The sequence below is a fragment of the Streptomyces sp. NPDC003691 genome, assembly GCF_053981115.1.
Map to the genome: position 1 here is coordinate 57672 of NZ_JBSFNQ010000010.1, position 57195 is coordinate 114866.

Consider the following 57195-nt stretch of genomic DNA (forward strand, 5'->3'; position numbering starts at 1 on the left):
GCCGCACCACCGGCGAACTGCTGCACGCGCTGTACACCGCCGCCCACCGCAGCGAGCGCCACCGGCCCGGCCGCGCGGAACTGCTCGACCGGATCGCCGAAGTCGGCGCCGTCGTCGTCCTGGACGACTTCGAAGGCAGCGCGGCCGCCCTCACCGAACTCCTCGACGCGGCACCGGAATGCGCCTTTCTGATCGCCGCGACCGGCCCCCGGGAACCCGGTGGCGAAACCCACGGACCCCGGATCGACGAAGCCGAACTCGAAGGGCTCAGCCGCGCCGGATCCCTCGAACTCCTCGCCCGGCTCGTCGACCGCGACCTCACCGAGGACGAGCGCACCTGGGCGGGCGACCTGTGGTTCGAGTCCGAGGGCCTGCCGCTGCGCTTCGTACAGGCCGCCGCCCTGCTGCGGCAGGGCGACGCGCTCCGCGTCGACCCCGAGGCCGCGGAGGACGCCTCCCCCTTCGAGGGTGCCCGCACCACCGGCGTACCACTTCCGACGCTCGGTCAGGGCGCGGCACCCGCCGCGCTGCTCGCCTCCCGGCTCGGCGCGAGCACCCGGGAGACCCTGCGGCTCGCCGTCGCCCTCGGCGGCGAGGTGCCGCACCAGGCACATCTGCCCGCCCTCATCGACGACACCCACGCCGACAGCGCCCTCGGCGAACTGACGGCCTGCGGACTCCTCTCACCCGCCGGGCCGCGCTACCGGCTGGCACCCGGCGCCCTCGAACAGCTGACGGAGCAGGGGTACGGCCCCGGGCCCGACGGCGGCGGCACCACCACCACCCCCGCCGCCACCGGCGAGCCCGCTGACCGCGGCGACCGGGCCCTCACCGCCGCCCGGCACTACGCCTGGTGGACCGCGCACCCCTCGGTCAGCCCCGAACGTGTCGCCGTCGAGTCCGACGCCGTGCTCGCGGCCCTCGCCGCGCTGCTGCCGGGCAAGGAACCCGCACGGCTCGGTGTCGCCGTACAACTCGCCCGCGCGGCGGCCCCCGTCTTCGCCGCCGGACTCCACTGGTCCGCCTGGGAGAGCACCCTCCGGATGGGTTCGGAGGCCGCCCGAATAGCGGGAGAGGTCGCCGAGGAGGCCTACTTCCACCACGAGCTGGGCGTCCTCGCGCTCTGCACCGACAACCTCGGCCGGGCCCGCGCCGAACTGGAAGCCTCCATCGGGCTCCGCGGCGCCCTCGCCGACAAGAACGGCACCGTCGCCGGCCGTCGCGCCCTGGCCCTGGTCACCGACCGCGAGAAGCGGACGGCGGCCGCGGACGGCGGGGCCCCGGTGCCCGCGCCCCGGGCGATCGGCCCCGGCGGTCCGGCCGCGCCGCAGCTGGTGCCGGTCCCCGTGCCCGTACCGCCGCCGCTTCCGGTACCCGCCCCGCGGACCCTTCGCAGGATGGACAAGGACGAGATCGCGGTACGGCTCGGACCGCGCCCGGTGGAGGCGGGCCCGGTGCGCATGGCGCTGCCGCCGGGCGGGGCCGCGGCCATCTCGGAGCCGCTGACCGTACCGGAGTCCGTCGCCACGGCGCCGTACCCGCAGAAGGCACCGCGCCGCCGGCGGGGGCTGCTGCTGGGCGGTGCCCGGCGGAATCTGGTCGCGGCGGGCGCGGGCGCGGTGCTGGTCGCCGTACTCGGCACCGTTCTGAGCGTCGCCCCGGCGTCCGAGAAGAAGGACGCGCCCGGCAACCGGGTCGGTACGGGGGAGTCCACGCCCGGCGAGGACGTCCGCGAGGACGGACCGACGGCCGGTGAGACCGGTCCGCAGGACGATCCGGAGATCGGTGAGCCGACCCGCCAGCCGACCCGGACGGCGGAGCCGGGACCGTCCGCCTCGGCCTCCGGGGACCCGGAGCCGGAGGAGTCGCGCCGGCCGGAATCCCCGTCGCCGGAGGACCCGGAGCCGACGCCGAGCGGTTCGCCGAAGCCCTCGGACAGCGGTGACCCGTCGCCCTCGGAATCGCCCGATCCGACGCCCAGCACCAGCCCGACGGAGACCCCGAGCCCGACTCCGACGGAGACCGAGTCGCAGAGCGCCAACCCGCCGGTGACCACCGAATCGGCACCCGACGCCTCCGCTTCCGTCTCCGCGTCCGGTGTCCCGGAGCGGGAGCCGGAGACCGAGCCGGAGTCCGGGCCCGAGTCCGGCTCGCCGTCGGCGGGCTGAGAACACGGCGGTACGGACCCCGGGCGGCCGGCGGATCCGGACACGGCACCGCCCCGGCCCGGGACACCGGGACGGGGCGGAATGCGGCGGCCGCCGGGGGCGGCCCCCCGGCGGCGCGGCGTCAGAACAGCCGCAGCTTGTCGTCCTCGATACCGCGCATGGCCTCGTAGTCCAGGACGACACAGTGGATACCGCGGTCCGTCGCCAGCACCCGGGCCTGGGGCTTGATCTCCTGGGCCGCGAACACCCCGCGTACCGGAGCGAGATGCGGATCGCGGTTCAGCAGCTCCAGATAGCGGGTGAGCTGCTCCACCCCGTCGATCTCACCGCGCCGCTTGATCTCCACCGCGACGGTGGCGCCGTCGGCGTCCCGGCAGAGGATGTCCACGGGCCCGATGGCGGTCGGGTACTCGCGGCGGATCAGGGTGTGGCCCTCGCCGAGTGTCTCGATCCGGTCGGCCAGCAGCTCCTGGAGGTGCGCCTCGACACCGTCCTTGATCAGGCCGGGATCGACACCGAGCTCGTGCGAGGAGTCATGGAGGACTTCCTCCATGGTGATGATCAGCTTTTCGCCCGCCTTGTTGACCACGGTCCAGACGCTTCCGTCGCCCTCCTTCAGGGTGCACGGAGGGGACATCCAGTTCAGTGGTTTGTACGCCCGGTCGTCCGCGTGGACGGAGACGCTGCCGTCCGCCTTCACCAGGATCAGACGGGGTGCGGACGGGAGATGGGCGGTGAGCCGGCCCGCGTAGTCCACGGAGCAACGGGCGATGACGAGGCGCATGGTCGGCAACGCTACTCGACGCACACGGCCGCGCGCGATTCCCCCTGCGCTCACCCGTCCGCACCCCCTACTGAGCTTGGCTGAGCCCCTTCGGGTCGCCCCACTTGTCCCTGTTCGTTTCTGGCTGGTTGTCGGCCCAATCTTCTGGTGCCACCGGGACGCCGCACTTACCGTGGATGCAGGAGGTTGCCAGGCGCGTACTCTGCGTCGTCATGTGTCATCCGCATGCCGGTGCCACCGGGGGACCGGCCGGAGCCTCCTTCCCTGCCCGTAAGACCCCGGGACCCGGGGTCGCGAGAGGAGAACCCATGTCGCTCGACGTCTCACCGGCGCTGTTGGAACAGGCCGAGCGAGGCGAGGTCGACGAAGCCGCCTTCGTCGACTGCGTCCGGACCTCCCTGCCCTACGCATGGGAGATGATCAGTTCTCTGGTGGCCAAGCTGAAGGTCGACGGCGGGGACTTCGCCGACAACCAGACGCCGCCGCCGGACGAGCAGGCCCGTGGTCAACTGCTGCGCGCGCTCGCGAGTGACGCGATTCGCGGCGCGCTCCAGCGGCACTTCGGCGTACGTCTCGCGTTCCAGAACTGCCACCGCGTCGCGGTGTTCCCGCTGGACCCGTCGGTGGACGAGCGGCTCGGCCGTTTCACCTCGACGCGGGCGCAGCTGCTCAACCAGTCGCCGGAGTTCCGCGACTGCTGAGGTCTTGAGCGGGCGGTAGCGGAGCGGCCTCGCATCGCGGGAGGTGCGGGGCGGTCCGGCCGCCGGGAGAGGGCGGCTCCCGTGAGCCCCCCGCACGGGGCGGATCCCGGAGCGGGGGGCTCGGCAGCGAACGGGTCCGGGCGCGCGGGCCCGGACCCGGTGCGACGGACCCGGTGGGACGGACCCGGGCGGGATCCGCCCGGCCCGGTGCCGGGCCGGACGGGCCGGTCACCGGATGCCGGGCCCGCGGGCTCAGCGCAGCAGCGGGAGGACCTCCTCGCCGAGGCGGCGCACGGTGGTCTCGGTCGACGTGAGATCGCCGGAGCCCTCGGCGAGCAGGGCGAAGCGGCTGATGCCGGTCCGTTCGGCGGTGGCCGCCAGCCGGTCGGCCGCGAGCCGGGGCGGGCCCACCGGATGCAGTGAGCAGAGCAGCTCCGTATAGGCCACCGGGTCCCGCATCGACCGGGCCCGGTCGTCGACCGTGCGATGGGCGCCCAGCCCCAGCTTCAGCCAGCCCGGCATCGCCTTGAGCAGGGCCTCCCGGGCGTCACCGGCCCGGTCGGCGAGCTGGACCACACCGGCCGAGACATGGCCCGCGGCGGCGACGGCCTCCGGAGGGTGTCCGGCGGCCAGGGCGTGCCGCCGCCAGAGGGCGATCATCTCGGCCTTCTCGTCGTCCCCGCAGTGCATCCCGAGAAGCATCGGCAGCCCGCGCTCCCCGGCGGTCCGCACCCCGCCGGGGGAGGTGCAGGCGACGACCACCTCGGGATGCGCCGCGGGAGCCTCCCCGTCCGGCCCGCCGGAACCGCCGATACTGCCGGAACCGTCCGCACCGCCGGGGCCGCCGGGGCCGCCGGGGCCGCCGGGGCCGCCGGGGCCGCCGGGGCCGCGGAGACCGCTGCCGCCGGAACCGTTCGCGCCGGGTTGCCCGTCCGGCGCGGCCGTCCCGTCCGTCCCGTCCGCCGCGGCCCCGCCGGGCCGGAGCGCGCCGTCGAGCAGATCGGCCGGACGCGGCACCACGGCGACCTCGCGGAAGCGGTACCGCTCGCCCGCCGCGCCCACCGAGGGCTCCCGCAGCCAGCGCAGCAGCAGGTCGAGGGATTCCGGGAAGCCGCTCTCGTACGCCGCTATTCCGGAGCCGAAGACCTCCAGGTCGATCCAGGGGCCGCCGCGGCCCACCCCGAGCGAGAACCGCCCGCCGCTGGTGATGTGGAGCAGGGCGGCCTGTTCGCCGAGGGCCACCGGATGGATGTTCGGCAGCACGCTGACGGCCGTGCCGACCCGGATCCGGCGGGTCCGGCCGAGCAGCACCGCCGCCAGGGTGACCGCCGACGGGCAGACCCCGTACGGCACGAAATGGTGCTCGGCGAGCCAGACCGCGTCCAGCCCCGACTCCTCGGCGACCTCGGCCGTCCGCACCGCCCGGTGCAGTGCCTCCCCTCGCCCCTGGCCCGGAAACTGAGCGGCCAGGACGAACGTACCCACGCGCATGCCTGCTGCCTCCTTGCGGCCGATGGCCCGTCCCTCCGACCGCACTAACGTCTGACACGTGCCAAAGGCACGGGCAGCGGCGAAAATCATGCGATTGTCCGTTAACTGGGCTCGGTGGAGGGCGGGCTGTCACTCTCCCGGGTGCGTCTACCCGGCCCTCCGGCCCGTAGGCTGGACTCGTAAGGAATCGTCCACACTTGCCCCGTGAGGTGCCGCGTGTCTCCCCGCCGCAACCGCCCCCAGGCCGGCGACAACCCCTCCGACCGGTCCGGTGAGACCGGTGACCGGTACGGCGGTTTCGGCCGTACCGAGTCCTGGCAGGGCGAGGAGTGGTCGGTCCGGCATGTCGCCGGTGCCGCCGCCGAGGGCAAGCGGTACCGCTGTCCCGGGTGCGACCAGGAGATCCCCTCCGGCGTTCCGCATGTGGTGGCCTGGCCGGAGCACGGCGGTGTGGACGACCGGCGGCACTGGCACAAGGCCTGCTGGAGCGCGAAGGACCGCCGCACCAGCAGGGTGCAGCGGTCCCGTAACGCCCCCCGGTACTGACCGGGGGAGCGGCTCAGACGTCGCGCGACCTGAGCGAGGCGTAGGCGCCGCCGAGCGCGCCCGCGGCCAGCAGGAAGATGATCACCAGCGCCAGGACGGGCGAGGGGCCCCCGTCCAGCATCGAGTCGTCGTAGACGACCCCGAGCTGGCTGGGGATCGAGTATTTGATCAGCCATTCGCTGAAGCCGCGGAGCGCGCTGGAAGCGATCATGAAGATGGTCATCACCAGGGGCAGCAGCACCACGCCGAACATGGTGGTGATCGCGCCCGCGGTATGGCGGACCATCGCGCCGACGCCCAGCGACAGCAGCCCGAGGAGGGCCAGGTAGAGGCTGGCGCCGAGGGTGGCGCGCAGCCACTGGCCGCCGTCCGGCTCGCCGCCGATGATCCCGACCTGGACGATGCCCAGCAGCAGCGAGGTCACCGCGCTCACCGTGAAGACGAGAAGGAAGTAGACGATCGCCTTCGCGGTGAGCACCCGGCCCCGGGACGGGCAGGCGGTCAAGGTGGTGCGGATCATCCCGGTGCCGTACTCCGAGGTGATCGTCAGCACCCCCAGGGTGATCACACAGATCCCGCTGAGGACGGCGCCGAAGAAGCCCAGCGTCAGGACGTCGTCCTTGACGAAGGTCTGGTCGTCCGCGTTCACGATCAGGGCGGCGATGGTGCCGAACCCGAAGAGCAGGAGGATCATCACCCCGAGCGTCCACATCGTGGAGCGCAGCGAGCGGATCTTGGTCCACTCGGAGGCCACCGCGTCGCCGAGCCGGGCCGGGCGGACCGGAATGGGGGAGACGTACCCGGTGACGGGGGCACCCGACAGGTGCTGCGGGGTGGTCATCGGGGGTCCTCGGGCTTCGTCGGAGCGGCAGGAGCGGCGGGAGCGGGCGCGGCGGCCGGGGTGGCGTACGGGTTCTCGCCCGGCCGCGGCGGGGCGTACCAGCCGCCGCCCGCGGGCGCGGCGGGCATCTGCGGCGCTCCGAACGGGTCCTGCTCCATCAGCCCTTCCTTCTCGTCCTGCGTGGAACGGAAGTCGACGGCGCCCTGCGTCATCCGCATATACGCCTCCTCCAGCGAAGCCTGGTGCGGGGACAGCTCCCAGAGCCGGATGTCCGCGCCGTGCGCCAGATCGCTGATCCTCGGCAGCGGCAGGCCCATCACCCGCAGCGCGCCGTCCGGCTCCGGCATCACCCGTGCACCCGCCTCGGCGAGCACCGCGGAGAGCTTCTCCCGCCGCTCGGGCGGATCCTCGGCGACCCGGACCCGGGCGAAGCCCGCCGAGTTGGCCGCGATGAAGTCCCGTACGCCCATATCGGCCAGCAACTGGCCCCGGCCGATCACGATCAGATGGTCGGCGGTCAGCGCCATCTCGCTCATCAGATGGGAGGAGACGAAGACCGTACGGCCCTCGGCCGCCAGCGCCTTCATCAGATTGCGGACCCAGAGGATGCCCTCCGGGTCGAGCCCGTTGACCGGCTCGTCGAACAGCAGCACCCCGGGGTCGCCCAGCAGCGCCGCCGCAATGCCCAGCCGCTGCCCCATCCCCAGGGAGAAGCCCTTGGAACGCCGCCGGGCCACGTCCTGGAGGCCGACGACACCGAGGACCTCGTCGACCCGCCGGGCCGGAATCCCGGAGAGCTGTGCCAGCGACAGCAGATGGTTACGCGCGGTGCGCCCGCCGTGCACCGCCTTGGCGTCCAGCAGCGCGCCGACCTCCCGGGGCGCGTTCGCCGCCTCGCGGAAGGGGCGGCCGCCCACGGTGACCGTGCCGGACGTCGGATTGTCCAGGCCCAGGATCATGCGCATCGTGGTCGACTTCCCGGCACCGTTGGGGCCGAGGAAACCGGTCACCGCGCCGGGCCGCACCTGGAAGTTGAGGTTGTACACCGCCGTGGTGCTGCCGTAGCGCTTCGTCAGGCCGACTGCCTCGATCATGCTCCCGCCCCACATCGGCGTCAGATGGTCCGGGCCGCCGGCATCGTCGCCGCTAGCCCCCCGTAAGGCTTACGAGGATATCCGGCCGCGAACGGTTCCCGCGTGCATGTCACAACTACCGTCGGTGACGGAGGGTGACCGGCGGGAGGGTCAGGCGTCCCGCTTCCGCAGGACGACATAGGCGCCGGCCAGGGCCGCCGCCACCCAGAGCAGCATGATCCCCAGGCCCTCCCAGGGGCCGTACGGCGCCCGGTCGCTGCCCATCGCGTCCGGCACCACCTGCATGATCTTGGAACCGGCCTGGTCGGGGAAGTAGCGGGCCACCTCCTTCGCCTTGGGGACCGCCGCCAGGATCTGCGAGACCAGGAAGAAGAACGGCATCAGAATGCCGAGCGACAGCATCGAGGAGCGGAGCATGGTGGCCACGCCCATCGAGAAGAGCGCGATCAGCCCCATATAGAGGCCCGCGCCCACCACCGCCCGCAGCACGTTCTCCGCCCCGATCGTGGTGCGGTGCTCGCCCAGCAGCGCCTGGCCGAGGAAGAAGCTGGCGAAGCTGGTGATCCAGCCGACGAGCAGCGCCAGCACCGCGGCCACCGCGATCTTGCTGAAGAGGAAGGTGCCCCGCTGGGGGACCGCCGCCAGCGAGGTGCGGATCATTCCGGAGCTGTACTCCGTCCCCACCACCAGCACCCCGAAGACCACCATCGCCAGCTGGCCCAGCACGATCCCCGAGAAGCTCGCCAGCACCGGGTCGAAGGTCACCCGCTGCTCGACGGGCAGATCGTCGAAGGTCGCGTTGTAGACGGCGCAGAGCGCGGCGCTGATCGCCACCGTGGCGACGAAGGCCGCCGTCAGCGTCCACACCGTCGACGACACCGTACGGATCTTGGTCCACTCCGACTGGAGGACCGCCGGTACCGAGGCCATCCGTCAGACTCCCTCGCTGCGGCCGCCGCCGCCCTCGTCGCCGCCGGGCTTCCCCGCCGCCCAGCCCGCGCCCCAGTGCGGGGCGGCTGCCCCGCCGCCCGGGGGCGCTCCGGGTGCCGGGGCGCCGTGCGCGTGGTACTCGACGGCGCCCGCCGTCATCTGCATAAAGGCCTCTTCCAGGGAAGCCTGCTGGCCGCTCAGCTCGTGCAGCACCACCCGGTGGGCCGCCGCCAGCTCGCCCAGCGTCTCCGTGGTGGCGCCGTCGACCTCCAGCACCCCCGCCGACTCCAGCACCGTATGACCGGCTCCCTGGAGCACGTCCCGCAGCCGCTCGGGCTCGGGGGACCGCAGCCGGACATAGCTCCGCGAGTTCTGCCGGATGAAGTCCGCCATCGACGTATCCGCCAGCAGCTTCCCCTGCCCGATCACGATCAGATGGTCGGCGGTCAGCGCCATCTCGCTCATCAGATGGGACGAGACGAAGATCGTCCGGCCTTCGGCGGCCAGCGCCTTCATCAGATTGCGGATCCAGTGGATGCCCTCGGGGTCGAGCCCGTTGACCGGCTCGTCGAACAGCAGCACCCCGGGGTCGCCCAGCAGCGCCGACGCGATACCCAGCCGCTGGCCCATCCCCAGCGAGAAGCCCTTCGACTTCTTGCGCGCCACCGGCGTCAGACCGACCAGGTCCAGCACCTCCGAGACCCGGGACTCCGGGATCCGGTTGGCCTGGGCGAGACAGAGGAGATTGTTGTACGCGCTCCGCCCGCCGTGCATCGCCTTGGCGTCCAGCAGTGCCCCGATGTACTTCAGCGGCTCCGAAAGCTCGCGGTAGTGCCGTCCGTCGATCCGGACCGTCCCCGCCGTCGGCAGGTCCAGATCGAGCATCATCCGCATCGTCGTGGACTTCCCCGCGCCGTTCGGTCCCAGAAAACCGGTGATCATCCCCGGCCGGACCCGGAACGACAGATGGTCGACGGCGACCTTCGTACCGAAGTGCTTGGTGAGATCCTCCAGCTCGATCATGCCGCCACGCTAAGGGTGCGCGAAGCCCCCCGCCACTTGAGCGACAGGGGGCTTGACGCAGTTTTGACCGAGCACGGCGGCGGGGCGGGCCCCGCCGGCCGGAACGGCGTCAGCGCGACTGCTGCGCCGGGACACCGCGCGAGATCGGCTCGTCGTCGACGGGCGCGCCGGCCGCGGCCACCGCGGCACCGGTCAGCGTCGCCAGCATCTCGCGGACGTTGGTCAGCTGCGCGTTGATCGAGTCGCGGCGGTTGGTGAGCGCCGCCAGCTCGCGCTCCGATTCGCTGCGGATCCGGTCGGCCTTGGCATTGGCGTCCGCCACGATGTCCTCGGCCTGGCGCTGCGCGGTCTCCACGGTCTGCCGGGCGCGGCGCTCCGCGTCCGTACGGAGCTTCTCGGCCTCCAGACGGAGCTGCTCCGCCCGGTGCTCGATCTCCGCCAGCCGCTTCTCCGCCTTCGCCTGACGCGACGCCAGGTCCCGCTCGGACTGCTCGCGGCGCTTGGCGAGGTTCGTCTCGAAGTCCGCGGCGGCCTGGGCGGCCTTGGCGCGGGTCTCCTCGAAGAGGGCGTCGGCCTCCTCGCGCTTGGACTGGGCGTCCTTCTGCGCGTCGGTACGGAGCTGGGTGGCGTCGCCCTTCGCCTTCTCGACGATCCGGATGCCCTCCTCCTCCGCCTTCGCCTTGCGGTCGGCGGCGAACGACTCGGCGTCGTTGCGGACCTGCTGGGCGGCGGACTCGGCCAGCTCGCGGTGCTGCTCGGCGGCGCGACGGGCCTCCTCGCGCAGGTCCTTCGCCTCCTCCTCGGCGAGCCGGAGGATCTTCTCGACGCGCGCACCGAGACCGGCGTACGACGGCTCGGCGTCGCTGACCTGGGCCTGGGCGTTCTGCGTTTCGAGATGCAGCTCCTCGATGCGCTTTTCCAGAGAGGTGATCCGGGTCAGAGCACTATCACGGTCGGCGACGAGCTTGGTAATGCGGTCGTCCACCTGACCGCGGTCGTAACCACGCCGCACGAGCTCGAAGCCGAAGGGGGAGGATGTGTCGCTCATGGGGTTCCTGTCGAATGAGACCGGTGAGGTGATAGAGGGAATCCTAGGGGCCTAAGCGGTGTGTCATCGAGCGGATGCAGGTTTGATATAGAGAATGTGCAGTCTTTTGAGTGGCTAAGATCGCGGGGACTTGCCACCCGAACGGGTAACACCCGCCGAGGCGCCCGTCTTGACGGCCCCTCCGGGACCGCCGCCCCGGGCGTCGCCCGAACCGCCGCCCGGTTTCGGCCCCTTGTCACCGCCCGGCGCCTCGAAGGATTCCAGCGCCTCCAGCACGTTCTGCACCCGGGAGATCTCCGCCTGGATGTCCTCGCGCCGGCGCTGGATCACATCGAGGTCCCGCTTGCCGTCGCCGACGAGCTTCCGGGCCTCCGACTCCGCTTCGGCCTTGATGCCCTCGCCCTCGCGGATCAGCGCGGCCTTCTTCAGCTCGGCCTCCTTGAGCAGGCCCTCCGCCTTCTTCACGGCGGCGATCCGGACCCGGCTCGCCTCGGAGGTCGCCTCCGACAGCAGCTCCTTCGCCTTCTCCGCCGACTCGTTGCGCTGCTCGGTCGCGGCCTTCACCAGATGGTCGACGCGCTCGCCGGCCACCTTCATCTGCTCGGCCGTCTCCCGGCGGGCCCGCTCGTGCAGCTCCTCGACCTCGGACTCGGCCCGGACCCGCAGCTCCTCCGCCCGGTCCCTTATGGCCGTCGAGTCCCGGCGGGCACCCACCAGTAGCTCGTCCGCGTCCGCCCGGGCCCGCTCCACCAGCGCATTGCCCTCGACGGTCGCCTCCGAGACCAGCCGCTCGGCCTCCTTGCGGGCGGCGCCGACCATCGCGTCGGCCTGCTTCTCGGCCTCCAGCGCGGCGCGCAGCGCCTCCTCCTGAGCCTTGTTGACCAGCTGGTCGGCCTGCTCGGCCGCGTCCCGGCGGCGCTTGGCCGCCGCGTCACGGGCCTCGTCGACCGTACGGTCCGCCGTCGCCCGGGCCTCCGAACGCATCCGCTCCGCCGCCGAATCGGCCTCCGCCTTCGTCTTCTGCGCCTCGGCCCGGATCCGCTCGGCCGCCTGCTGCGCCGCGCCCACCGTCTCCGCGGCCTCGGCCCGCAGCCGCTCCGCGTCCCCGCGCGCCTCCGACAGCAACTGGTCGGCCTGGGACGCCGCGTCCGCGCGCCGCTTGTCGGCGGTGTGCCGGGCCTCGTCGAGAACCTCCTGGGCCTCGGCCCGGATCCGGTCCCCGTCCGACGCCGCCTCGCCGACCAGCCGGTCCGCCTGCGCCGCCGCCTCCGAACGGATCCGGTTCGCGTCGTCCCGGGCGTCCGCCCGGGTCCGGGCCGCGTCCTGCTCGGCCGACGCCACCGCGTCGGACGCCTCGGTACGCATCCGCTGCGCGTACTCCGCGGAGTCCGCGCGCGCCTTCTCCGACTCGGAGATCGCGTCGTTGACGGTCCGTTCGGCCAGCGCGTTCGCCGCGTCGGTCTCCGTCTGGGCGCGCTCCCGCAACTGGGCCGCGTCCTCGGTGGCGCGCTCCAGCGCGGAGTGCGCGTCCGCCCGCAGCCGGTCCGCCTCCTCCTGCGCCTCGGACCGGGTCCGGCCCGCCGCGTGCTCGGCCGCCGACCGCAGCCCGGCGATCTCCTCCTCGGCCTGCTCGTGCAGCCCGGCCACCGAATCCCGGACCTGCTTCGCCGTCTGCTCGGCCGCCGCCACCGTCTCCGTGGCCCGCCGGTCGGCGTCCTCGGTCAGCGACTGCGCCTCGGACTGCGCCTCCTCGACCCGCTTGCGGGCCGCCGCGAGCAGCTCCTCGCTCTGCTCCCGGGCCCCCTCGCGCTCCCGGTCCGCCTCGGCCCGCGCCGACTCCAGGGTGTCCTCGGCCGCCCTCCGGCGCCGTACCGCCTCCTCCTGGGCCGCGGCCAGCGCCTCCTGCGCCTCGGCCGCGATCCGCTCGGCGGCGGCCGCCGCCTCGGCCCGCAGCCGGTCCGAGGTCTCCTGGGCCTCCGTCTTCAGCCGCTCCGCCTCGGCCGCCGCGTCCCCGCGCAGCCGTACCGCGATGTTCTCGCCCTCGGCGCGGGACGCCGAGGCGTCCGCCGCGGCCTCGTTGCGCAACTGGTCGGCCTCGGCCTCGGCCTGCTCCCGGAGGGTCCGGATCCGCTCCGCGGTCTCCGACCGCAGCCGGTCGGTCTCCTCGGCCGCCTCGCGCCGCAGCCGCTCGCCCTCGGCCCTGGCGTCCGTCAGCGCCGTCTCCGCGGCCCCGACCCGGGCCTCCGCCTCGGCGTGCAGCCGGGCCAGCGCCTCGGCGGCCTCCTCCTGACGGGCCGCGGTCGCCCGCTCGGCCTCCTCGCGCAGCGCGTTCGCGGCCTGCTCGGCGGCCGCCCGCGCCGCGTCCGCCTGCTCCTCGGTCTCCACCCGGAGGCGCTCCGCCTCGGTACGGGTGCGCTCCAGCGTCTCCTCGGCCTGCCGGCGCAGGGTCGTCGCCCGCTCGATGGCCTCGGTACGGACCCGCTCGCTCTCGGCGCCCGCGTTGGTCCGCAGTTCGTCGGCGTCCGACCGGGCCTTGGTCAGCAGCTCCTCGGCGGTCGAGGCCGCCTCTTCGATCTGCTGGACGGCCTCCCGGCGGGCCTCGCCGCGGATCCGCTCGCCCTCGGCGACCGCCTCCGAGCGGAGCGTCTCCGCCTCGCCGCGCAGCCGCCGGGCCTCCTCCTGGAGCTCGACGGTCCGGGCCCGGTACTCCTTGGTGTCGTCCTTCGCGGCGCCCTTGAGCTGATCGGCCTGCTCGGCGGCCTCACCGCGCAGGGTCTCCGCCTCGGCCTCGGCCTCCCGGCGGATCCGCTCGGCCTCCTCGGCCGCCTTGCGGGTGGTCTCACGGGCGTCGTCCGACGCCTTGGTGAGCACCTCGTCGGCGTCCCTGGCCGCCTTGGCGATGGCCGCCGCCGCATCCTCGGCGGCGATCGTCTTCGCCTTCTCGGCGGCCTCCGCCACCTGCTTGTCGGCCTGCGAACGGGCATCGGCGAGCACCTGCTCGGCCTCCGCCTTCACGGTCTCCGCCTCGCCGGTCGCCTCGGCGACCAGCCGGGCGATCTCCGCCTTCGCGGTCCGGGTGCGCTGCTCGTTGACCGACTCCGCGGTGGCCTGTTCCCGGGCCGCCGTCTCGGTGGCCCGGGCGACCAGCTTCTCCGCCTCGGCCTTCGCCTCGCGCAGCCGCTCGTCGGCCTCCTGGAGCTTCTGCTCGGCCACCCGGTTCAGCTCGGCCGACTGCTGGCGGGCCAGATCGGACTCGGCGGTGGTGGAGCTGCGCAGGCGCTCGGCGTGGCTGGTGGCCTCCTGGGCCTGTCCGGCCGCCGCGTTCAGCATCCGCTCGGCGTCCCGGCGGGCCCGGTGCAGCAGCGCCTCCGCCTCGCCGCGGGCCGCCTCGGCCTCGGAGCCGACCCGGGAGCGGGCCTCGTCGGTGACCCGCTTCGCCTCGGCCCTGGCCTGGCCGACGGCCTGCTCGGCCTCCGCCCGGGACTCGTCGAGCAGCCGGCGCGCCTGGGACTCCGTACGGGCCCGCAACTGCTCGGCCCAGGCCACGTTCTCGTTGACGTGCGCCTCGACGGTCTGCCGGCGCTCGGCCAGCTCCTGGTCCAGCCGCTGGCGCCGCTGATTGGCCTCGGTGTGCAGTTCGGCCTGGAGCCGGGCCTGCTGTTCGGCATGCTCCTGGAGGAGCCGCTGGGCCTGGGCCCGGATGTCCCGCAGCTCGCGCTCGGCGTCGGAGCGCAACTGGTCGGCCTGGGCCTGGGCGTTCCGCAGCATCTGCTCGGCCTGGTAGCCGAGGTCGCCGTTCTCGTAGGCGGGACGGGTCGCGAGGGCCCGGCGCGCCTCGTGGAGCTTGGCGCGCAACACCTCGACCTGGTAGCCGAGGTCCTCGGCGTGCTGGACGGCCTTCTCCCGCTCGGTCTTCAGCCGGTCCATCTCGGCTTCGAACCGGGTGAGGAGGTCTTCGTCAGCTCGGTGGCTCTCCTGGCGTTCGTAGCCCCGCACTACGCGGTCCCATCCGTCCCCTGGTCGCAACTGATCCCGCACAAGCACCGCCCGCCCTGCGAACGGCCCCCCGGGGAATGGTGACAGAACAATATGAGAGGACGCGTCGCGGCCCCGACCCGGCCCCGGCCCGGAACAGCCCACTCTACCGGGCCGGGAATACCTGAGGTCAGTGCTCCGGTGCAGAGGTGACGAGTTCGGTCAGAACGCCGTGGCAGTCCTTGGGGTGGAGGAAGGTGATCCGGGAGCCCATGGAACCGCGCCGGGGCTCGTCGTACAGCACCCGGACGCCCTTCTCCCGGACCGCCGCCGCGTCCCCGTCGACATCGGCCGTGCCGAAGGCGATGTGGTGCACTCCCTCGCCGTTCTTGGCCAGCCACTTCCCGACCGGGGAGTCGTCCCGGATCGGCTGGAGCAGCTGGAGGTAGGAGGCGCCGCCGTCCGACGTTTCGTTGATCTTCAGCATGGCCTCGCGGACCCCCTGCTCCTCGTTGACCTCCGCGTGGAAGACCTCGAAGCCGTACGTGGTCCGGTAGAACTCGACGGTCGCGTCCAGGTCGAAGCAGGCGATCCCGATGTGGTCGATGCGCGTCAGCATGGGACCAGTGGAGCGTCCGGGTCCCGGTTACGCAAGGTGCGCGCTGTCACACCGGGCGCACAGTGACCCCCGGGGGTACCGATCAGTACATTGAAGTAAACCCTCGTTCACTCCTCAGCGTCCGAGCTGGAAGGGGATCGTCACTCATGTCGTCTCTCACTTCGGGAAAGCCCCGCGGGGCCGGGAACACCACGGTGATCGTCGCGGGCGCGCGGACGCCCATGGGGCGTCTCCTCGGCTCGCTGAAATCCTTCTCCGGCGCCGACCTCGGCGGCTTCGCCATCAAGGCCGCCCTCGACCGGGCGGGCATCGGGCCCGAGCAGGTCGAGTACGTGATCATGGGCCAGGTGCTGGGCGCGGGCGCCGGGCAGATCCCGGCCCGCCAGGCCGCGGTCAAGGCGGGCATCCCGATGAACGTGCCCGCGCTCACCGTCAACAAGGTCTGCCTCTCCGGCCTGGACGCCATCGCCCTGGCCGACCAGCTGATCCGGGCCGGCGAGTTCGACATCGTCGTGGCCGGCGGCCAGGAGTCCATGACCAACGCGCCGCATCTGCTGCCGAAGAGCCGGGAGGGCTTCAAGTACGGCGCGATCGGGATGCTGGACTCGATGGCCCACGACGGCCTCACCGACGCCTTCGAGAACATCGCCATGGGCGAGTCCACCGAGAAGCACAACACCCGTCTCGGCCTCGGCCGCGCCGAACAGGACGCCTTCGCCGCCGCCTCCCACCAGCGGGCCGCCGCCGCCCGGAAGAACGGCCTCTTCGACGCCGAGATCACCCCGGTCGAGATCCCGCAGCGCAAGGGCGACCCGGTCGTCTTCGCCGAGGACGAGGGCATCAGGCCCGACACCACCGCGGAGAACCTGGCCCGGCTGCGGCCCGCGTTCGCCGCGGACGGCACCATCACCGCGGGCACCTCGTCCCAGATCTCCGACGGTGCCGCGGCCGTCGTCGTGATGAGCCGCGCCAAGGCGGAGGAACTGGGCCTGGAGTGGCTCGCCGAGATCGGCGCGCACGGCAATGTCGCGGGTCCCGACAACTCCCTCCAGTCCCAGCCGTCGAACGCGATCGCGCACGCGGTGGCCAAGGAGGGCATCTCCGTCGCCGACCTCGACCTGATCGAGATCAACGAGGCGTTCGCCGCGGTCGCCGTGCAGTCCATGAAGGACCTCGGCGTGTCCCCGGAAAGGGTGAACGTCAACGGCGGCGCGATCGCGCTGGGCCACCCCATCGGCATGTCCGGCGCCCGGATCGCGCTCCATCTCGCGCTGGAGCTGCGCCGGCGCGGCGGCGGTACGGGCGCGGCCGCGCTCTGCGGCGGCGGCGGCCAGGGCGACGCGCTGATCCTGCGCGTCCCGGCCCCCGGCGCCGGGAAGTAGTCCCCTGCACCGCGGCCCGCCCCACCGGGAGGCGGGCCGCGGTGCCCGGGCGGAAGCGGAACGGGTTGCGAGCGCGGTGAGGAGCAGAGGCATGGTGGACGTCCCCGAACTGGTCGCCCGGGCGCGCGCGGGGCAGCCGCGCGCCGTGGCGCGGCTGATCTCCCTGGTGGAGGGGGCCTCGCCGCAGTTGCGGGAAGTGATGGCGGCCCTGGCACCGCTGACCGGCGGGGCCTATGTGGTCGGGCTGACCGGCTCGCCCGGTGTCGGCAAGTCCACTACGACATCGGCGCTGGTCGGCGCCTATCGCCGGGCGGGCCGGCGGGTCGGGGTACTGGCCGTCGACCCCTCGTCGCCGTTCTCCGGCGGCGCGCTCCTCGGCGACCGGGTGCGGATGTCGGAGCATGCCTCCGACCCCGGTGTCTACATCCGCTCCATGGCCACCCGCGGCCATCTCGGCGGCCTCGCCTGGGCGGCCCCGCAGGCGGTCCGCGTCCTCGACGCGGCCGGCTGCGACGTGATCCTGGTGGAGACGGTCGGGGTCGGCCAGTCCGAGGTCGAGATCGCCGCCCAGGCCGACACCTCGGTGGTCCTCCTCGCGCCCGGGATGGGCGACGGGATCCAGGCCGCGAAGGCGGGGATCCTGGAGATCGGCGACGTCTACGTGGTCAACAAGGCCGACCGGGACGGCGCCGACGCCACCGCCCGGGAGCTGAACCATATGCTCGGCCTGGGCGAGGCCAGGGCCCCCGGCGACTGGCGCCCGCCGATCGTGCGGACGGTGGCCGCCCGGGGCGAGGGCATCGACGAGGTCGTCGAGGCCCTGGAGAAGCACCGCGCCTGGTCCGAGGAGCACGGAGTGCTCGCGGAGCGCCGCCTGCGCCGCGCGGCGGGCGAGGTCGAGACCATCGCGGTCACGGCCCTGCGCGAGCGCATCGCCGATGTCCACGGCGACCGTCTGGTGGGCACGCTGGCGGCCCGGGTGGTGGCGGGCGAACTGGATGTGTACGCGGCGGCGGACGAACTGCGCGCAAGCCTGACGAACGACCGCTGAGCCCGCGGGGGCCGGGGGCGGGGCGGGTTGCGCTGCCCCGGGGCCGGGCTCCGCGGGCAGCCGGGCGGGGCCGGGGCGGTTTTCCTCGTACGCATACGGGCGAGTCCCCGGGCCCGGGCAGGCCGCCCCGCCGTGTCGTCCGGCTTCCGGGGTGACCCCCTGTGCCCCGGCGGCGGAGCGGGGGCCTGATCCGGTCCGGCGCCCGGCCGGGCAGCCGGGCGGGGCCGGGGGAGGTTTCCCCGCCGGCCCCGCTCCTGGTGTGCCGGGTCAGTTGTCGCGGTCGGTGGTCGCCTTCGCCGTGGCGGCGTCGACGTCGACCTCGTACGCCTTGCCGTCCTTGCCCTTGATGTCGATCTGCCAGCGGGCGTCGTCGAACTCGACCTCCGTGACGGTGCCGGGGTGGAGCTTCAGGGCGGCCGCCTGGGCCTGGGCGGAGGTGGTCTTCGCGGCGGCGGCCGCCGCGGCGTCGTCGCGGTCGTGGTCACGGCCGTCTTCGCCGTCCCGGTCGTCGCCGTCGCCGTCGTGCCGGTCGTCGTCCTGCTCGTCGCGGTCGTCGTCGCGGTCGTCGCCGGACTCGATGCGGACCGAGCCGTCCTGCGCGTCCACCCGGACCTCGCGCTCCGTGCCCTCCGCGGTACGGATCTCGATCTCCCAGTCGCCCTTGCCGTCGTCGTCGCGGTCGGCCGACTCCACCGTGCCCGGCACCTTCGCCAGCGCGGCGTCGGTCGCCTCGGCCAGCGAGACCTTCGCGGCCGGCGGGGTGCGGTCGCCGGAGTCGGAGCCGGTCGCGGCGAACGCGGTCAGGGTGCCGCCGGCCATCAGGGCGGCGACGGCGGTGGCGATGACGATCTTGCGCTTCATGGGTGACTTCCCGTCGTTTCTGGGTGCTGGAGCCGGGTGGTGAACCGGACGACCACCAATCTGGCCGGGTGACCCTGAACGCTCCCTGAAGCCACCTGAAGCCTTCTTCAGGTGCGGTTTGCGACCCTGAGGCCATGCGTTTGCTGATCGTGGAGGACGAGAAGCGCCTCGCGCTCTCCCTCGCCCGGGGACTGACCGCCGAGGGCTATGCCGTGGATGTGGTCCACGACGGCCTGGAAGGGCTCCACCGGGCCTCCGAGGGCAGCTACGACCTGCTGATCCTCGACATCATGCTGCCCGGGATGAACGGCTACCGGGTCTGCGGCGCCCTGCGGGCCGCCGGTGACGACGTACCGATCCTGATGCTGACCGCGAAGGACGGCGAGTACGACGAGGCCGAGGGGCTGGACACCGGTGCCGACGACTATCTGACCAAGCCGTTCTCGTACGTGGTGCTGGTCGCCCGCATCAAGGCGCTGCTGCGCCGCCGGGGCCGCGGCGGCGGGGCGTCCCCCCGGCTCACCGTCGGCGATCTTCGGGTGGAGACCGCGGCCCGCCGGGTCTTCCGGGCGGATCAGGAGATCACCCTCACGGCGAAGGAGTTCGCCGTCCTCGAACAGCTCGCGGTCCGCGCGGGCGAGGTGGTCAGCAAGGCGCAGATCCTGGAGCACGTCTGGGACTTCGCCTACGACGGCGACCCCAACATCATCGAGGTCTACATCAGCGCGCTCCGCCGCAAGCTGGGCGCCGAGTACATCCAGACCGTGCGCGGCGCGGGCTACCGGCTGGTGGCCGGGCGATGAGATCCGTACGGGCCAAGGCCGCGCTGGGCGCCACCGCCGTGGTCGCCGTCGCCCTGGTGGTGGCCGGCTTCTCGGTGCTGCTGGTGCTGCGGTCGTACCTGACCGACCAGGCCGAGCTCCAGGCCGAGGTCACCGCCCGCGAGGTGGCCGCCGAGGTGGCGCGGGAGTCCGGGAACGGGCCGGTCGAGGTCACCTCGCCGGAGGACCGGCCGGTCCAGGTCGTCGACGAGGACGGGCGGACCGTCGCGGTCAGCAAGGACCTGGAGCGGATCTCCGGCACCGGCAGTTCGGAGGTGCGGCCCGAGCCCGCCCCCTCCGGCGACGACCGGGACCCGGGCGACGACGATCCGAACGACGACGACCCGGAGCGCGGCGAGGTGTCCGGCAAGGAGCCGCGGTTCAGCCGGGGCGAGGCGACCGTCGACGGTGAGACGGCCGCGTACCGCTTCGCCGCGGTGGAGGCGACCACCGGCGGCGGCCGGACCGTGACCGTCTACGCGGGCGCCCCGCTCGCCGTGGAGGAGCACGCCGTGGAGTCCGTACGCGAGGCGATGCTCGCCGGGCTGCCGGTGCTGCTGCTGGTCGTCGGCTCGGTGACCTGGCTGGTCACCCGGCGGGCGCTGCGGCCGGTCGAGGGCATCCGGGCCGAAATGGCGGCGATCACCGCCTCCGAGGACCTGTCCCGGCGGGTGCCGGAGCCCGCCACCCGGGACGAGGTGGCCCGGCTGGCCCGGACCACCAACGAGACCCTGGCGGCGCTGGAGACCTCGGTGGAGCGGCAGCGGCGGTTCGTCGCGGACGCCTCCCACGAGCTGCGCAGCCCGATCGCCTCGCTGCGGACCCAGCTCGAAGTGGGTGAGGCCCACCCCGAGCTGCTGGACGTGCCGGGCGCGGTGGCCGACACCGTACGGCTCCAGCAGCTCGCGGCCGATCTGCTGCTGCTGGCCCGGCTGGACGCGGGCGAGAAGCCGGGGCGGGCCCGGGTGGACCTGGCGGCGCTGGCGCGCGAGCAGCTCTCGCAGCGGGCCGGCCGGGACCGGGTGCCCGTCGAGGCGGCCGCCGCGGACGGGGTGGAGGTACTCGGCTCGGCCGGTCAGCTCGCCCGGGTGCTGGGCAATCTGCTGGACAACGCGGAGCGGCACGCGGCGGGCGCGGTGACCCTGTCCGTACGGCGGGAGGGTGCCGACGCGGTACTCGCGGTCGGCGACGACGGGGCCGGGGTCCCGGTGGCCGAGCGGGAGCGGATCTTCGAGCGGTTCGTCCGGCTCGACGACGCCCGCACCCGCGACGAGGGCGGTGCCGGGCTGGGTCTGGCCATCGCCCGGGATGTGGCGGTCCGGCACGGCGGCACGCTGACGGTGGGGGAGTCGCCGACGGGCGGCGCGCTCTTCGTCCTGCGGCTGCCCGCGGCCTGAGCCGCCCGCGGTCCGAGCCGCCCAGGGTTCGAGCCGCGCCGGTCCGGGTGCCGGTGGCCGGTGACCGCGGGCCGGGCCCGCCAGGTCCGGCCCGCGGTCACGGGACCGCGGGCGCCCGGACGGCCCCCGCACCGGACGGCCGGGCGGCGGCCGTCCGGTGCGGATCAGAGCTTGCCGCGCCTGCCGCGCAGATGCTCGGCCACCGGCGTCAGGGACTCCCGCAGATCGGCCAGCGCCTCCGGGCTCATCAGATCGATGAAATGCCGGCGGACGGACGCCACATGGTGCGGCGCTACCTGGCGCATGGTCTCCGTACCGGCGTCGGTGAGCACCGCGTACAGACCGCGCCGGTCCGACTCGCAGTTCTCCCGGCGGACCAGTCCCGCGGTCTCCATCCGGGTGATCTGGTGGGAGAGCCGGCTCTTGGACTGGAGCGTGGCCGCGGCCAGATCGCTCATCCGCATCCGGTGCTCGGGCGATTCGGAGAGGTTGACCAGGATCTCGTAGTCGTTGTTCGTCAGGCCGAACGGCTGGAGGTCCTTCTCCAACTGGTGCATCAGCAGCCGGCTGACGTCGAGGTGTGTACGCCAGGTGAGCTGCTCGTCCTCGGTGAGCCAGCGGGTGGCCGTCTCGGTCTCCATATATGGATTCTACCTAAAAAAGTTGAAAGGCGGACTATTTTGGGGAGTGCGCGTCGACGCGGCCCGCAGGGTGCGGCCCGCGGTACGTACCGTCAACGGCTTCCCGTACGTCCCCGGCCGTTCCGCGACCACCTGTGACCATCCGTGTGACTGCGCAGTGTACGCAGCGCCCGAGGGGCGCGGCGGGTCCGCTCCGCAAGCGCCGGCCGGAGCCGTCCGGCCGGCCCCGGCCGCGGTCACAGGCCGAAACGCCGCTGGAGATCACCCAGCTGGCCGGGCAGCCGCGGGGTCTGACCGTGCTGCCCCTGGCCCCCGCCGGGCCCGCCCGGCACTCCCGCCTGCGCCGGAGGCGCCCCCGTCGCGGCCTCCGGCAGCAGCACCTCCGTCGACTGGAGCAGCACCGTCCCGGCGCCCGCGAACTCGAACTGGTGCTCCTCGCCCGAGGTCCCGCCGATCCCGGTCAGCGCGCGCAGCCCGCCCATCACCCCGGTCATATAGCCGTGGTCGTAGTGGTGGCACGGCGACGGGCAGTCCGCCCAGCCCACCAGCGCCTGGGGATCCACCCGCAGCGGCGGCTCCATGAAGACCACCGGGCCGTTGGAGGCCGCCACGAACTTCCCCGTACCGATCAGGGTGAGGAAGCCCGGCACGATCGACTGCTTCAGCGCCAGCGTCGGCTGGTACGCCAGCAGATTCCCGGCCCGGATGGTCAGATTGCCGTCGTCGAGGTCGAAGGAGTTCACATCGAAGGCCCGGTCCGCCAGCAGCATCTTGCCGCTGCCCTCCGCCACCACCCAGTCCGCCGCGTGCAGCGGCGAGTGGAAGGAGGTCCGCAGCAGGCGGTCGAGCCGCCCGTGCCCGATGCCGTTGAACTCGATCCGCCCGTAGTAGGCGATCATCTTCCCCTTCTGCAGGAACCACTGGCTCCCCTTGAGCTCCACGCAGAAGGTGTACGGGTTCACGTTGTCGTCGCCCGGGAGGGTCGTGGGGTCGTGCACCACGGGGCGGCCGCCGGATCCGGTCACAGTTTCTCCTCCGATGCCTGGACGAGCACCGCGCCCCGGCCGCTCAGCTCCAGCTGGAACGCCTCGCCCGAACCGCGCCCCACCATGTCGCGCCAGCCCAGCGCGGTGGAGAGCTTGTTCTGTACATCGCCGTGGTGGGCCACGTACGCCTGCGGGTCGACATGGACCGGACGCCCCGGGACGATCGGCAGCTCGACCACACCGCCGTGGGCCATCACGGCGACCGAGCCGTGGCCGCGCAGGGTGGTGGTGAACAGCCCCTGGCCGGTGACCTGGCCGCGGACCATGCCCATCACGCCGCCCTGGGCGCCGAGGAACACCGTGCCCTGCTCCAGGGTGCCGTCGAAGGCGAGCAGCCGGTCCGCCTCCACATAGAGGGTGTCCCCGGTCAGCTCCACCACCTGGATGTGGTGGCCGCCGTGCCCGAACATCACGGTGCCGCTGCCCTCGACCTTCATGAGCGGGGTGGCCTCGCCGGCCACCCGGCGGCCGATCATGCCGCCGATCCCGCCGCTGCCGCCGGTCGTGCTCGGGGTGAAGCTCACCTCGCCCCGGTAGGCGATCATGGCGCCGCGCTGGCTGTAGAGGCGCTGCCCGGGTACGACGGCGGCCTCCACCATCTTGGAGTTGATCTCCCGGAAAGCCACTAGACATCGCCCCCTATCGTGTTCCGCTCGCTGGGCTGGACATAGACCAGCCCGTCGCCCTCGAAGCGGATCTGGAACGCCTCGCCGCCGCCCTCGCCGACCAGGGTGCGGAAGGTGACCCCGGACTGGAAGTTCTGGCGCAGCTCGCCCTGGTGGGCCACATAGGCGCCGGGGTCGACGGCGAGGGGGTACTGCGGGGTGACCCGGAGGACCACGGCCTGGCCGTCCGACATGATCGCGGCCCGGCCGGTGCCTTCGAGCGTGGTGGTGAAGAGCCCGTTGCCGCTCGCGCCGCCGCGCAGCCCGGTGAAACTGGTGCCGGTGCGCAGCCCGCCGTCCGCGGCGAGGAGGTTGCTCGACTCGACGTACAGCTTCTCCCCGTTCAGGGAGACCAGGCTGATCTCGGAGGCCCGGTCGGCGAAGAAGCAGGTGCCCTCGCCCTTCACCTCCATCAGCACCATCTGTTCGCCGGTGAGGCGCCGGGTCACCATGCCGCGGATGCCCTCACCGCCCCCGGACAGCTTTTTGAAGGCCATCCGGCCGTCGTACGCGACCATCGACCCGTTCTTCACTTTGACGGCGTCGCCGGCCAGATCGACCGCGAGCACTTTGCTCCCCTGGAGCCGGAAGGTTGCCACCAGGCGACGGTAACCGGCGCCGACGGGCGGGAACAGGCCCGTGGGAACGATCCGGGGCCGCCGGGCACCACCCCGGACAAAGGCTTGGCAAAGGCGGCTGTCAGAATGGGGCTGCGCTTGTGAGCGCGTTCACAAGATCGTCTCCCCGCAAAGGTGCACCCGCCGTGGACATCAAGACCGCCTCCGCCCTTCACCGCCTCCGGCTGATCTCGGCCCCGGAGGGCGCCTCCTTCGTTCTGCTGATCATCGCGTCGGTGCTGAAGCGCACCACGGACTTCAACGCGGTGCCGGCGCTCGGCATGATCCACGGCATTCTGTTCATCATCTACGTCCTGTTCTGGGCCGACGCCTGGAACCGGACCCGCTGGGAGTTCAAGACCGCCGCGCTCTACTTCGTACTGGCCGTGGTGCCGCTCGGCGGCTTCGTCGCGGAGCGGAAGCTGAAGCGGTCCGCGGAGGACGCGGTGATCGCCTCCCGGGCCCGCCGCGAGGGCGTGGCCGACACCGTCTGAACCTTCCGCTGAACCGTCCACGACGGGTTTTCCCGGCCGGGCCGTCCACCGCGTCCACGACGCGGCGGGCGGCCCGTCGCCGTGTCCGGGGACGCCGCCCGGACGGCCGTCCGTTCGAGGGGCGAGACGGGGCGGACGGGGCCGTGACCAGTCGGTAGGGTCGGGGCCGTGTCCAAGCCGCTCAGTCTCTCCTTCGATCCCATTGCCCGCGCCGACGAGCTGTGGCGGCAGCGCTGGGGGCCGGTGCCCTCGATGGCGGCGATCACCTCGATCATGCGGGCGCAGCAGATCCTGCTCGCCGAGGTCGATGCCGTCGTCAAGCCGTACGGCCTCACCTTCGCCCGCTACGAGGCGCTGGTGCTGCTCACCTTCTCCAAAGCGGGTGAGCTGCCGATGTCCAAGATCGGCGAGCGGCTGATGGTCCACCCCACCTCGGTCACCAATACCGTGGACCGGCTGGTCAGGTCGGGTCTGGTGGCCAAGCGGCCCAATCCGAACGACGGGCGCGGCACCCTCGCCTCCATTACGGAGAAGGGGCGGGAGGTCGTCGAGGCGGCCACCCGGGACCTGATGGAGATGGACTTCGGGCTCGGCGCGTACGACACCGAGGAGTGCGCCGAGATCTTCGCGATGCTGCGGCCGCTGCGGGTGGCGGCGAAGGACTTCGACGAGGTCTGACGGGCGCCGGGGCGGGCCGTACCCGCGGGGCCCGGGCCGACGGGGGCTGGACACCCCGCCCGCAGGGTGGTAACCGCGCCCGGATAGGCTCGGCGGCATGAAACAAACCGTGCTGACCCGCTACCGGGTGATGGCGTACATCACCGCCGTCTGGCTGCTGGTGTTCACCGGCGCCATCGTGCTGAAGTACGGCTTCAGCACCGGCGACACCATGGTGATCTCGCAGATCCACGGCGTTCTGTTCATCGTGTACGTGATCTTCGCCTTCGATCTGGGCTCCAAGGCGAAGTGGCCCTTCGGCAAGCTGCTGTGGGTGCTGGCCGCGGGCTGTATCCCGGTGGCCTCCTTCTTCGTCGAGCCGAAGATCAGCCGGGAGGCCCAGGCGCTGATCGACGCCTCGGCGCCGCAGCCGGTCCAGGCGTAGCACCGCGGCCGGTCCGGGCACCGGTCCCCGCAGCCGGGCGCCGCGCGTGTCACACGCGTGGCGCAGGTTCATCGACATTTACTAGGACGTCCTAGTAAATTGATGAGCATGGACGCTCACGGCATTGACGAGGGCCGCCGGCGGTGGCAGGCCCGCTACGACGGGGCCCGCAAGCGGGACGCGGACTTCACCACGCTCTCCGGGGACCCGGTCGAGCCGGTCTACGGGCCCCGGCCCGGCGACGCCTACGAGGGCTTCGAGCGGATCGGCTGGCCCGGTGAGTACCCGTTCACCCGGGGGCTCCACGCGACCGGCTACCGCGGCCGCACCTGGACCATCCGCCAGTTCGCCGGCTTCGGCAACGCCGAGCAGACGAACGAGCGCTACAAGATGATCCTGGCAGCGGGCGGCGGCGGGCTCTCCGTCGCGTTCGACATGCCCACCCTGATGGGCCGGGACTCCGACGATCCGCGCTCCCTCGGCGAGGTCGGCCACTGCGGCGTCGCCATCGACTCGGCCGCCGATATGGAGGTCCTCTTCCAGGACATCCCGCTCGGCGAGGTGACCACGTCGATGACGATCAGCGGACCCGCGGTCCCCGTCTTCTGCATGTACCTGGTCGCCGCCGAGCGCCAGGGCGTCGACCCCGCGGTGCTGAACGGCACCCTCCAGACCGACATCTTCAAGGAGTACATCGCCCAGAAGGAGTGGCTCTTCCAGCCCGAGCCGCATCTGCGGCTCATCGGCGACCTGATGGAGCACTGCGCCGCGGGCATCCCCGCCTACAAGCCGCTCTCGGTCTCCGGCTACCACATCCGCGAGGCCGGGGCGACGGCCGCGCAGGAGCTGGCGTACACCCTCGCCGACGGCTTCGGCTATGTGGAGCTGGGGCTCAGCCGGGGGCTCGACGTCGATGTCTTCGCCCCCGGGCTCTCCTTCTTCTTCGACGCCCACCTGGACTTCTTCGAGGAGATCGCCAAATTCCGGGCGGCCCGGCGGATCTGGGCGCGCTGGCTGCGGGACGTCTACGGGGCCCGCAGCGACAAGGCGCAGTGGCTGCGCTTCCACACCCAGACCGCGGGTGTCTCGCTGACCGCGCAGCAGCCGTACAACAATGTCGTACGGACCGCGGTCGAGGCGCTCTCGGCGGTCCTCGGCGGCACCCAGTCCCTGCACACCAACGCCCTCGACGAGACCCTGGCCCTGCCCAGCGCGCAGGCCGCGGAGATCGCCCTGCGCACCCAGCAGGTGCTGATGGAGGAGACCGGGGTGGCGAACGTCGCCGACCCGCTCGGCGGCTCCTGGTACGTGGAGCAGCTCACCGACCGCATCGAGGCGGACGCCGAGAAGATCTTCGAGCGGATCAGGGAGCGGGGCCGCCGGGCCCACCCGGACGGACGGCATCCGATCGGCCCGATGACCTCCGGAATCCTCCGCGGTATCGAGGACGGCTGGTTCACCGGCGAGATCGCCGAGTCCGCCTTCCGCTACCAGCAGGCGCTGGAGAAGGGCGAGAAGCGGGTCGTCGGCGTCAATGTGCACCACGGCTCGGTCACCGGGGACCTGGAGATCCTGCGGGTCAGCCATGAGGTGGAGCGGGAGCAGGTACGGACCCTGGCCGACCGGCGGACCGGCCGGGACGACGCCCGGGTGCGGACGGCGCTCGCCGCGATGCTGGACGCGGCCCGCGACGGCTCCAACATGATCGCCCCGATGCTGGACGCGGTACGGGCGGAGGCGACCCTGGGCGAGATCTGCGGGACGCTGCGCGACGAGTGGGGCACCTACACGGAACCCCCGGGCTTCTGACGGGCGGCCTCCGGCCCGGAAGCGGATCAGCCCGGGCAGCTGCCCGCACCCCGGGTCGCGCGGGCCGCTCTCCGGCCCGGACTGCGGACCCTCCCGGGGGCCGCGCGGCACCGCCGGAGCGGGCGCGCCCGGGGGTGCCGCCTGCTGCGGGGCGCGGCCCCGGTCGCGCGCCGGTCGCGCCGGGGCCGGGCCCGCCACGGCGAAGAGCCCGCGCTGCCGGGGCCGTCCGGCCCCGCGGCCCGTGCCGGGGGTACACACGGGTTCCGGTCCGCCGCCTCCGGAGGAGGCCGGTGCGGGGTTGCCGCCGGGTGAACCCGGGGTGCCCGGGCCATGGTCCGCCCGGGTGGACCCTCCGGAGCCCGCCCGTGCCGGAGGTACGAAGGAACCCCCGCCGCCTCGGGAAGGTGCCGGTGCGGAGCCGCCGCCCCTGAACCCCGGGCACCGGGGCGTGCCCGGTCGGCCGACCCTCAGGGGCCCGCCCGGCCGGGGGTGCCGCCTGCTGCGGGGAGCGGGACCCCGGGGCCGTACCCCGTGCCACCCTCCGCCGGAGGCGGTCAGCGGCGCGGGGACGTCAGGCCGCGCAGCAGCAGGGTGGTGAAGGCGCGGGCCCAGGCGACGTCGACCGGGGCGGCGCTGACCAGGGTGCGGTGGACCACCGCGCCCGCGACCACGTCGAAGATCAGATCGGCCTCGGCCGAGGCCGCCGCGCCGTCCCGCGGTACGGCGGCCCCCGCCCCCGGCGCCGGTGTCTCGTGCGGCAGCTCCCCGCGGGCCTGCGCCCGGGCCCGGCCCAGGACGACCAGCCGCTTCTGCCGGTCGACGATCGCCGAGCGGATCCGGCGGCGCAGCGCCTCGTCACGGGTGCCCTCCGCGACCACCGCCATCAGGGCGGTACGGGCCTCCGGCCGGTCCAGCAGGGTCGCGAACTGGAGCACCACGTCCTCGATGTCGGCCGCCAGACTGCCGCGGTCCGGCAGCCGCAGTTCGTCGAAGAGGACGGCGACCGCGTCGACGACGAGGTCGTTCTTGTTCGCCCAGCGGCGGTAGAGCGTGGTCTTGGCGATCCCCGCCCGGGCGGCCACCTCGCCCATCGTGAGCTTGGACCAGCCCAGGTCCACCAAGGCGGCCCGGGTCGCGTCGAGGATCGCGGTATCGGTCCCCGCGGTCCGGGGACGTCCCGTACGGCTCTGCATGACGGTTGACCATACCCGCGGGTAGAGGGTTCGGTGTGAGCCAGTTCACGGGAGGAATCTCACAGCGGTCCGCGGGCCCGCAGTTACGCTACGACCCGTAGCGAAAGCGGTGATCACCGGTCCGGCCGGTCCTCCGCCGCCTCCCGCGCGACAGCCACCGGCGCCTGGTGGGGACCCGGCGCCAGCAGTTCCGACCGTACGACCGCGGACCCGCCCGTGCACAGAGGGCGCCGGGGGTTCCTTCCCGGCGGGCCGCGGCCGCTTTTCACACCGTGCTTTTCACTTGCGCGCGCGGAAGGGGGAGGATGTACCCATGCAGCCCAGGAACATGTCCATGAGCGGTGTCGTCGACCTCGCCGCGGTAAAGGCGGCCGGTGAGGCCAAGGCCAAGGCGGAGCAGGCCCGTGCCGAGGCCGCACGCCAGGGCGGCGGCGCGGCCGTCGCCCCCTCCCGTCTGGTGATCGACGTCAACGAGGCGGACTTCGAGAGCGAAGTACTCCAGCGGTCCGCCGAGGTCCCGGTCGTCCTCGACTTCTGGGCCGAGTGGTGCCAGCCCTGCAAGCAGCTCGGTCCGCTGCTGGAGCGGCTGGCCCAGGAGTACAACGGCCGTTTCGTTCTCGCCAAGATCGATGTCGACGCCAACCAGCTGCTGATGCAGCAGTTCGGCATCCAGGGCATTCCGGCGGTCTTCGCCGTCGTCGCGGGCCAGGCCCTGCCGCTCTTCCAGGGCGCCGCCCCGGAGCAGCAGATCCGGGCCACACTGGACCAGCTGATCGAGGTCGCCGAGCAGCGCTTCGGGCTGACCGGGATCGCCGTGGACCAGGAGGCGCAGGACGCCCCCGAGGAGCCGCAGGAGGCGCCCCCCGGCCCGTACGACGCCCTGCTGTCGGCCGCGGTCGACGCGCTGGACGCGGGTGACTTCGGGGGTGCGGTCCAGGCGTACCGCAATGTGCTCTCGGAGGACCCCGGCAATACGGAGGCCCAGCTCGGCCTGGCCCAGGCGGAGCTGCTGGACCGGGTCAAGGGGCTGAACCCGCAGCAGGTGCGCGAGGATGCCGCGGCCCGGCCCGAGGATGTCGAGGCCCAGATCACGGCGGCCGATCTGGATCTGGTCGGCGGCCATGTCGAGGACGCCTTCGGCCGGCTGGTCGAGACCGTCCGGCGGACCCGCGGCGACGACCGGGACACGGTCCGGCTCCGGCTGCTGAAGCTGTTCGAGGTCGTCGGCGCGGACGACCCCCGGGTCGTGGCGGCCCGTTCGGCGCTGGCGCGGGCGCTCTACTGACGGATCGTCATAGTCCTTGGGGGATAGTGCCGGAGGCGGTGGTGCGGGGATCCGCACCATCGCCGTTTTGGCAGCAAGGTGACAAATGACCGGGGTGTCTTTACTAAATCTTGGTAAAGATAAGCCTGTTACTCGCGGTAAGTCGACCATGGTGCCTCGCCCCCTTTTCTCCGGCTTTCGCCCTTTCTGGTGGAGTCGGCCGCCGCACCCTGTGTGGCCGTGTCGCACACCCGTGCGACGAAGCTGCCATCAGGTCATTACTGGCTGGTAATGACCCCCCTTGTGCCGGGGCGTGGAATGCACCACGATCGGCCACGCTCGGTCCACTACCGCACCGGCCCGGTTGGCTCCGTGTCCGCGGTCCCTGGGTCCCCACCGGGCCGGCCGGCGACACGCCGGACGCGGACAGGGGGGTTCCCGCCCTGCGGCGGGGCCTGTCCGACCCGAGGCCGTGCCCGATCCGTCGGGTGCGGCCGTGGTTGTCGCTCGGGGGTGATCGCCGGTGGCTCGGACGCGTTGTGCGTACGGCGGCGCGGGCGCTCTCTTTTCCGAGGACGTAGCACTTCTCCCATCTCCGGACAGGCGTTCGGCGTCCGAGCCGGGGGTGGTACGTCCGAGAAGGAGGAACAGTCATGGAGTCTGTGGCTCGTGGCGGAACCAGATGGAAGCGGTTCGCCATAGTCATGGTGCCGAGTGTGGCCGCGACGGCCGCGATCGGTGTCGGCCTGGCCCAGGGGGCGCTCGCGGCGTCCTTCGCCGTGTCCGGCCAGGAGTTCAAGGTCAGCGCCGGTTCTCTCGACGGCAAGGGGTTCTCGCAGTACGGCGGCGTGGTCGAGGGCTATGTGGAGCTGGAGGGGGACAGAAAGGTCAAGCGCCCCGTCGCGATCTCCACCTTCAAGTCCGCGCGCATCGAGGACATGTGTCAGTCGGTGGTGACGGATATTCCGCTGCTGGGGAAGTTCACCTTCCGGCTGGAGGCGGGCTTCGGGGACTCCGAGGTCCTGGCCGACAACCTCTACCTCGACATCACCGAGCTGAAGGCGGACGCCACGTTCGGCAATATCGACATCGGTATCGCCGCCCGGCACACCGATGACCCGGGCGTGGGCAAGGGACCGGCCGTCCGGCAGACGGACACGCCCAACGGCTTCGCCCAGCAGGCCGATACGGCGTATCTGTCCGAGGTGCGCCAGAAGGCGCTCTCCACCACGGCCGGCACCTTCCGGCTCGGCGGTCTGGACATGAGGCTGAAGAGGGGGAGCGGCCAGGACATCGAGTGCTTCACGGACTAGGGAGTCTCTTTCGGATCAGGCCGGATCGGTGAGCCCGGCAGGATCCGGAAGAGACGGCCCGGCGTCCGGGCGGGCGGTGGCGCCGGCGCGGCCGCGGCCGCCCGCCGAATTCTCCACTCAGCAACACCAGTTCCAGGGAGCTGTTTTCCATGAGCGCCGACTCCATGGCCACCGGGCAGAACGAGCACGTCCTCCGTACCGTCCGGCGGCGGTTCCGTGACTGGCGGGGACAACGGCCTTTCTGGGCCGGGCTGTTCACCATGTCCGGCGGTGTTCCCATCGCCTACTTCCCCTACGCGACGCTGAGCCTGGGGAACGTGACCCTGTCCATGTCGACGACGGCGGGCGCCGGTGCGCTGATCATCGGCGTACTGCTGGTCACCCTGGGTTTCACGATGTGGTTCCACCACATCGTGCGGGTGTTCGCCGGAATCGCCGCGATCCTGCTGGCCCTGATCTCCATCCCGGTCGCCAATCTCGGCGGCTTCGGGATGGGCTTCCTCCTGGCGCTGATGGGCGGCGCGCTCTCCGTCGCCTGGGCGCCGGGCAGACCGGTCCCGGCGGAGGCCGTCCCCGGGGGTCCCGTCGAGGAGATCGTCCCGCCCGTCGCCACGGTGCCCGCTCCGGCACCGGAAGGCCCGCCGGTGCCACCCGAGGTGCCGTCCGTCTCCCTGGAGAAAGCCGAGGTGTTCCAGCGGTCCGTCTCCACCGAACCCGACGGCGGGAGGAACAGTGCAGGGTGATGTCATTCCGCCGGACCCGGTACGCGGGGCCCGCCGCGGAAGGGGCCCGCGGCACGCGGCCCCCCGCGAATCACTCCTGAGCAAGCTCCAGAAGCCCGCCGGAAAGGCGATAGCCCTGGCGGCCATGCCGACCGCGGTCCTGGTGGGCATGGGACTCACCCCCCGGCTGGCCCTCGCCGACGAGAAGGACATCCCGTTCGCGCCGGGACCGTGCGTCACCCGCTCCGACGCGGCGGCCGAGGAGGAGCAGCGGCCGCCGCGGCCGTCGGAGTCCGGGAGCGGGGCGCAGTCGTCGGAGCCCTCGGACGGGCCTTCCTCGCCGCAGACCCCGGACCCTGGGCCCGGCGGGTCCGACAGCCCCGGCGACGGCGAGAGCGACGGCGACGGCGACCGGGAGGGCGCGGAGGGTTCCGGGCGGCCGGGCGAGCTGCCGTCCGCGCGGGAGGCGGCCGACGCGGCGCGGGCCGCGCGGGAGGAAGCCGCGGAGGCCCGGCGGCCCGTGGACCGGAAGCCCACCGCGACCCCCACCCCGACCCCGACCCCGACCCCGACCGCGGCCGTCGGCGCGACCGGCCCCGGCCGGAGCCGCGATCCCTGGGACCCGCTGGGCCTCGGGGACGCCCTCAAGGATCTGTTCGGGGTGCCCGACGGGAAGAAGCCCCCGGCCGCGACCCCGCCCGCGAAGCCCCCCGCCACGACTTCGCCCGCGACGTCCCGGCCGGGCAAACCACCGGAGAAGCCGGCGGACCGGCCGGGGCGGCCGGCCGGTCCGCCGGCGGGGGACCGGGAGACCCGCCCGCCGTCCGGCGGGCCGGCGAAGCGGCCGGCGGCGACACCGGGCGGTACCGCGGCGGACCGCGCCAGAAAGGGCGTCGAGGACGCCGCCGCCCGCGCCGGGGCCGAGGTGCGGGAGCTGGACGAGGGCGCCGGGGGACTCGTACCGCGGAAGGACCAGGACATCCCCGAGGGTGCCAAGCCGCGTCTGCCGTGTGCCACCCCCGATCCGGAGGCGCTTGCGGCCGCGGAGGAGGAGCCGGGCATTCCGGCGGTTCCCGACGACCCGTGGATCCTGAAGAGTTCGCTGCTCACCCTGAAGGGGCTCAAGTACCACGGCATCGTGGAGGTCCGCACCGGCGGCGGCGAGCTGAAGCCCGCCCTGAAGTTCACGGCGACGGGTGTGGACATCCGGGACCTGCACCAGCTCGCGGTCGGCCCGCTGGGGCGGACCATGCACGCCGAGGCGCGCAAGGGGTCCACTTCGACGATCACCGACGGCACGGTGACCATGTACACGGAGGAGCTGACGGGGAATCTCTTCGGTATCTTCCCGGTGACGTTCAGCCCGCGGACGCCGCCGCCGCTCGACATCCCGTACGCGTACTTCACCCGGGTGACGGTGGTCCAGGCCGGCCAGTTCGGCGGCCGGCTGACCGTGCCCGGACTGCGCAACTACCTCACGGACGGTCAGGCGTCCGGATAGCGCGCCCCCGCACTTCCCGGATCCGGGGCGACGGGCCCGGAGCGGGACGCACGACGGGCAGGCCGTGGGCCATTTCAGGTGTGGTCCACGGTCTGCCCGTTACGGTGTGCGCTCTACGGCTACGGCTACGGCTACGGCTACGGCTGCGGCCCGGGCGCGGCTACGGCTCGCGCCGTGCTCCGGGGGCCGGTGCCGGCCGGTTACGCCTTCGAGCCCAGGTGGTGCACCCGCACCATGTTGGTGGTGCCGGGGACACCGGGCGGGGAGCCCGCCGTGATGATCATGGTGTCGCCGGCGTTGTGGCGCTGGAGCTTCAGCAGTTCGGCGTCGACCAGGTCGACCATCGCGTCGGTGTTGTCGACGTGGGGGACCACGAAGGACTCGACGCCCCAGCTCAGGGTGAGCTGGTTGCGGGTGGACTCCTGGGTGGTGAAGGCCAGGATCGGCTGGCAGACCCGGTAGCGGGAGAGCCGGCGGGCGGTGTCGCCGGACTGGGTGAAGGCCACCAGCGCCTTGCCGTCCAGGAAGTCCGCGATCTCGCAGGCCGCGCGGGCCACGGAACCGCCCTGGGTACGCGGCTTCTTGCCGGGGACCAGCGGCTGGAGGCCCTTGGAGAGCAGCTCCTCCTCGGCCGCGACGACGATCCGGGACATCGTCTTCACGGTCTCCAGCGGATAGGCGCCCACCGAGGACTCGGCGGAGAGCATGACCGCGTCCGCGCCGTCCAGGATGGCGTTGGCGACATCGGACGCCTCGGCGCGGGTCGGCCGGGAGTTGGTGATCATCGACTCCATCATCTGGGTGGCGACGATCACCGGCTTGGCGTTGCGGCGGCAGAGTTCGATCAGCCGCTTCTGGACCATCGGGACCTTTTCGAGGGGGTACTCGACGGCCAGGTCGCCGCGGGCCACCATCACACCGTCGAACGCCATCACGACGTCCTGCATGTTCTCGACGGCCTGCGGCTTCTCCACCTTGGCGATGACGGGGACCCGGCGGCCCACCTCGTCCATCACCTTGTGGACGTCCTTGACGTCGTCGGCGTTCCGCACGAAGGAGAGCGCGACCAGGTCGCAGCCCATCCGCAGGGCGAACCGCAGGTCCTCGACGTCCTTCTCGGAGAGCGCGGGGACGTTCACCGCGGCGCCGGGCAGGTTGATGCCCTTGTGGTCGGAGATGACACCGCCCTCGACGACGATCGTCTTCACCCGCTGGCCGTCGACCTCGACGACCCGCAGTTCGACGTTGCCGTCGTTGATCAGGACCTGGTCGCCCTTGGAGACGTCCCCGGGCAGGCCCTTGTAGGTGGTGCCGCAGATGGTCTTGTCACCCGGCACGTCCTCGGTGGTGATGGTGAACTCGTCACCGCGCACCAGCTCGACGGGGCCGTCGGCGAAGGTCTCCAGCCGGATCTTGGGGCCCTGGAGGTCGGCCAGTACGCCGATCGCCCGGCCCGTGTCCTCCTGCGCCTTGCGCAGCCGGTGGTACCGGCCCTCGTGATCGGCGTGGGACCCGTGGCTCATGTTGAAGCGGGCCACGTTCATACCGGCCTCGATGAGCGCTTTCAACTGCTCGTACGAGTCGACGGCGGGGCCCAGTGTGCAGACGATTTTGGAACGGCGCATAAGGCGGATCCTATCGGTTTGTTTCGACTCGGAATATTCCGTCTGGTGGAAGATACAAATGGGCGGGTATTCGCTCAGTCGAGTGAATCTTCGGATACCAGCGCGAAGGTCTGCCGGGCGATCTCCAGCTCCTCGTCGGTCGGTACGACCGCCACCGCGACCCGGGCGTACGGCGGCGAGACGATCCGGGCGTGCGGCGAGCGCTCGGCGTTCAGCCCCGCGTCCAGGGCCAGTCCCAGCTCCTCCAGACCGGCGACCGCGGCGGCCCGGACGGGTGCCGCGTTCTCGCCGACGCCCGCGGTGAACACCACGGCGTCCACCCGGCCGAGGACCGCGTAGTACGCCCCGATGTACTTCTTCAGACGGTGGATGTAGATGTCGAAGGCGAGCTGTGCCCGCTCGTCGCCCTCGTCGATCCGGCGGCGGATCTCCCGCATGTCGTTGTCGCCGCAGAGCCCCACCAGGCCGCTCTTCTTGTTCAGCAGGGTGTCGATCTCGTCGGTGGACATCCCGGCCACCCGCCGCAGATGGAAGGTGACCGCCGGGTCGACGTCGCCGGAGCGGGTGCCCATCACCAGGCCCTCCAGCGGCGTCAGGCCCATGGAGGTGTCCACGCAGCGGCCGCCCGCCACCGCCGACGCGGAGGCGCCGTTGCCCAGGTGCAGCACGATCACATTGACGTCCTCGGGCGCCTTGCCCAGCAGCCTCGCCGTCTCGCGCGAGACATAGGCGTGGGAGGTGCCGTGGAAGCCGTAGCGGCGGATCCGGTGGGCGTCCGCCGTCTCGACGTCGATCGCGTACCGCGCGGCCGACTCCGGCATCGTGGTGTGGAAGGCGGTGTCGAAGACCGCGACCTGCGGCAGATCGGGGCGGAGCGCCTGCGCGGTCCGGATCCCGGTGATGTTCGCCGGGTTGTGCAGCGGGGCCACCGGCACCAGCCGTTCGATCTCCGCCAGCACCTCGTCGTCGACCACGGTCGGCTCGGAGAACCGCAGTCCGCCGTGGACGACGCGGTGTCCGATCGCGGCCAGCTCCGGGGAGTCCAGGCCGAGCCCGTCGGCGGCCAGCTCCTCCGCGACCGCCTTCAGCGCCGCGCCGTGGTCCGCGATCGGCCCGGTCCGCTCCCGCAGCCCGGCCCCGCCGTCCACCAGCGGGGTGTGCACCAGCCGGGAGGTGGACTCGCCGATCCGCTCCACCAGGCCGACCGCGAGCCGGGCGGCGTTCCGCATGTCGAGCAGCTGGTACTTCACCGACGACGAGCCGGAGTTGAGGACGAGGATCCGGGTGGGGGCCGGTCGGGGGGACGTGGTCACGGTCGGTGCCTTCTGGTCGGTGGCGGGGGGTGGGGACGGCGTTGCGGTGTTACGCGCCGGCGGTGGCGGCCGCCGTACGGGCGGGACGGTCCGGCGCGGGCGCCGGCTGGGCCTGGATCGCGGTGATGGCCACGGTGTTCACGATGTCGCCGACCAGCGCGCCGCGCGACAGGTCGTTCACGGGCTTCCGCAGCCCCTGGAGCACCGGGCCCACCGCGACCGCGCCCGCCGAGCGCTGGACGGCCTTGTAGGTGTTGTTGCCGGTGTTCAGGTCCGGGAAGATCAGGACGGTCGCCCGGCCCGCGACCTCGGAGTCCGGCAGCTTGGTCGCGGCCACGGACGGCTCCACCGCCGCGTCGTACTGGATCGGGCCCTCGATCCGCAGGTCCGGCCGGGACCGGCGGACCAGCTCGGTCGCCTCCCGCACCTTGTCCACATCGGCGCCCGAACCCGAGGTGCCGGTGGAGTACGAGAGCATCGCGATCCGCGGCTCCACGCCGAACCGGGCGGCCGTCGCGGCCGACTGGACGGCGATGTCCGCGAGCTGCTCGGCGTTCGGGTCCGGGTTGACCGCGCAGTCGCCGTACACCAGCACCTTGTCGGCCAGGCACATGAAGAAGACCGAGGAGACGATCGCGGCGCCGCCCCCGGCGTCGGTGGCCCGGCGGGTCTTGATGATCTCGAAGGCGGGCCGGATGGTGGCGGCCGTGGAGTGCACCGAACCCGACACCATGCCGTCGGCCAGGCCCTCCTCGACCATCAGGGTGCCGAAGTAGTTGACGTCCGCGACGACGTCGTACGCCAGCTCCACCGACACGCCCTTGTGGGCGCGCAGCTCCGCGTACCGCTCGGCGAAGGGCTGCCGCAGCTCCGAGGTGTGCGGGTCGATCAGCTGGACGGAGGAGAGGTCGATGCCCAGGTCCGCGGCCTTCTTGCGGATGACGTCCGGATCGCCGAGGAGGGTCAGATCGCAGACGTCGCGGCGGACCAGGACGTCCGCGGCGCGCAGCACCCGCTCCTCGGTGCCCTCGGGGAGGACCACCCGGCGGCGGTCGGCCCGCGCCTGCTCCAGCAGCTCGTGCTCGAACATCATCGGGGTCACCCGGCCGCTGCGGGCCACCGCCAGCCGGTCCAGCAGCCCGGCACTGTCGACATGGCGCTCGAAGAGGCCCAGTGCGGTCTCCGCCTTGCGCGGGGTGGCGCCGCTGAGCTTGCCCTCCAGCTTGAACAGCTCCGCCGCGGTGGGGAAGCTGGTGGCGGCGACGGAGACCACCGGGGTGCCGGGGGCCAGCCGGGCCGCCAGGGTGAGCACCTCGTCGGTGGGCCGCTCGTCGAGGGTGAGCAGGACGCCCGCGATGGGCGGGGTGCCCGCGGAGTGCGCGGCCAGCGCGCCGACCACCAGATCGGCCCGGTCGCCGGGGGTGACGACCATGCAGCCGGGGGTCAGGGCGGTGAGGAAGTTCGGCAGGGTGGCGCCGCCGAAGACGAAGTCGAGGGCGTCGCGCGCGAGCCCGGAGTCGTCGCCCAGCAGGACCGTGCCCTTCAGGGCGTGGGTGATCTGGGCGACCGTGGGCGCGGCGAGCGCGGGCTCGTCCGGGAGGACGTAGCAGGGGACGGGGAGGCGGGCCGCGAGCCGCTCGGCTATGGACTCCCGGTCGGCGGGCGCCACCCGGTTGACCGTGAGGGCGAGGATGTCGCAGCCCAGGGCCTCGTAGGCGCGGAAGGCGTTGCGGGCCTCGGCCCGTACGGACTCCGCGGTCTGGCCGCGGCCGCCGACCACCGGGATCACGGAGGCGCCGAATTCGTTGGCCAGCCGGGCGTTGAGGGCCAGCTCGTCGGGGAGCTGGGTGGCGGCGAAGTCGGTGCCGAGCACCAGGACGACCTCGTACTCCCTGGCCACCCGGTGGAAGCGGTCCACGAGCTGCGAGACCAGCTCGTCGGTGCCCTGCTCGGCCTGGAGCGCGGACGCCTCGTGGTAGTCGAGGCCGTAGACGGTCGCCGGGTCCTGGGTCAGCCGGTAGCGGGCCCGGAGCAGCTCGAACAGCCGGTCGGGCCCGTCGTGGACGAGGGGCCGGAAGACCCCCACCCGGTCCACCTGGCGGGTGAGGAGCTCCATGACTCCCAGTTCGACGACCTGACGGCCGTCCCCGCGGTCGATTCCGGTCACGTACACGCTGCGCGTCACGTGTGTTCTCCTGTCCGCCCGTCCGCCCGGCCACGCCACCGTGATGCTCGTGCGACACGTCTCGTCTGATGCGACTCGTCTGATGTGCTGCTGTGCTGCTCAGTATCGGACGTATCGGCGATTTGACCGATACGTCCGTTGATGGCCCTGGGGTGGCCGTAAGAAAAACCGCCGGAGAGCGGCCTTTCCCCCTTGACGATACCTCTGTCGGTGCGCTAAGCGCTTGGCGGGTTGCCGGGGAGGGGCGCCGGGGCGTCCCGGGCCCGCCCGGCCCGCGTTCCCGGCCCGTTTTCCCGTGCCGGGAGGGGGTACCCGACCCCGGACCGGGGAAGCGGCAGCGGCGGTCCCCGCCGCGTGGAACAATTGATTTCCGGCTCAAACGTCCCATTGACGAGCAGGAGACACAGCGCGATGCGTATCGGAGTGCTCACCGCCGGAGGCGACTGTCCCGGACTGAACGCGGTCATCCGGTCGGTCGTGCACCGGGCCATCACCGGGCACGGCGACGAGGTCATCGGATTCGAGGACGGCTTCAAGGGCCTTCTCGACGGGCACTACCGCCCCCTCGACCTCAATGCCGTCAGCGGCATCCTGGCCCGCGGCGGCACCATCCTGGGCTCGGCCCGGCTGGAGCGGGCCCGGCTGCGGGAGGCCGCGGAGAACTGCGGCGAACTCCAGCGGCGGTACGGCATCGACGTCCTCATCCCGATCGGCGGCGAGGGCACCCTGACCGCGTCCCGGATGCTCTCCGACGCGGGCATGCCGGTCGTCGGCGTCCCGAAGACCATCGACAACGACATCTCCGCCACCGACCGGACCTTCGGCTTCGACACCGCCGTCACCGTCGCCACCGAGGCCATCGACCGCCTCAAGACCACCGCCGAATCGCATCAGCGGGTGATGGTCGTCGAGGTCATGGGTCGGCACGCGGGGTGGATCGCCCTGGAGTCCGGGATGGCGGGCGGCGCCCACGGCATCTGTCTGCCGGAGCGGCCCTTCCAGGTCGAGGACCTGGTCAAGATGGTCGAGGAGCGGTTCGCCCGGGGCAAGAAGTTCGCCGTCATCTGCGTCGCCGAGGGCGCGCACCCCGCCGAGGGCTCCATGGAGTACCGCAAGGGCGAGATCGACCAGTTCGGCCACGAGCGCTTCCAGGGCATCGGCAACCGCCTCGCGGCCGAGCTGGAGCACCGGCTCGGCAAGGAGGCCAAGCCGGTCATCCTCGGCCATGTCCAGCGCGGCGGTGTCCCCACGGCGTACGACAGGGTGCTCGCCACCCGCTTCGGCTGGCACGCCGTCGAGGCCGCGCACCGGGGCGACTTCGGCCGGATGACGTCGCTGCGAGGCACGGAGGTCGTCATGGCCCCGCTGGCGGACGCGGTGACGCAGCTCAAGATGGTTCCGACGAACCGGATGAACGAGGCGGAGTCCGTCTTCTGACGGGGCGCCTCCGGCGGGGGTGCGGAGTTTCGGGGGTACGCCTCCGGCCGGGCGCGCCGGTTCCGGCGTACCGCCCCCGGCGGGGCCGCGGAGTCCTCGCCGGTGCGCCCCCCGGGGGTGGCTTCGGCGCTGCCGCGGGGCCTTGGACCGCGGGCGTCGGTACGCCTCGGGAGACGCGGGTCCCTGACCTCGGGCGCGGTACGCCTCCGGTGGTGGCGCGGGCCTCTGGGCACAGGCGGCCCCTTCGGTGGTTCCGAGGGGCCTTTCGGCGCGCGTGCGGCGGTACGGCCGCGGTGGTTTGCGCGGTCTCCGGAGCGGGTGACGGCCTTCCGCGCGGCGGCTGTCCGGCCCGGCCCGGTGCCGGGTGCCGCTCGCGGGCGGAGCCGTCCGGCGCGCACGAGCGGGCCCGCACGAGCGGTGCGCCGTGCCCGTTCCTCCGAGGCGGAACGCCGGCCGCCGCGACCGCCGCCACCTGCAACGGCGCGACCGGTGCCGGGCGGTCCGCGAACGGGACACCCGAGGGCCCCGGCGGAGACGAGTGGCCTTGGCCGGTCCCCGTACGCCGGCCAAGGCCACTCGTGTGTTCCCCCGTGACCCCGTGATCCCCCGATGTTCCCCCGAACCGTCCGCTCCCCGGGGCAGTGCCCCTGCCCCCGCGGGGCGTCCGGCGCTTCTCACTCTCCGTGGCCCCCGTTCCGCAGGCAAGGGAGTTCCCCGTCCGGGACATGTCCCGGGCTGTCCCGCCGTTGTCCCGGCAGGTCGGCGGGGTACTGCCCGGATATGGCGGTACGGCGCCCGGCGTGCGCCCGGCTTTGGTACCGTCCCGCCCCGGCGGGGCGTGCGGGGTGCGGGCGACCGGCCACGGGCCCGCGGGCGGGCGGACCGACGACGCGGGGGGCGTGACGAAGAGTGCAGGGGCCCGGTGACGGCAGCGGTGACGGCGGTACGGGCCCGGACGGCCGGGGCGGCCCGGCCCCCGGCGCCGGTCCGGAAGCGTGGTGGCGCCGCGCGTACGAACAGGGGCGGCGGTGGCGCCGGTGGCGGCCCCGGAGCTGGGGCGCGCTCGCCCTCGTGCTGCTCGTCGTGGCCGTCACGGGCACCGCGGCCGCGGGCGAGCTGATCCGGCGCGCCCGGCTCGCGGACAACCGCGCACAGTTGCAGCAGGCGTGCCGGGGTCTGCTGCCGCAGGACGTCCTCCGCCCGTATCTGCCCGACGGCTCCCGCGGCCGCCTCGTCGAGTACGGCACCACCCTCGGCACCGATCCGGCGCACGGGACCCGGGCCCTGTTCGACTGCCGGCTGTCCTGGGAGGGCGGCGGGCCGCGCGGCGAGCACGGGGCCGCCGCCGAGATCCGGGCGGTGGCGCTCACCCGCCCGGACGGCAGCACCCCGGACCTGCCGCAGACGCCCGACACGGCGTTCCCCCTGGTACTGCCGCCGTCGGCGCTGGGCGCCACCACGGCGCGCGAACGGATGGTCTTCGCCACGATCGTCGTGACCTGCCCCGACGGGCGGCGGGGCCCCGGCGGCAGCGGCCGGGACCTCCAGGTGCGCGCCGGGCTGCCCCGCGCGCCCGCCGAGGGGCCCGGCGGCGCCGCCCGGCGGACGGAGCTGCTGGCCGTGTCCCGTACCGCCGTCGCCGTCGCCGACTGGGTCACCGCCCGGCTGGGCTGCGGCGGCGCCCCGCTCGGCGGTCTCCCGGAGGCCCGGTCCGGTCCCGAGGGCGGCGCGGCCTCCGGGGCCCGTGCCTGGTGCGACTCCGTGGCGCCGGGCGCCCACGGGCTCGGCGACGACTGGATCGCCCTGCCGCCCACCTCGTACACGACCCGTCTCGGCTTCTGCGGATTCCGGCGGGACGGCGCCCGCGACTCCGGGGACGCCGAGAGCCTGACGGTGACCAGCGCGGTCGGCGGCTGGGGGCTGGAACTGCACGCCCTCCGGGAGTCCGCGCCGGCCCTCCGCGAGGACCGCGCATGGCAGTGGAACGGCGGCGACCAGCCCTCCGCGGACGCCTGGGCGTCGTCCGTGTGCGGCGGGGTCCGGGCCTACCACCGGGTCGCGCTGACCCCCCTGGTCCGGCCGGGTCCCGACGGGGTCCACCGGCTCCCGCGCGAGACCGTGCGCACGCTCCACGCCACCGCCCACCGGGTCCTGGCCGCCTATCTGGCGGCCGAGGGAGCCTGGCCCCGGCGGACCGAGTGCCGGGACACCACCGTGCTGCGGGGCCGGTCATGACCGGGCGGAACGGGGCCCGGGGGAACGGGCCGGACCGCCCGGGGCGGGGCACGCCCGGCGGGGATCCGGCGGAGGGCTTCGCGGGGGAGATCGTCTTCGACTTCCACGACGGATACGCGGAGGACCGGCGGGACGGTACGGAGGACGGCGGTCCTCCGCGGCGCGGACGGCTCGCCCCGCTCCGCCGCGTCCCGGCGGCGCTGCTCGCCCTGCTGCTCGCGGGGACGGGCTGGTTCGTCGCGGACGGCGGCCTGGAGCGGTGGACCAGGGACCGGGCGCTGGAGTCCGCGTGCGACGGACTGCTGCCGGTGGCACGGGCCCGGGCGGCCCTCGGCCCCGGCTCGGTGGCCGAGGCCCGCGACGAACGCGTCGTCCGGGGCACGGACGGGCGGCCGGACGGCGGACCGCCGCTCCAGGTGCGGTGCGTGATCACCCGCAGCGGTGGCGGGGGCGGCGAGTTCCCCGGGGGGAAGGGGCGGCTCGACATCGCGGTGCGCTCCGTACCGGCGGCCGGGGAACCGGACACCGGGGCCGTGTACTACGAGGGGACCGCGGCCCGGCGGCCGGTGCCCCTCGGCCACGGCTGGAACGGCTTCTACGACGACCGCGGCGGTACGGACGGGGCACGTACGGCAGCCGGACTGGCCGCCGTGCTCCTCGACTGCCCGGCGGGGGCGGACGGCGCCGCCGGTACGGGGGACCTGCTGGTCACCGCCGCGAGCGAGATCGAGGGCGGCGGCGTGGACGACCCCGCCGACCGGGTCCGGCTGGCCGCGCTCGCCACGGCGGTCGCGACGGCGGCCGCGGACCGCTACGACTGCGCGGCGCGGCGGGGCTCCACCCCCCGTACGGTCCCGCAGGCACCCGTGCGCGACGAGGCCGTGGCCCCGGGGGCCGCCCGCGGCTCCTGCGCCGGGGTACGGCCCGGATTCCGGGGCGCCCGGCTGCTGGAGAGCCCGGGCGGCCCGGCGCCGCGCGGATACTGCGAGGTCGTGGGGGCCGGCGGGGCCGAGGAGTTCGGCGGGGCGGCCCGGGGCGCGGCCGCCGGATACGTACTGGCCGCGTACTACGGGCCGTACGCCCGGGAGCTGCGGCAGAAGCTGCGCGACGACCCCGTCCTCGACCGGGTGTGGACGGCGAGCGCCGGGTGCGGTCCGGGGGAGGAGCCCGCGCTGTACACGGCGCACACCGAGAGCGGCGCCCCGGTGGGCCCGGACGGCCGCTCCTCGCTGGCGGCCTTCGCCGCCCGGTCGGCCCGGGACCAGGGCTGCGCGGCCCCGTCGGCACCGCGCGAACACCGGACCCCGGACGATACGGCGGCCCCGTCGGGAGACTGACCGGGCGCCGGGCGCGCGGGCTCAGGGGTACGGAAGCCCGCCGGCGGACGCGCCGGGCGGGCCGCGCCTTGTGCCGGTGGTGCCGACCCCAAGGCCCGGGCGGGCTACCGTTCCGGAGCCCCCGGAGCCCCCGGAGCCCCCGGAGCCCCCGGAGCCCCCGGAGCCCCCGGAGCTTCCGGTGCGGTCTGCGGGGTCCCGGCGACGGCGGGACCCGCCGGGGTGCCCGCGCCGCCGGTGCCGCCCATGCCGCCCGCGCCCGGCCGTGCCGTGCACTCCGCGATGCGGTGGCGCATCGGGCGCCGCCGCAGGGCCTCGGCCGCCTCGTCGATCAACTTGCTCAGCGGATACGGCAGTTCGGCCTCGAAACGGGCCGCGGCCTCCGTGGTCGCCGCCGCCTCCGCGTCCAGTACGGGCAGCAGGGACACGGCCCGCCCGGTGAGGCCGACGATCCGCTGCCGGGCGTCCGCGCCCGGCGCGAGGCGCACCAGATCCTCCCCGGCCATCTGCGCCACGGTCTGGCTCGCCGCCGAGTGGGTCACGCCGATCGCTCCGGCCAGCTCGCGGATCGGCATCGGGCCCCGCGCGGCCAGGGTCCGGACGACCGGGGTCCAGCGGGGGCGGAAGCCCGGCAGGCCGAGGTCCTCGTAGACGGCCGCGACATCGCCGTCGAGCAGCTCCAGCAGATGGCGCAGCCGGGTGCCGAGGAGTCCGGGCCCGCCGGGGCGGGACGGCGGGGGCGGGGCAGGGGTTGACATACCGGATAATGTAACAGCGCTGTTGTATCTCCGGAGAGGGGAACCCCGCCGTGCCCGCACCCGCACCCGCCCCGGCCGACGGCGACGCGCCCCGCCCGCTGTATCCGCCGGTCACCCCGTACGACTCCGGCCTGCTCGACGCCGGCGACGGCCAGCGCGTCTACTGGGAGGTCTGCGGCAATCCGCGCGGGAAACCCGCCCTGGTGGTCCACGGCGGCCCCGGCAGCGGCTGCACCGAGAACATGCGCCGCTACTTCGACCCCGAGCGGTACCGCATCGTCCTGTTCGACCAGCGCAACTGCGGCCGCAGCACCCCGCACGCCGCCGACCCCGCGGCGGACCTGCGCCACAACACCACCGGCCGGCTCGTGTCCGACATGGAACGGATCCGCAGGCTGCTGGGCATCGAACGCTGGCTGCTGTTCGGCGGTTCCTGGGGGTCGACGCTGATCCTCGCCTATGCCCAGGAGCATCCCGGCCGGGTCTCGGAGATCGTCCTGTCGAGCGTGACCACCACCCGCCGCTCCGAGATCGACTGGCTGTACCGCGGCGTCGGCCGGTTCTTCCCCCGGGAGTGGGACCGCTTTCTCGCGGGTGCCCCCGGCACTCCCCGGGACGGCGATGTGGTGGGCGCCTACGCTGCCCTGACGGACCATCCGGACCCGGCCGTGCGCGAGAAGGCGACGCTGGACTGGTGCGACTGGGAGGACGCCGTACTCTCCGGCGAGCCCGCGGCCCGGGACCGCCCGCGCCCGTACGGCGACCGCCCGCCCGCCGCCCGGCTCGCCATGGTCCGTATCTGCTCGCGCTACTTCGCCCACGGCGCCTGGCTGCCGGAGGGCGTCCTGCTGCGCGAGGCATCCCGGCTGGCCGGTATCCCCGGGGTGCTGACCCACGGCCGGCTCGACCTGAGCAGCCCCCTCGACACCGCGTGGCAGCTCTCGCACGCCTGGCCGGGCGCCGAACTGACCGTCATCGAGAACGCGGGCCACCTCGGCGGCGCCACGACCCGCACCCATCTGCTCCACTCCCTCGCCCGCTTCACGGACACCGGCCCGGCAGAGCCCACCGCCCCCTGACCGCCAGCCCCGCCTGCGGCAGTGGCCCGGCCCCGGACGCGAGGCTGTGCCCGGCCCGGCACTCCGGGCCCACCGCCGCATGCGGACTACCGCCCGCTGACCCACCGGTACTGGAGCTCCGGGCGCCCGATCTGGCCGTACTGCGGGCTGCGGACCGCCCGGTCCTGGGTGACCAGGTGTTCCAGATAGCGGCGGGCGGTGATCCGGGAGATGCCGACCGCCGCGCCCGCCTCCGCCGCCGTCAGGCCGCCGGGGGTGGTGCGCAGGGTACGGGTCACTGCCTCCAGGGTCGGGCCGCTGAGACCCTTCGGCAGGGCGCCGCCCTCCGGGGCGCGCAGGGTTGCCAGGGCGCGGTCGACCTCCTCCTGGCCGCTGGCCTCGCCCGCCGCCGCGCGGAACTCCGCGTAACGGCCCAGCCGGTCCCGCAGGGTGGCGAAGGTGAACGGTTTCAGGACGTACTGCACCACGCCCAGCGAGACGCCCTCCCGGACGATCGCCAGATCCCGCGCCGACGTCACGGCGATCACATCCGCGCCGTGCCCGGCCGCCCGCAGCGACCGGACCAGGCCGAGGCCGTGCCCGTCGGGCAGATAGAGGTCCAGCAGCAGCAGATCGACCCGGGCCCGCTCCAGGATCCGTACCGCCTGCGACCGGGAGTGCGCCACACCCGCGACGGAGAAACCGGCGACCCGGTCCACGTACAGCGCGTGCGCGTCGGCGGCGACCGGATCGTCCTCGACGACCAGGACGCTGATGGTCCGAGCGGTTCCGTCCGCGCTCATGGCTGCTGCACCTCCCCGGTGCCGTAGGGCAGCGGCGATCGTACGCCACCGGTCCGGGCGGCCGGAGGGCGCGGCTTCCCGGGGGTGCCGCGGCGCGGTCTCACGCAGGCACCGGGGCGGTCAGCGGCAGCTTCACGGTGAACCGGGCCCCGCCGTCCGGGCCGGTGTCCAGTTCGATCGTGCCGTGGCCCCGGAGCACGGCCTGGCGGACCAGGGCCAGACCGAGGCCGCGGCCCGTGCCGCGGGTGGACCAGTCCCGTTCGAAGACGTCGCCCGCCCGGTCCGGGTCGACGCCCGTACCCGTGTCGTGCACCCGGATCAGCAGTTCGCCACCGCCGTCCGGCCGCCGCCCGGCGCGGGCGGTGACCGTCACCCGGGCGCGCCCCGGCCGGGCCCCGGAGACCGCGGCCTCCGATGCCGCGTCGACCGCGTTGTCGACCAGATTGCCGAGGACGGTGACCAGATCGCGGGCCGGGAGCGACGGCGGGATCACCCCGTCGTCGATCAGGCTGTCCTCGGTCAGCACCAGCTCCACCCCCCGCTCGTTCGCCTGGGACGCCTTGCCGAGCAGCAGCGCCGCCAGCACCGGCTCGCCGACCGCGCCGACCACCCGGTCGGTCAGCACCTGCGCCAGCTCCAGCTCCGCGGTGGCGAAGTCGACCGCCTCGTCCGCCCGGCCCAGTTCGATCAGCGAGACCACGGTGTGCAGCCGGTTGGCCGCCTCATGGGCCTGGGAGCGCAGGGCGTGGCTGAAGCCGCGCTCGGAGTCCAGTTCGCCGGAGAGCGCCTGGAGCTCGGTGTGGTCCCGCAGGGTCACCACCGTCCCGCGGTGCTCCCCGCCCACCACCGGCCGGGTGCTGACCACCACGACCCGGTCCGCGGTCAGATGCACCTCGTCGACCCGGGGCTCGGAGGCCAGCAGCGCGCCGGTCAGGGCGGGCGGCAGCCCCAGCTCCGCGACCGGCCGCCCGACCGCGTCCTCGCCGAGGCCCAGCAGCTCCCGGGCACCGTCGTTGACCAGGGCGATCCGGCGGCGGCCGTCGAGCATCAGCAGCCCTTCGCGGACCGCGTGCAGCGCCGCCTGGTGGTAGTCGTGCATCCGGCTCAGCTCGGCCGCGTTCATTCCGTGGGTGTGGCGGCGCAGCCGGGCGTTGATGACATACGTGCCCGCGCCGCCGAGCGCCAGGGCACCGCCGGCGGCCAGCAGCAGGCCCATCACCTGCTCCCGTACCTGCTCGCTGATCCGGTCGATGGTGATTCCCGCGCTGACCAGCGCGATCACCTCCCGCCCGGCGGCAGGTCCGGCGGGTCCGGCTGTTCCGGCCGGTTCACCGGGGGCCGCCGGGGCGAAGACCGGGACGACCGTACGGATGGACGAGCCGAGCACTCCCACGGTGGTCTCGCTGTGGACCTCGCCCCGCAGCGCCTGCTCGGTCTCGCCGAGATAGCGGCGGCCGATCTCCCCGGGCTGCGGATGGGTCCAGCGGATGCCGTCCGGGTTCATGATCGTGACAAAGGCGACACCCGCGTCACGGCGCACCCGTTCCGCGTACGGCTGGAGGACCGCGCTCGGATCGGCCGAGCGCGCCGCGGCCGCGACCGACGGGGAGTCGGCGACGGCCGCCGCGGTCGCGGTGGACTGGCGGCGGGCGGTCTCCTCGGCCTGGGTGTGGTCGACCGCGTACGCGAAGAGGGCACCGCTCGCGACGATCACCGCGACCAGGACGACCTGCATCGCGAAGAGCTGGCCCGCCAGGCTGCGGGGGCGGGGTATGCGCATGGCACCAGTGTGCCTTCCGTTTCACGGCGTTTAACGGCCGGTGAACGATTCGGTCGTGAACGAAATGCACGTAACGGTGACCCGGGTCACAGCGTGATGGATATTCGCCGAAATCCATACGGGACATGGACCTGGCAATTTTTTCTCCGAGGAGGACCCCGTGGCTGCGACAGCAGGCAGAAGGGACCGTACGCACTACCTGTACATCGCCGTGATCATTGCGGTGGTGGCGGGTATCGCCGTGGGCTTCGCAGCCCCCGGGGTCGCGGTCGAACTCAAGCCCATCGGTACGGGCTTCGTAAACCTGATCAAGATGATGATCGCCCCGGTCATCTTCTGCACCATCGTGCTCGGCATCGGCTCGGTACGGCAGGCCGCGAAGGTCGGCGCGGTCGGCGGTCTCGCGCTCGGCTACTTCGTGGTGATGTCCACGGTCGCGCTCGCCATCGGCCTGCTCGTCGGCAACTTCCTGGAGCCGGGCGCCGGCCTCTCGATCACCGAGGAGGCCAAGGCCGCGGGCGGCAAGGCCGCCGAGGGCGCGGGCGGCGAGTCCACCGTGGACTTCCTGCTCGGGATCATCCCCAAGACCCTGGTCTCCGCCTTCACCGAGGGCGAGGTCCTCCCGGCGCTGCTCGTCGCCCTGCTGGCCGGCTTCGCGCTCCAGGCGATGGGCAAGGCGGGCGAGCCCGTCCTCCGCGGTATCGGCCATATCCAGCGGCTGGTCTTCCGCATCCTGGCGATGATCATGTGGGTGGCCCCGATCGGCGCCTTCGGCGCGATCGCCGCGGTCGTCGGCGAGACCGGTATGGACGCCCTGAAGTCCCTCGCGGTCATCATGATCGGCTTCTATGTCACCTGCGCCCTCTTCGTCTTCGTGATCCTCGGCGCGCTGCTGAAGCTGGTGTCCGGGATCAACCTCTGGTCGCTGATGAAGTACCTCGGCCGCGAGTTCCTGCTGATCGTCTCCACCTCCTCCTCCGAGTCGGCGCTGCCGCGGCTGATCGCCAAGCTGGAGCACATGGGCGTCAGCAAGCCCGTGGTCGGCATCACCGTGCCCACCGGCTACTCCTTCAACCTCGACGGCACCGCCATCTATCTGACGATGGCCTCCCTGTTCATCGCCAACGCGATGGGCGACCCGCTGAGCGCCTCCGAGCAGATCTCCCTGCTGATCTTCATGATCATTGCCTCGAAGGGTGCCGCGGGCGTCACCGGTGCCGGGCTGGCGACCCTGGCGGGCGGCCTCCAGTCGCACAAGCCCGAGCTGGTGGACGGCGTCGGCCTGATCGTCGGCATCGACCGCTTTATGAGCGAGGCGCGTGCCCTGACCAACTTCGCGGGCAACGCGGTCGCGACCATCCTGGTCGGCACCTGGACCAAGGAGATCGACAAGGAGCGCGCGGCGGACGTTCTCGCGGGCCGGATCCCCTTCGACGAGTCGACGCTGCTCGACGACGGCCACGGCGGCCCGCTGCCGGGCGACGAGCCGGACGCCGCCGATGCCACGGGCGCCCCGGCGGACGGTGTTCCCGGCAGCCGCCTCGACAAGCGCGACCCGGTCAAGGTCTGATCCCCCTCCCTCCCGGGACCCCGGCGGCGGTCCGCGCGTACTTCCCCGACGCGCGGGTCGCCGCCCCCCGTTTTTTCCCGGCCCTTTTCCGCGCCCTGTTTCCGCCCGGAGCTGTGATCCTTACCTTTCGGTGGGGCAGCGCACCGGAAAGTGCGTACTTGCCGGTGCTCACGGCAGGGAAAACGATGAACACATGGCAACCGAAAGCTCCGACACCACTTCCTCCGCTCCCGCAACTCCTTCCCGTACGACCGTGACCGTCATCGGACTCGGCAGCATGGGGAAGGCCCTCGCCGGGGCCTTCCTCGACGCCGGACACTCCGTCACCGTCTGGAACCGCACCCCCGGCCGGGGCGGCGGCCTCGCCGCCCGCGGCGCCGTGCTCGCCGCGACCGCCGAGGAGGCCGTCACGGCGAGCGAACTCACCGTCGTCTGCGTCGTCGACTACGACGCCTCCGACGCGATCCTGACCCCGCTGGCGAAGGCCCTCTCCGGCCGCACCCTGGCCAATGTCACCGCCGATGTCCCCGAGCGCTCCCGGACCGCGGCCGCCTGGGCCGCGGAGCACGGCATCGACTATCTGGACGGTGCGGTGATGGTGCCCACCGAGGTCGTGGGAACCCCCGACGCGCTGCTCTTCTACTCCGGCGACCGTGCCGTCTTCGACCGGTACGAGCCCGTCCTGCGGGCCCTCGGCGGCCGGACGGTCCATGTCGGCGACGACCCGGTCCGGGGCGCGGTGTTCGACGTGGCGCTGCTGGACCTGTTCTACGGCGCCATGGGCGCGATGATCCACGCCTTCGCGCTGGCCCGGGCGAACGGAGTCCGGGCGGCCGAGGTCGCCCCGTACATGAAGAGCATCGCGGATCTCATCCCGCTCGCGCTGGACTCGATGGCCGCCGATGTCGACGCCCGGTCCTATCCGCCGCTCACCGCCTCGCTCGGGACGATGGCCGCGTCCGTCGACCACATCGTGCACGCGGGACGCGCCGCGGGCCTCGACTCCGCCCAGATGGAAGGCATCCAGCGGATGACGGACCGGGCCCGTGAACTGGGGCACGCGGAGGACGGCTGGGCCGCGAGCTACGAGGCCCTGGTCAACCCCCGGGCCTGAGCCCGCCGCACCCCGCCGCGGCTTGCCCTGATCCCGCCGCGCCCCGCCGCCCGGCCGCCGCTTGCCTTGCCCCCGGCGTCAAGGTCTACGTTCCTCCGTATGCGCATCGGAGAGATCGCGGAACGGGCCGGGACCACCACCCGCACCCTCCGCTACTACGAATCGCGCGGACTGCTGCCCGCGCGCCGCGCGGAGAACGGCTACCGCGCCTACGACGAGAGCGATCTCAGACTGCTCGACGAGATCCGCACCCTCCAGGACTTCGGCTTCGGCCTGGAGGACACGCGGCCCTTCGTGGAGTGTCTGCGCGCCGGCCATCCGGCGGGCGACGCCTGCCCCGCCTCGATGGCCGTCTACCGGGCGAAGCTCGGCGAACTCGACGCACTGATCGAGAAGCTGACGTCCGTACGGGAACGGGTCGGGGAGCAGCTGGAGCGGGCGGAGGCGCGGCGGCACGAGCCGGAGCCGCGCTGTTCCTTCGGATACGGGGAGTGGTGAGCATGGCCGGAACGGACACGGACACGGACACGGGTACGGGTACGGGCACGGGTGCGCGGACCGGAGTGGTCTCGCCGGTCACGGACGCCGACTTCGAGACGGTGGTCCTGGGCGCGGACCGGCCGGTGCTGGTGAAGTTCACCGCCGACTGGTGCCCGCCGTGCCGGCAGATCGCCCCGGTCCTCGCCGAGATCGCCCGTGAGGAGGCGGAGCGGCTGACGGTCGTCAGCCTCGACGTGGACCGCCATCCGCTGACCGCACAGCGGTACGGGGTGATGTCGATGCCGACGCTGATCGTCTTCCGGGACGGCGAGCCGGTGCATGTCTCCGTCGGGGCCCGGGCCAAGCGGCGGCTGCTGGCGGAATGGGCGGGCGTTCTGGACCGCTGATCGCCTACGGTGCCCCCGTGGACTACCGGACGATCGTACTCAACGGGGGCTCCAGCTCGGGCAAGTCGGGCATCGCCCGCTGTCTCCAGGCACTGCTGCCCGACCCCTGGCTCGCCCTCGGCACCGACACCTTCGTCGATGCCCTGCCGCCCTCCCTCGGGGAGCACGGCGACCCGGACGCGGGCGGGTTCGGCGTCGGGCCCGGCGGGGAGGTGAGCGTCGGTCCGGAGTTCCGCAGGCTGGAGAGCGCGTGGACCGCCGGGGTCGCCGCGATGGTACGGGCCGGGGCCCGGGTCGTCGTCGACGAGGTGTTCCTCGGCGGCCCGGCGTCCCAGGACCGCTGGCGTACCGCCCTGCGCGGAGTGGACGTCCTCTGGGTGGGCGTCCACTGCGATCCGGAGGTGGCAGCGGGCCGGGAGCTGGCCCGCGGCGACCGGGCGGCCGGGATGGCGGCCGGGCAGGCCGCGCTCGTACACCGGGGCGTCGACTACGACCTGGTGGTCGACACCGGCCGGACGGAAGCCGTCGACTGCGCCCGGCTGATCGTCCGCCGTCTCACGGGGGCCGTCAGCTGATCAGCACCGCGCAGCCGCGCCGCTCCAGCTCCGCCACCAGCCGGTCCTGCGGGACCAGAGGGTTCCAGCGCAGGTCCAGCTTCTCCAGGGCGGGCAGCCCGAGCAGCCATTCCGGGAGCTCCCGCAGCCGGTTGGAGCGCAGGTCCAGTTCCCGCAAGAGGGGCAGGGCGGCCAGACACCCCGGAAGGTCCGGCAGTTCGTTCTCCCGCAGCTCCGCCCGGCGCAGCGCGGTCAGGGCCGTGAACGAGGCGGGCAGCCCGGTCAGCGCGTTGCCCCGCAGCCACAGCTCCCGCAGCTCCCCGAGCCCGCCCAGCTCGGCGGGGAGCGCGGTCAGCCCGCAGTGCTGGGCCCGCAGCTCCCGCAGGGCCGCCAGTCCGCCGAGCGCGGCGGGCAGCGCCCCCAGCGGGTTTCCGCCGACGTTGAGATAGCGCAGCGACGCCAGCCCGCCCAGGGCGGCGGGCAGGGCGGTGAGCCGGTTGTCGTGGAGATAGAGGAACCGGCTCAGCCCGGTCAGCGCGCCGATCTCCGGCGGCAGGGCCGTCAGCGCGTTGTGGCCGAGGTCCAGCGTCCGCAGCCGCCGCAGTCCGCCGATCCGCGGGGAGAGTTCGGTCAGCCCGTTGTCGGCGAGGATCAGGATCTCGGTATCGGCGGCGTCCCAGACGGACTCCGGGACCCGGCCGAGCCCCGCCCGCCACAGGTTCACCTCAGGTGTCGTCACGCCCCTGTTGTACACGGCCCCGGGAGATAGGCCGGTGGCCCGGCCGGGCCGCGGCTCCCCGCCCCGGGCCGTACCCCGCGGCCCCCGCCCCCGGTCACGCCCTGCCGGTCATGCCCCGGCCGGTACCGCCCCCGCGCGGGCCGCCGCGACCGCCTCGGCCGTATCCGCCTCCACCAGGCCGTTGTTGATGTCGATCGCCGCGGCCGACCCGGCGCCCGCCGCGACGATGACCTGGGCCCGGGCGTCGGCGACATTGCCCACCGCCCACACTCCGGGTACCGACGTACGGCCCGAGGCATCGGTGGCCACCGCCCCGGTGACACCGTCCCGGGCGCAGCCCAGCGCGGTCAGCAGTCCGTCGCGCGGAACCATCCGGGGCGGGACGAAGAGTGCCGTACGGGACACGGTCCGGCCGTCCGCGAGTTCCACACCCCGCAGCGCGCCGTCCGTGACCACGAGCCGCTTCACCGGGGTCCGCTCGATCCGTACGCCGCGCGCCGCCAGCCGTTCGCGCTCCCCGGCGTCCGGGACGATGTCGTGGGCGAACAGCACCACGTCGGGGGACCACTGGCGGACCATCAGCGCCTGGTGCACCGCGGCGGGGCCGGTGCCGAGCACGCCCAGCGGGGCGTCCCGGACCTCGTAGCCGTGGCAGTACGGGCAGTGGAGCACGTCCCGGCCCCAGCGCTCCCGCAGCCCGGGCAGTGCGGGCAGCTCGTCCCGCAGCCCGGTCGCGACCAGCACCCGGCGGGTGTCCAGCACCGGGCCCCCGGCGAGCCGTACCCGGAATCCGCCGCCGGCGGCCGTGATCCCGTCCGCGAGCCCGTCGAGGAACACCACCCCGTAGCGCGCCGCCTCGGCCCGGCCCGCCGCGAGCAGTTCGCCCGGGGGCATACCGTCCCGGGAGAGAAAGCCGTGCATATGCGCGGCTGGGGCGTTACGGGGTTCGCCCGAGTCCACCACGGCGACCCGGCGCCGGGCCCGGCCCAGCACCAGCGCCGCGCTCAGCCCGGCGGCCCCGCCGCCGACCACGACCACGTCGTACCCACCGCGGCCGCCCGCCGTCCGCACCGAATCCGAGTTCGCGTCCACCGTGTCCGCCGCGTTCCCCGCACCCCTCGCGTCCATCGCGATCACCTCCGGGCACAGCGTCACCGGACGGCAGCCGGGACGGCAAGCTCACTTGCGGATCCGGCAAAACGCCCTGTCTCAGCGGGGATCCGGCGGCCGGAACAGAAAAGAAGCCCTCCGCCCAATTGACCGGCGGGGGCTTTGTCTGCGTATATTGGTGAATTGACTTCGAGAGGGAATCCCGGTGAATTGGATTGCGCTCCGACGGTAATCGTGTTACCGCTCCGCGCCCCTCTTGATGTCGATCGAAAGCTAGCGCACTAAACGTACGTTATCTCGTCGGGAGTGAAATTGTCAAGCACCGGGACCGGGAAATCCGGAAAAAGCAGGGAAGAAATCCAGGACGAGGAAATGCGCCGGGAGCAGGAGGTCGTCGACCGGCTCCACGCGCGCCTCGCCGAGCTGCGCCGGGAGGCCGCGGCCGGCCTCGGCGCCACCCTTGCCCGGCAGGGCAGCCACCTCCAGTCCCGGCTCGAACGCGATGTGGCCGCGGCGGAGGGCGCCGGCCGGCTCGCCGCCCTCGACGCGGTCGGGTCCGGTCTCTGCTTCGGCCGTATCGACCACCGCGACGGCACCGGCCACCACATCGGCCGGATCGGCATCCGCGACGGCGACCCCGAACGCACCCCGCTGCTCGTCGACTGGCGCGCCCCCGTCGCCCGCCCCTTCTATCTCGCCACCGGCCATGAGCCGATGGGACTGGCCCGCCGCCGCCACATCACCACCCGGGGCACCGTCGTCACCGCCCTCCACGACGAACTCCTCGACCTCGGCGACCCCACCCGCACCGGCCATGAGAACCCCGGCGCCGACGCCGTCCTCCTCGCCGCCCTCGGCGCCGCCAGAACCGGCCGGATGGCCGATATCGTCCGCACCATCCAGGCCGAACAGGACCGGATCATCCGCGCCCCGAGCCGGGGCGTCCTGGTCGTCGAGGGCGGCCCCGGCACCGGAAAGACCGCTGTCGCCCTGCACCGCGCCGCATACCTCCTCTATGCCGAGCGCGAGCGGCTGGCCCGCCGCGCCGTCCTGATCGTCGGCCCCAACCCGGCCTTCCTGGGATATATCGGCGATGTCCTGCCCTCCCTGGGCGAGACCGGGGTACTGCTCGCCACCGTCGGGGAGCTGTTCCCGGGTGTCACGGCCGAAGGTACGGAGAGCGTCCGGTCCGCCGCCGTCAAGGGCCGGGCCGGGATGGCGGAGGTGCTGGCGCGGGCCGTCCGCGACCGGCAGCGGCTTCCGGAGACCGTGCCCGCGCTCCCCGGGCCCGACCCGGCGGACTACGAGGCGGAGAACACCCTCCCCGAGCCCGCCCTGCTGATCGACCACGAGCAGTACGGCACCCTGCGGCTGCACCGCGAAATGGCGTACGCCGCCCGGGACCGGGCCCGCGCCACCGGGCTGCCGCACAATCTCGCCCGCCCCCACTTCGCCTTCGCCGTCGTGGACGCCCTCACCGGGCAGGTGGCCGAGCTGCTCGGCGCCGACCCCTACGGCGGTCCGGACCTCCTCGGCCCCGACGACCGGGCGCAGATCGGCAAGGAGATCGCCACCAGCGCCGAGGTGCATGCCGCGATCGGTGAACTCTGGCCGCGGCTCACCCCGCAGGAACTCGTCGCCGGACTCCTGGCCGGCCCGGAGGAGTACCTCCCGGCGGACGACGCGGCCGCGATCCGCCGCACCGGCGGTCCGTGGACCCCCGCCGACGTGCCCCTCCTCGACGAGGCCGCCGAACTCCTCGGGGTCGACGACAGCGCCCGGCTGGCCGCCGAGGAGGCCGGGCGGCGGGAGCGGATCGCCTACGCCCAGGGCGTGCTCGACCTGTCGGCCGGCTCCCGGACCTACGAGTTCGAGGACGAGGAGTCCGAGGTGCTCGCCGCGCACGACGTCGTCGACGCCGAGCGGATGGCCGAACGCCACGAGGAGGCCGACCACCGCACCGCGGCCGAACGCGCGGCCGCCGACCGCACCTGGGCCTTCGGCCATATCGTCGTCGACGAGGCGCAGGAGCTGTCCCCGATGGCCTGGCGGCTGCTGATGCGCCGCTGCCCGGCCCGCTCGATGACCCTGGTCGGCGATCCGGCGCAGACCGCCGACGAATCCGGCGCCGGTTCGTGGGAACAGATCCTGCGGCCGTACGCCGGGGACCGCTGGACCCACACCAGGCTGGGCGTCAACTACCGGACCCCCGCCGAGATCATGGCGCGGGCGGCCGCCGTGCGGCGCGCCTCCCACCCCGGCTTCGTACCGCCGCGCTCCGTCCGGTCGACGGGCACCGAGCCCCGGTTCGAGCGGGTGGCGCCGGACGGGCTGGCCGCCGCCGTCCTCGCAGCCGTACGCCGGGAGGAGCCCGGGGAGGGACGGCTCGCCGTGATCGCCCCGGCCGCGCTCCACCCCGCACTTCACCCCGCGCTCGCCGGGCCGGCCGCGGACGGGCCGGACCTCACCCGCCGGGTCGTCCTGCTCACCCCCCGCGAGGCCAAGGGCCTGGAGTTCGACGGGGTGATCGTCGTCGAACCGGCGGCCTTCGGGGACAGCGATCTCTATGTGGCCCTGACCCGGGCCACCCAGTGGCTCGGCGTCGTCCACTCGGCCGCGCTCCCGCCGGGGCTGGCGGAGGGCGAGGCGGGAGAGTCCCCGGAAGTCACGGAGGTCGCGGAAACCGGGGAAACCGCGGAAACCGCGGAAGGCACGCACGGCACGGAGGCCGGGGAAGGCGGGGCGGCCGGGTAAGGGCCGCGGGCCCGGGGGCCGGGGGGTACGGGCGCCGCGGCCCCCCGCCCGCCCCGGCCTCCGCCCGCCCGCCCCGGTTCCGGTTCCGTCAGACCGTACGCACCGGGCGCAGCCACACCGTCGCCAGCGGCGGCAGCGTCAGCAACAGGCTCGACCCCCGGCCGTGCGACGGCGCCGGGTCCGGCACCAGCGTCACCGGCCCGCCGTCACCCTCCGTGCCGCCGCCCGTGCCGCCGCCCGTGTCACCGCCCGCGCCGCCGTTGCGGATGCCACCGCCGCCGTACCGCGCGTCGTCGGTGTTGAGGGCCTCCGCCCAGGCCGGAACCCACTCCGGCACCCCGATGCGGTAGTTCTCCCGCACCACCGGCGAGAAGTTGGAGACCGACACCAGCGGCTCCCGCGCCGCGTCGAAGCGGACGAACGACAGCACGTTGTCCTCCGCCGCCTCGCAGTCGATCCACGAGAAGCCCTCCGGTACGGTGTCCCGCTCCCAGAGCGCCGGGGTCCGCCCGTACACCGTGTTCAGATCGCGGACCAGCAGCCGTACGCCCCGGTGGTCCGGCTCCGCCGCGTACGACGGGTCCAGCAGCCACCAGTCGGGGCCGTGCGCCTCGGACCACTCCGCGCCCTGGGCGAACTCCTGCCCCATGAAGAGCAGCTGCTTGCCGGGGTGCGCCCACATGAAACCGAGATAGGCCCGATGGTTGGCGCGCCGCTGCCACCAGTCGCCGGGCATCTTGCCGACCAGTGCGCCCTTGCCGTGCACGACCTCGTCGTGGGAGACCGGCAGAATGTAGTTCTCGCTGTACGCGTACATCATCGAGAAGGTCATCTCGTGGT

49 protein-coding genes (2 of these 49 running past the window's edge) are annotated in these 57195 nt (G+C 73.4%); 25 read left to right on the forward strand and 24 right to left on the reverse strand.

The window, feature by feature from the left end:
* A protein-coding gene (locus ACWDR0_RS07365) for an ATP-binding protein (RefSeq protein ID WP_456350678.1) crosses the window boundary here: on the forward strand, positions 1-2168 show its 3' portion. 472 nt of this gene lie to the left of the window's left edge; only the last 2168 of its 2640 coding nucleotides appear in the window; its start codon lies beyond the left edge, outside the window; it ends in the stop codon at positions 2166-2168.
* 121 nt (positions 2169-2289) lie between these two features.
* Here ACWDR0_RS07365 and nucS read toward each other — a convergent pair whose 3' ends face one another.
* Complete coding sequence (nucS, locus tag ACWDR0_RS07370; RefSeq protein ID WP_456350679.1) at positions 2290-2952, reverse strand: endonuclease NucS; 663 nt, start codon at positions 2950-2952, stop codon at positions 2290-2292.
* A 308-nt stretch (positions 2953-3260) separates the two neighbouring features.
* Between nucS and ACWDR0_RS07375 the strand changes: the two genes are divergently transcribed.
* Entirely contained in the window at positions 3261-3653 is a 393-nt protein-coding gene (locus ACWDR0_RS07375; protein ID WP_456350680.1) for an SCO5389 family protein, read from the forward strand.
* A gap of 252 nt (positions 3654-3905) precedes the next feature.
* Here the strand turns inward: ACWDR0_RS07375 and ACWDR0_RS07380 are convergent, their stop codons facing one another.
* Positions 3906-5144, reverse strand: a complete 1239-nt coding sequence (locus ACWDR0_RS07380) for an LLM class flavin-dependent oxidoreductase (RefSeq protein WP_456350681.1) — start codon at positions 5142-5144, stop codon at positions 3906-3908.
* 216 nt (positions 5145-5360) lie between these two features.
* Between ACWDR0_RS07380 and ACWDR0_RS07385 the strand changes: the two genes are divergently transcribed.
* On the forward strand, positions 5361-5690 hold the full coding sequence (locus tag ACWDR0_RS07385) for an ATP/GTP-binding protein (RefSeq protein WP_456350682.1): 330 nt from the start codon (positions 5361-5363) through the stop codon (positions 5688-5690).
* A gap of 13 nt (positions 5691-5703) precedes the next feature.
* Here the strand turns inward: ACWDR0_RS07385 and ACWDR0_RS07390 are convergent, their stop codons facing one another.
* The 7 genes from ACWDR0_RS07390 to mce all read right to left on the reverse strand — a co-directional run bounded on the left by ACWDR0_RS07390 (position 5704) and on the right by mce (position 15220).
* A complete protein-coding gene (locus ACWDR0_RS07390) occupies positions 5704-6531 on the reverse strand; it encodes an ABC transporter permease subunit (protein WP_456350683.1) in 828 nt (275 codons plus the stop codon).
* A complete protein-coding gene (locus tag ACWDR0_RS07395) occupies positions 6528-7625 on the reverse strand; it encodes an ABC transporter ATP-binding protein (protein ID WP_456350684.1) in 1098 nt (365 codons plus the stop codon). The genes ACWDR0_RS07390 and ACWDR0_RS07395 overlap by 4 nt, the downstream gene beginning before the upstream one ends.
* Positions 7626-7775: 150 nt before the next feature.
* Positions 7776-8555, reverse strand: a complete 780-nt coding sequence (locus ACWDR0_RS07400; RefSeq protein ID WP_456350685.1) for an ABC transporter permease subunit — start codon at positions 8553-8555, stop codon at positions 7776-7778.
* A gap of 3 nt (positions 8556-8558) precedes the next feature.
* Positions 8559-9578, reverse strand: a complete 1020-nt coding sequence (locus ACWDR0_RS07405) for an ABC transporter ATP-binding protein (RefSeq protein ID WP_456350686.1) — start codon at positions 9576-9578, stop codon at positions 8559-8561.
* Between the two features lie 109 nt (positions 9579-9687).
* A complete protein-coding gene (locus tag ACWDR0_RS07410) occupies positions 9688-10626 on the reverse strand; it encodes a cellulose-binding protein (RefSeq protein WP_456350687.1) in 939 nt (312 codons plus the stop codon).
* 114 nt (positions 10627-10740) lie between these two features.
* Positions 10741-14622: a polarized growth protein Scy gene (gene scy, locus ACWDR0_RS07415; RefSeq protein ID WP_456350688.1), complete on the reverse strand. Its 3882-nt coding sequence runs from the start codon at positions 14620-14622 to the stop codon at positions 10741-10743.
* A gap of 169 nt (positions 14623-14791) precedes the next feature.
* Positions 14792-15220: a methylmalonyl-CoA epimerase gene (gene mce, locus ACWDR0_RS07420; RefSeq protein WP_456350689.1), complete on the reverse strand. Its 429-nt coding sequence runs from the start codon at positions 15218-15220 to the stop codon at positions 14792-14794.
* A gap of 194 nt (positions 15221-15414) precedes the next feature.
* Here mce and ACWDR0_RS07425 point away from each other — a divergent pair, with 194 nt between their 5' ends.
* Together ACWDR0_RS07425 and meaB are read left to right on the forward strand one after the other, a co-directional pair.
* Entirely contained in the window at positions 15415-16602 is a 1188-nt protein-coding gene (locus tag ACWDR0_RS07425) for an acetyl-CoA C-acetyltransferase (protein ID WP_456350735.1), read from the forward strand.
* Positions 16603-16693: 91 nt separating this feature from the next.
* The gene (gene meaB / locus ACWDR0_RS07430; RefSeq protein WP_456350690.1) at positions 16694-17653 is read left to right on the forward strand and encodes a methylmalonyl Co-A mutase-associated GTPase MeaB; all 960 of its coding nucleotides are present in this window, start codon (positions 16694-16696) and stop codon (positions 17651-17653) included.
* Between the two features lie 267 nt (positions 17654-17920).
* On the opposite strand, the gene ACWDR0_RS07435 is transcribed toward meaB, so the two are convergent.
* Positions 17921-18514, reverse strand: coding sequence for a PepSY domain-containing protein (locus ACWDR0_RS07435; RefSeq protein ID WP_456350691.1), 594 nt, complete (start codon positions 18512-18514; stop codon positions 17921-17923).
* A 134-nt stretch (positions 18515-18648) separates the two neighbouring features.
* Here ACWDR0_RS07435 and ACWDR0_RS07440 point away from each other — a divergent pair, with 134 nt between their 5' ends.
* Positions 18649-19317, forward strand: a complete 669-nt coding sequence (locus tag ACWDR0_RS07440; RefSeq protein WP_456350692.1) for a response regulator transcription factor — start codon at positions 18649-18651, stop codon at positions 19315-19317.
* Positions 19314-20732 (forward strand): sensor histidine kinase, encoded by a 1419-nt coding sequence (locus tag ACWDR0_RS07445; protein WP_456350693.1) that lies wholly within the window; start codon positions 19314-19316, stop codon positions 20730-20732. Before ACWDR0_RS07440 ends, ACWDR0_RS07445 begins: the two co-directional genes overlap by 4 nt.
* 164 nt (positions 20733-20896) lie before the next feature.
* On the opposite strand, the gene ACWDR0_RS07450 is transcribed toward ACWDR0_RS07445, so the two are convergent.
* From ACWDR0_RS07450 to ACWDR0_RS07465, 4 genes are all read right to left on the reverse strand, one after another.
* Complete coding sequence (locus ACWDR0_RS07450) at positions 20897-21373, reverse strand: MarR family winged helix-turn-helix transcriptional regulator (protein WP_456350694.1); 477 nt, start codon at positions 21371-21373, stop codon at positions 20897-20899.
* Between the two features lie 236 nt (positions 21374-21609).
* Complete coding sequence (locus ACWDR0_RS07455) at positions 21610-22398, reverse strand: AIM24 family protein (protein WP_456350695.1); 789 nt, start codon at positions 22396-22398, stop codon at positions 21610-21612.
* Entirely contained in the window at positions 22395-23045 is a 651-nt protein-coding gene (locus ACWDR0_RS07460; RefSeq protein ID WP_456350696.1) for an AIM24 family protein, read from the reverse strand. Before ACWDR0_RS07460 ends, ACWDR0_RS07455 begins: the two co-directional genes overlap by 4 nt.
* Positions 23045-23683, reverse strand: a complete 639-nt coding sequence (locus ACWDR0_RS07465; RefSeq protein WP_456350697.1) for an AIM24 family protein — start codon at positions 23681-23683, stop codon at positions 23045-23047. Before ACWDR0_RS07465 ends, ACWDR0_RS07460 begins: the two co-directional genes overlap by 1 nt.
* 164 nt (positions 23684-23847) lie before the next feature.
* Between ACWDR0_RS07465 and ACWDR0_RS07470 the strand changes: the two genes are divergently transcribed.
* From ACWDR0_RS07470 to ACWDR0_RS07485, 4 genes are all read left to right on the forward strand, one after another.
* The gene (locus ACWDR0_RS07470) at positions 23848-24195 is read left to right on the forward strand and encodes a DUF3817 domain-containing protein (RefSeq protein ID WP_456350698.1); all 348 of its coding nucleotides are present in this window, start codon (positions 23848-23850) and stop codon (positions 24193-24195) included.
* Positions 24196-24363: 168 nt separating this feature from the next.
* Positions 24364-24873: a MarR family winged helix-turn-helix transcriptional regulator gene (locus tag ACWDR0_RS07475; RefSeq protein ID WP_456350699.1), complete on the forward strand. Its 510-nt coding sequence runs from the start codon at positions 24364-24366 to the stop codon at positions 24871-24873.
* Positions 24874-24970: 97 nt separating this feature from the next.
* A complete protein-coding gene (locus ACWDR0_RS07480; protein ID WP_456350700.1) occupies positions 24971-25297 on the forward strand; it encodes a DUF3817 domain-containing protein in 327 nt (108 codons plus the stop codon).
* A 108-nt stretch (positions 25298-25405) separates the two neighbouring features.
* A complete protein-coding gene (locus ACWDR0_RS07485) occupies positions 25406-27106 on the forward strand; it encodes an acyl-CoA mutase large subunit family protein (RefSeq protein ID WP_456350701.1) in 1701 nt (566 codons plus the stop codon).
* 554 nt (positions 27107-27660) lie between these two features.
* On the opposite strand, the gene ACWDR0_RS07490 is transcribed toward ACWDR0_RS07485, so the two are convergent.
* Positions 27661-28299 (reverse strand): TetR/AcrR family transcriptional regulator, encoded by a 639-nt coding sequence (locus ACWDR0_RS07490; RefSeq protein WP_456350702.1) that lies wholly within the window; start codon positions 28297-28299, stop codon positions 27661-27663.
* A gap of 313 nt (positions 28300-28612) precedes the next feature.
* On the opposite strand from ACWDR0_RS07490, the gene ACWDR0_RS07495 reads away from it, so the two are divergent.
* The 4 genes from ACWDR0_RS07495 to ACWDR0_RS07510 all read left to right on the forward strand — a co-directional run bounded on the left by ACWDR0_RS07495 (position 28613) and on the right by ACWDR0_RS07510 (position 33099).
* Entirely contained in the window at positions 28613-29584 is a 972-nt protein-coding gene (locus tag ACWDR0_RS07495) for a tetratricopeptide repeat protein (protein ID WP_456350703.1), read from the forward strand.
* 632 nt (positions 29585-30216) lie between these two features.
* Entirely contained in the window at positions 30217-30876 is a 660-nt protein-coding gene (locus ACWDR0_RS07500; RefSeq protein WP_456350704.1) for a DUF6230 family protein, read from the forward strand.
* A 149-nt stretch (positions 30877-31025) separates the two neighbouring features.
* A complete protein-coding gene (locus ACWDR0_RS07505; protein ID WP_456350705.1) occupies positions 31026-31619 on the forward strand; it encodes a DUF6114 domain-containing protein in 594 nt (197 codons plus the stop codon).
* A gap of 124 nt (positions 31620-31743) precedes the next feature.
* Positions 31744-33099: a hypothetical protein gene (locus ACWDR0_RS07510; RefSeq protein WP_456350706.1), complete on the forward strand. Its 1356-nt coding sequence runs from the start codon at positions 31744-31746 to the stop codon at positions 33097-33099.
* Positions 33100-33299: 200 nt separating this feature from the next.
* On the opposite strand, the gene pyk is transcribed toward ACWDR0_RS07510, so the two are convergent.
* The 3 genes from pyk to pta all read right to left on the reverse strand — a co-directional run bounded on the left by pyk (position 33300) and on the right by pta (position 38222).
* Positions 33300-34724, reverse strand: coding sequence for a pyruvate kinase (gene pyk / locus ACWDR0_RS07515; protein WP_456350707.1), 1425 nt, complete (start codon positions 34722-34724; stop codon positions 33300-33302).
* A gap of 74 nt (positions 34725-34798) precedes the next feature.
* Positions 34799-36037 (reverse strand): acetate kinase, encoded by a 1239-nt coding sequence (locus ACWDR0_RS07520; protein ID WP_456350708.1) that lies wholly within the window; start codon positions 36035-36037, stop codon positions 34799-34801.
* Between the two features lie 49 nt (positions 36038-36086).
* Complete coding sequence (pta, locus tag ACWDR0_RS07525; protein WP_456350709.1) at positions 36087-38222, reverse strand: phosphate acetyltransferase; 2136 nt, start codon at positions 38220-38222, stop codon at positions 36087-36089.
* 411 nt (positions 38223-38633) lie between these two features.
* Between pta and ACWDR0_RS07530 the strand changes: the two genes are divergently transcribed.
* From ACWDR0_RS07530 to ACWDR0_RS07540, 3 genes are all read left to right on the forward strand, one after another.
* On the forward strand, positions 38634-39659 hold the full coding sequence (locus tag ACWDR0_RS07530) for a 6-phosphofructokinase (protein WP_456350710.1): 1026 nt from the start codon (positions 38634-38636) through the stop codon (positions 39657-39659).
* A 909-nt stretch (positions 39660-40568) separates the two neighbouring features.
* The gene (locus ACWDR0_RS07535) at positions 40569-41894 is read left to right on the forward strand and encodes a hypothetical protein (RefSeq protein WP_456350711.1); all 1326 of its coding nucleotides are present in this window, start codon (positions 40569-40571) and stop codon (positions 41892-41894) included.
* The gene (locus ACWDR0_RS07540) at positions 41891-43231 is read left to right on the forward strand and encodes a hypothetical protein (protein ID WP_456350712.1); all 1341 of its coding nucleotides are present in this window, start codon (positions 41891-41893) and stop codon (positions 43229-43231) included. The genes ACWDR0_RS07535 and ACWDR0_RS07540 overlap by 4 nt, the downstream gene beginning before the upstream one ends.
* A 104-nt stretch (positions 43232-43335) precedes the next feature.
* Here the strand turns inward: ACWDR0_RS07540 and ACWDR0_RS07545 are convergent, their stop codons facing one another.
* Entirely contained in the window at positions 43336-43986 is a 651-nt protein-coding gene (locus ACWDR0_RS07545) for a MarR family transcriptional regulator (protein ID WP_456350713.1), read from the reverse strand.
* 50 nt (positions 43987-44036) lie between these two features.
* Here ACWDR0_RS07545 and pip point away from each other — a divergent pair, with 50 nt between their 5' ends.
* Entirely contained in the window at positions 44037-45065 is a 1029-nt protein-coding gene (gene pip / locus ACWDR0_RS07550; protein ID WP_456350714.1) for a prolyl aminopeptidase, read from the forward strand.
* Positions 45066-45151: 86 nt separating this feature from the next.
* Here the strand turns inward: pip and ACWDR0_RS07555 are convergent, their stop codons facing one another.
* Together ACWDR0_RS07555 and ACWDR0_RS07560 are read right to left on the reverse strand one after the other, a co-directional pair.
* On the reverse strand, positions 45152-45847 hold the full coding sequence (locus ACWDR0_RS07555; RefSeq protein WP_456350715.1) for a response regulator: 696 nt from the start codon (positions 45845-45847) through the stop codon (positions 45152-45154).
* 100 nt (positions 45848-45947) lie between these two features.
* Complete coding sequence (locus tag ACWDR0_RS07560; RefSeq protein ID WP_456350716.1) at positions 45948-47627, reverse strand: sensor histidine kinase; 1680 nt, start codon at positions 47625-47627, stop codon at positions 45948-45950.
* A 160-nt stretch (positions 47628-47787) separates the two neighbouring features.
* Here ACWDR0_RS07560 and ACWDR0_RS07565 point away from each other — a divergent pair, with 160 nt between their 5' ends.
* The 5 genes from ACWDR0_RS07565 to cpt all read left to right on the forward strand — a co-directional run bounded on the left by ACWDR0_RS07565 (position 47788) and on the right by cpt (position 51773).
* Positions 47788-49197 (forward strand): cation:dicarboxylate symporter family transporter, encoded by a 1410-nt coding sequence (locus ACWDR0_RS07565; protein WP_456350717.1) that lies wholly within the window; start codon positions 47788-47790, stop codon positions 49195-49197.
* Between the two features lie 193 nt (positions 49198-49390).
* Positions 49391-50311 (forward strand): NAD(P)-dependent oxidoreductase, encoded by a 921-nt coding sequence (locus tag ACWDR0_RS07570; protein WP_456350718.1) that lies wholly within the window; start codon positions 49391-49393, stop codon positions 50309-50311.
* Between the two features lie 99 nt (positions 50312-50410).
* Positions 50411-50809, forward strand: a complete 399-nt coding sequence (locus ACWDR0_RS07575) for a MerR family transcriptional regulator (RefSeq protein WP_456350719.1) — start codon at positions 50411-50413, stop codon at positions 50807-50809.
* A 2-nt stretch (positions 50810-50811) separates the two neighbouring features.
* Entirely contained in the window at positions 50812-51198 is a 387-nt protein-coding gene (trxA, locus tag ACWDR0_RS07580) for a thioredoxin (RefSeq protein ID WP_456350720.1), read from the forward strand.
* Positions 51174-51773 carry a chloramphenicol phosphotransferase CPT gene (gene cpt / locus ACWDR0_RS07585; RefSeq protein WP_456350721.1) on the forward strand — a complete coding sequence of 200 codons (600 nt, stop codon included), beginning with the start codon at positions 51174-51176 and terminating at the stop codon, positions 51771-51773. The genes trxA and cpt overlap by 25 nt, the downstream gene beginning before the upstream one ends.
* On the opposite strand, the gene ACWDR0_RS07590 is transcribed toward cpt, so the two are convergent.
* Both ACWDR0_RS07590 and ACWDR0_RS07595 read right to left on the reverse strand, forming a co-directional pair.
* A complete protein-coding gene (locus tag ACWDR0_RS07590; RefSeq protein ID WP_456350736.1) occupies positions 51766-52476 on the reverse strand; it encodes a leucine-rich repeat domain-containing protein in 711 nt (236 codons plus the stop codon). The genes cpt and ACWDR0_RS07590 overlap by 8 nt on opposite strands.
* A gap of 123 nt (positions 52477-52599) precedes the next feature.
* Positions 52600-53619 carry an NAD(P)/FAD-dependent oxidoreductase gene (locus tag ACWDR0_RS07595; protein WP_456350722.1) on the reverse strand — a complete coding sequence of 340 codons (1020 nt, stop codon included), beginning with the start codon at positions 53617-53619 and terminating at the stop codon, positions 52600-52602.
* A 354-nt stretch (positions 53620-53973) separates the two neighbouring features.
* On the opposite strand from ACWDR0_RS07595, the gene ACWDR0_RS07600 reads away from it, so the two are divergent.
* Positions 53974-56355, forward strand: coding sequence for a HelD family protein (locus tag ACWDR0_RS07600; RefSeq protein WP_456350723.1), 2382 nt, complete (start codon positions 53974-53976; stop codon positions 56353-56355).
* An 88-nt stretch (positions 56356-56443) separates the two neighbouring features.
* Here the strand turns inward: ACWDR0_RS07600 and glgB are convergent, their stop codons facing one another.
* Positions 56444-57195, reverse strand: the 3' portion of a protein-coding gene (gene glgB, locus ACWDR0_RS07605) for a 1,4-alpha-glucan branching enzyme (RefSeq protein WP_456350724.1). Its footprint extends 1756 nt past the window's final position; the window shows 752 of its 2508 coding nt (coding positions 1757-2508); its start codon lies beyond the right edge, outside the window; its stop codon occupies positions 56444-56446.

What these genes read in the sequence shown, in the direction of transcription:
- nucS (WP_456350679.1), bottom strand. Translation starts at nt 2,952, where the DNA reads ATGCGCCTCGTCATCGCCCGTTGCTCCGTGGACTACGCGGGCCGGCTC.
- ACWDR0_RS07375 (WP_456350680.1), top strand. Translation starts at nt 3,261, where the DNA reads ATGTCGCTCGACGTCTCACCGGCGCTGTTGGAACAGGCCGAGCGAGGC.
- ACWDR0_RS07380 (WP_456350681.1), bottom strand. Translation starts at nt 5,144, where the DNA reads ATGCGCGTGGGTACGTTCGTCCTGGCCGCTCAGTTTCCGGGCCAGGGG.
- ACWDR0_RS07390 (WP_456350683.1), bottom strand. Translation starts at nt 6,531, where the DNA reads ATGACCACCCCGCAGCACCTGTCGGGTGCCCCCGTCACCGGGTACGTC.
- ACWDR0_RS07395 (WP_456350684.1), bottom strand. Translation starts at nt 7,625, where the DNA reads ATGATCGAGGCAGTCGGCCTGACGAAGCGCTACGGCAGCACCACGGCG.
- ACWDR0_RS07400 (WP_456350685.1), bottom strand. Translation starts at nt 8,555, where the DNA reads ATGGCCTCGGTACCGGCGGTCCTCCAGTCGGAGTGGACCAAGATCCGT.
- ACWDR0_RS07405 (WP_456350686.1), bottom strand. Translation starts at nt 9,578, where the DNA reads ATGATCGAGCTGGAGGATCTCACCAAGCACTTCGGTACGAAGGTCGCC.
- ACWDR0_RS07410 (WP_456350687.1), bottom strand. Translation starts at nt 10,626, where the DNA reads ATGAGCGACACATCCTCCCCCTTCGGCTTCGAGCTCGTGCGGCGTGGT.
- mce (WP_456350689.1), bottom strand. Translation starts at nt 15,220, where the DNA reads ATGCTGACGCGCATCGACCACATCGGGATCGCCTGCTTCGACCTGGAC.
- meaB (WP_456350690.1), top strand. Translation starts at nt 16,694, where the DNA reads ATGGTGGACGTCCCCGAACTGGTCGCCCGGGCGCGCGCGGGGCAGCCG.
- ACWDR0_RS07435 (WP_456350691.1), bottom strand. Translation starts at nt 18,514, where the DNA reads ATGAAGCGCAAGATCGTCATCGCCACCGCCGTCGCCGCCCTGATGGCC.
- ACWDR0_RS07440 (WP_456350692.1), top strand. Translation starts at nt 18,649, where the DNA reads ATGCGTTTGCTGATCGTGGAGGACGAGAAGCGCCTCGCGCTCTCCCTC.
- ACWDR0_RS07445 (WP_456350693.1), top strand. Translation starts at nt 19,314, where the DNA reads ATGAGATCCGTACGGGCCAAGGCCGCGCTGGGCGCCACCGCCGTGGTC.
- ACWDR0_RS07450 (WP_456350694.1), bottom strand. Translation starts at nt 21,373, where the DNA reads ATGGAGACCGAGACGGCCACCCGCTGGCTCACCGAGGACGAGCAGCTC.
- ACWDR0_RS07480 (WP_456350700.1), top strand. Translation starts at nt 24,971, where the DNA reads ATGAAACAAACCGTGCTGACCCGCTACCGGGTGATGGCGTACATCACC.
- ACWDR0_RS07485 (WP_456350701.1), top strand. Translation starts at nt 25,406, where the DNA reads ATGGACGCTCACGGCATTGACGAGGGCCGCCGGCGGTGGCAGGCCCGC.
- ACWDR0_RS07490 (WP_456350702.1), bottom strand. Translation starts at nt 28,299, where the DNA reads ATGCAGAGCCGTACGGGACGTCCCCGGACCGCGGGGACCGATACCGCG.
- ACWDR0_RS07495 (WP_456350703.1), top strand. Translation starts at nt 28,613, where the DNA reads ATGCAGCCCAGGAACATGTCCATGAGCGGTGTCGTCGACCTCGCCGCG.
- ACWDR0_RS07500 (WP_456350704.1), top strand. Translation starts at nt 30,217, where the DNA reads ATGGAGTCTGTGGCTCGTGGCGGAACCAGATGGAAGCGGTTCGCCATA.
- ACWDR0_RS07505 (WP_456350705.1), top strand. Translation starts at nt 31,026, where the DNA reads ATGAGCGCCGACTCCATGGCCACCGGGCAGAACGAGCACGTCCTCCGT.
- ACWDR0_RS07510 (WP_456350706.1), top strand. Translation starts at nt 31,744, where the DNA reads ATGCCGACCGCGGTCCTGGTGGGCATGGGACTCACCCCCCGGCTGGCC.
- pyk (WP_456350707.1), bottom strand. Translation starts at nt 34,724, where the DNA reads ATGCGCCGTTCCAAAATCGTCTGCACACTGGGCCCCGCCGTCGACTCG.
- ACWDR0_RS07530 (WP_456350710.1), top strand. Translation starts at nt 38,634, where the DNA reads ATGCGTATCGGAGTGCTCACCGCCGGAGGCGACTGTCCCGGACTGAAC.
- ACWDR0_RS07540 (WP_456350712.1), top strand. Translation starts at nt 41,891, where the DNA reads ATGACCGGGCGGAACGGGGCCCGGGGGAACGGGCCGGACCGCCCGGGG.
- ACWDR0_RS07545 (WP_456350713.1), bottom strand. Translation starts at nt 43,986, where the DNA reads ATGTCAACCCCTGCCCCGCCCCCGCCGTCCCGCCCCGGCGGGCCCGGA.
- ACWDR0_RS07555 (WP_456350715.1), bottom strand. Translation starts at nt 45,847, where the DNA reads ATGAGCGCGGACGGAACCGCTCGGACCATCAGCGTCCTGGTCGTCGAG.
- ACWDR0_RS07560 (WP_456350716.1), bottom strand. Translation starts at nt 47,627, where the DNA reads ATGCGCATACCCCGCCCCCGCAGCCTGGCGGGCCAGCTCTTCGCGATG.
- ACWDR0_RS07570 (WP_456350718.1), top strand. Translation starts at nt 49,391, where the DNA reads ATGGCAACCGAAAGCTCCGACACCACTTCCTCCGCTCCCGCAACTCCT.
- ACWDR0_RS07575 (WP_456350719.1), top strand. Translation starts at nt 50,411, where the DNA reads ATGCGCATCGGAGAGATCGCGGAACGGGCCGGGACCACCACCCGCACC.
- trxA (WP_456350720.1), top strand. Translation starts at nt 50,812, where the DNA reads ATGGCCGGAACGGACACGGACACGGACACGGGTACGGGTACGGGCACG.
- cpt (WP_456350721.1), top strand. Translation starts at nt 51,174, where the DNA reads ATGGGCGGGCGTTCTGGACCGCTGATCGCCTACGGTGCCCCCGTGGAC.
- ACWDR0_RS07595 (WP_456350722.1), bottom strand. Translation starts at nt 53,619, where the DNA reads ATGGACGCGAGGGGTGCGGGGAACGCGGCGGACACGGTGGACGCGAAC.
- ACWDR0_RS07600 (WP_456350723.1), top strand. Translation starts at nt 53,974, where the DNA reads ATGCGCCGGGAGCAGGAGGTCGTCGACCGGCTCCACGCGCGCCTCGCC.